This is a genomic window from Stenotrophomonas sp. SMYL86 (genome assembly GCF_036320025.1).
Taxonomy (GTDB): domain Bacteria; phylum Pseudomonadota; class Gammaproteobacteria; order Xanthomonadales; family Xanthomonadaceae; genus Stenotrophomonas; species Stenotrophomonas maltophilia_A.
The window spans coordinates 1-54212 of the sequence record NZ_JAWIRU010000028.1 but is presented as its reverse complement, the minus strand read 5'-3'; the positions used below and the strand labels follow the sequence as shown (position 1 = coordinate 54212).

The 54212-nt window shown below is 67.7% G+C and carries 58 protein-coding genes and 1 pseudogene (1 of these 59 running past the window's edge); 26 read left to right on the top strand and 33 right to left on the bottom strand.

The features are described from left to right. The 6 genes in view from V3B64_RS20915 to V3B64_RS20890 are tightly spaced (at most 51 nt apart) and all read left to right on the top strand, a layout consistent with a single transcriptional unit that may run on beyond the window. On the top strand, positions 1 to 155 hold the 3' end of the coding sequence (locus tag V3B64_RS20915; protein ID WP_329914879.1) for a TPM domain-containing protein. 733 nt of this gene lie to the left of the window's left edge; 155 of the gene's 888 nt are visible here — the last part of the coding sequence; the start codon falls outside the window, past its left edge; it ends in the stop codon at positions 153 to 155. After that, entirely contained in the window at positions 155 to 649 is a 495-nt protein-coding gene (locus tag V3B64_RS20910; protein WP_111202427.1) for a TPM domain-containing protein, read from the top strand. Before V3B64_RS20915 ends, V3B64_RS20910 begins: the two co-directional genes overlap by 1 nt. Before the next feature lie 51 nt (positions 650 to 700). Beyond that, the gene (gene lgt, locus V3B64_RS20905) at positions 701 to 1588 is read left to right on the top strand and encodes a prolipoprotein diacylglyceryl transferase (protein ID WP_329914878.1); all 888 of its coding nucleotides are present in this window, start codon (positions 701 to 703) and stop codon (positions 1586 to 1588) included. After that, the gene (locus V3B64_RS20900; RefSeq protein WP_329914877.1) at positions 1585 to 2379 is read left to right on the top strand and encodes a thymidylate synthase; all 795 of its coding nucleotides are present in this window, start codon (positions 1585 to 1587) and stop codon (positions 2377 to 2379) included. The genes lgt and V3B64_RS20900 overlap by 4 nt, the downstream gene beginning before the upstream one ends. An 8-nt stretch (positions 2380 to 2387) precedes the next feature. Further along, on the top strand, positions 2388 to 2939 hold the full coding sequence (locus V3B64_RS20895; RefSeq protein ID WP_032129921.1) for a hypothetical protein: 552 nt from the start codon (positions 2388 to 2390) through the stop codon (positions 2937 to 2939). A 13-nt stretch (positions 2940 to 2952) separates the two neighbouring features. Beyond that, positions 2953 to 3444 (top strand): dihydrofolate reductase, encoded by a 492-nt coding sequence (locus tag V3B64_RS20890; RefSeq protein ID WP_285303309.1) that lies wholly within the window; start codon positions 2953 to 2955, stop codon positions 3442 to 3444. 89 nt (positions 3445 to 3533) lie between these two features. On the opposite strand, the gene V3B64_RS20885 is transcribed toward V3B64_RS20890, so the two are convergent. From V3B64_RS20885 to V3B64_RS20840, 10 genes and pseudogenes are all read right to left on the bottom strand, one after another. After that, positions 3534 to 4181, bottom strand: a complete 648-nt coding sequence (locus V3B64_RS20885; RefSeq protein WP_049398137.1) for a DUF1287 domain-containing protein — start codon at positions 4179 to 4181, stop codon at positions 3534 to 3536. Further along, a complete protein-coding gene (locus V3B64_RS20880; protein WP_121504905.1) occupies positions 4178 to 5203 on the bottom strand; it encodes a symmetrical bis(5'-nucleosyl)-tetraphosphatase in 1026 nt (341 codons plus the stop codon). The genes V3B64_RS20885 and V3B64_RS20880 overlap by 4 nt, the downstream gene beginning before the upstream one ends. A gap of 15 nt (positions 5204 to 5218) precedes the next feature. Next, positions 5219 to 5602, bottom strand: a complete 384-nt coding sequence (gene apaG, locus V3B64_RS20875; protein WP_005412297.1) for a Co2+/Mg2+ efflux protein ApaG — start codon at positions 5600 to 5602, stop codon at positions 5219 to 5221. 13 nt (positions 5603 to 5615) lie between these two features. Next, entirely contained in the window at positions 5616 to 6419 is an 804-nt protein-coding gene (rsmA, locus tag V3B64_RS20870; protein WP_049398140.1) for a 16S rRNA (adenine(1518)-N(6)/adenine(1519)-N(6))-dimethyltransferase RsmA, read from the bottom strand. Next, positions 6416 to 7396, bottom strand: a complete 981-nt coding sequence (gene pdxA, locus V3B64_RS20865; RefSeq protein WP_329914876.1) for a 4-hydroxythreonine-4-phosphate dehydrogenase PdxA — start codon at positions 7394 to 7396, stop codon at positions 6416 to 6418. The genes rsmA and pdxA overlap by 4 nt, the downstream gene beginning before the upstream one ends. An 18-nt stretch (positions 7397 to 7414) precedes the next feature. After that, a pseudogene (locus V3B64_RS20860) lies at positions 7415 to 8746 on the bottom strand (peptidylprolyl isomerase); the annotation flags it as partial. After that, positions 8743 to 11223 (bottom strand): LPS-assembly protein LptD, encoded by a 2481-nt coding sequence (lptD, locus tag V3B64_RS20855; RefSeq protein ID WP_329914875.1) that lies wholly within the window; start codon positions 11221 to 11223, stop codon positions 8743 to 8745. The gene lptD and the pseudogene V3B64_RS20860, both read right to left, overlap by 4 nt. A gap of 89 nt (positions 11224 to 11312) precedes the next feature. Continuing rightward, on the bottom strand, positions 11313 to 12251 hold the full coding sequence (locus V3B64_RS20850) for a histone deacetylase family protein (RefSeq protein ID WP_032129908.1): 939 nt from the start codon (positions 12249 to 12251) through the stop codon (positions 11313 to 11315). 9 nt (positions 12252 to 12260) lie between these two features. Next, complete coding sequence (locus V3B64_RS20845) at positions 12261 to 12815, bottom strand: cob(I)yrinic acid a,c-diamide adenosyltransferase (RefSeq protein WP_049398143.1); 555 nt, start codon at positions 12813 to 12815, stop codon at positions 12261 to 12263. Between the two features lie 8 nt (positions 12816 to 12823). Beyond that, on the bottom strand, positions 12824 to 13408 hold the full coding sequence (locus tag V3B64_RS20840) for a hypothetical protein (RefSeq protein WP_019338105.1): 585 nt from the start codon (positions 13406 to 13408) through the stop codon (positions 12824 to 12826). 106 nt (positions 13409 to 13514) lie between these two features. Here V3B64_RS20840 and ubiH point away from each other — a divergent pair, with 106 nt between their 5' ends. Together ubiH and V3B64_RS20830 are read left to right on the top strand one after the other, a co-directional pair. Next, positions 13515 to 14723, top strand: coding sequence for a 2-octaprenyl-6-methoxyphenyl hydroxylase (ubiH, locus tag V3B64_RS20835; RefSeq protein WP_032129910.1), 1209 nt, complete (start codon positions 13515 to 13517; stop codon positions 14721 to 14723). After that, on the top strand, positions 14720 to 15901 hold the full coding sequence (locus tag V3B64_RS20830; protein ID WP_121504906.1) for a UbiH/UbiF family hydroxylase: 1182 nt from the start codon (positions 14720 to 14722) through the stop codon (positions 15899 to 15901). Before ubiH ends, V3B64_RS20830 begins: the two co-directional genes overlap by 4 nt. A gap of 202 nt (positions 15902 to 16103) precedes the next feature. Here V3B64_RS20830 and V3B64_RS20825 read toward each other — a convergent pair whose 3' ends face one another. From V3B64_RS20825 to V3B64_RS20800, 6 genes are all read right to left on the bottom strand, one after another. Further along, positions 16104 to 16502: an EF-hand domain-containing protein gene (locus tag V3B64_RS20825; RefSeq protein ID WP_329914873.1), complete on the bottom strand. Its 399-nt coding sequence runs from the start codon at positions 16500 to 16502 to the stop codon at positions 16104 to 16106. Positions 16503 to 16566: 64 nt separating this feature from the next. Continuing rightward, positions 16567 to 17634: a 23S rRNA (cytidine(2498)-2'-O)-methyltransferase RlmM gene (gene rlmM, locus V3B64_RS20820; protein ID WP_110711094.1), complete on the bottom strand. Its 1068-nt coding sequence runs from the start codon at positions 17632 to 17634 to the stop codon at positions 16567 to 16569. Then, complete coding sequence (locus V3B64_RS20815; RefSeq protein WP_329914872.1) at positions 17618 to 18178, bottom strand: nucleoside deaminase; 561 nt, start codon at positions 18176 to 18178, stop codon at positions 17618 to 17620. The genes rlmM and V3B64_RS20815 overlap by 17 nt, the downstream gene beginning before the upstream one ends. A gap of 97 nt (positions 18179 to 18275) precedes the next feature. Then, positions 18276 to 18998 carry a DUF6348 family protein gene (locus V3B64_RS20810; protein ID WP_110711095.1) on the bottom strand — a complete coding sequence of 241 codons (723 nt, stop codon included), beginning with the start codon at positions 18996 to 18998 and terminating at the stop codon, positions 18276 to 18278. Positions 18999 to 19048: 50 nt separating this feature from the next. Then, positions 19049 to 19702, bottom strand: a complete 654-nt coding sequence (locus V3B64_RS20805; protein ID WP_329914870.1) for a hypothetical protein — start codon at positions 19700 to 19702, stop codon at positions 19049 to 19051. 43 nt (positions 19703 to 19745) lie between these two features. Then, positions 19746 to 21494 (bottom strand): glutamine--tRNA ligase/YqeY domain fusion protein, encoded by a 1749-nt coding sequence (locus tag V3B64_RS20800; RefSeq protein ID WP_049398150.1) that lies wholly within the window; start codon positions 21492 to 21494, stop codon positions 19746 to 19748. 259 nt (positions 21495 to 21753) lie between these two features. On the opposite strand from V3B64_RS20800, the gene V3B64_RS20795 reads away from it, so the two are divergent. Both V3B64_RS20795 and msrA read left to right on the top strand, forming a co-directional pair. Further along, positions 21754 to 22017, top strand: a complete 264-nt coding sequence (locus tag V3B64_RS20795; protein WP_010481810.1) for a DUF2007 domain-containing protein — start codon at positions 21754 to 21756, stop codon at positions 22015 to 22017. A 30-nt stretch (positions 22018 to 22047) separates the two neighbouring features. Next, on the top strand, positions 22048 to 22713 hold the full coding sequence (msrA, locus tag V3B64_RS20790; protein ID WP_049422898.1) for a peptide-methionine (S)-S-oxide reductase MsrA: 666 nt from the start codon (positions 22048 to 22050) through the stop codon (positions 22711 to 22713). A 589-nt stretch (positions 22714 to 23302) separates the two neighbouring features. Here msrA and V3B64_RS20785 read toward each other — a convergent pair. The 5 genes from V3B64_RS20785 to ahpC all read right to left on the bottom strand — a co-directional run bounded on the left by V3B64_RS20785 (position 23303) and on the right by ahpC (position 28267). After that, a complete protein-coding gene (locus tag V3B64_RS20785; RefSeq protein ID WP_329914868.1) occupies positions 23303 to 24259 on the bottom strand; it encodes a transaldolase in 957 nt (318 codons plus the stop codon). Between the two features lie 50 nt (positions 24260 to 24309). Further along, positions 24310 to 24714, bottom strand: coding sequence for a nucleoside diphosphate kinase regulator (gene rnk, locus V3B64_RS20780; protein WP_005408156.1), 405 nt, complete (start codon positions 24712 to 24714; stop codon positions 24310 to 24312). Between the two features lie 123 nt (positions 24715 to 24837). After that, positions 24838 to 25800 (bottom strand): LysR substrate-binding domain-containing protein, encoded by a 963-nt coding sequence (locus tag V3B64_RS20775; RefSeq protein ID WP_032129919.1) that lies wholly within the window; start codon positions 25798 to 25800, stop codon positions 24838 to 24840. An 85-nt stretch (positions 25801 to 25885) separates the two neighbouring features. Further along, positions 25886 to 27478, bottom strand: a complete 1593-nt coding sequence (ahpF, locus tag V3B64_RS20770; protein WP_100437922.1) for an alkyl hydroperoxide reductase subunit F — start codon at positions 27476 to 27478, stop codon at positions 25886 to 25888. Between the two features lie 225 nt (positions 27479 to 27703). Next, entirely contained in the window at positions 27704 to 28267 is a 564-nt protein-coding gene (ahpC, locus tag V3B64_RS20765) for an alkyl hydroperoxide reductase subunit C (RefSeq protein ID WP_004144811.1), read from the bottom strand. 323 nt (positions 28268 to 28590) lie between these two features. On the opposite strand from ahpC, the gene prmC reads away from it, so the two are divergent. After that, on the top strand, positions 28591 to 29448 hold the full coding sequence (gene prmC / locus V3B64_RS20760) for a peptide chain release factor N(5)-glutamine methyltransferase (RefSeq protein ID WP_329914867.1): 858 nt from the start codon (positions 28591 to 28593) through the stop codon (positions 29446 to 29448). Positions 29449 to 29496: 48 nt separating this feature from the next. Continuing rightward, the gene (gene pip / locus V3B64_RS20755; protein ID WP_180838380.1) at positions 29497 to 30438 is read left to right on the top strand and encodes a prolyl aminopeptidase; all 942 of its coding nucleotides are present in this window, start codon (positions 29497 to 29499) and stop codon (positions 30436 to 30438) included. 197 nt (positions 30439 to 30635) lie between these two features. On the opposite strand, the gene V3B64_RS20750 is transcribed toward pip, so the two are convergent. Then, entirely contained in the window at positions 30636 to 31520 is an 885-nt protein-coding gene (locus V3B64_RS20750) for a LysR family transcriptional regulator (protein ID WP_329914880.1), read from the bottom strand. 105 nt (positions 31521 to 31625) lie between these two features. Between V3B64_RS20750 and V3B64_RS20745 the strand changes: the two genes are divergently transcribed. Together V3B64_RS20745 and V3B64_RS20740 are read left to right on the top strand one after the other, a co-directional pair. Beyond that, entirely contained in the window at positions 31626 to 33044 is a 1419-nt protein-coding gene (locus V3B64_RS20745) for an MFS transporter (RefSeq protein ID WP_329914865.1), read from the top strand. Beyond that, positions 33041 to 33712 (top strand): hypothetical protein, encoded by a 672-nt coding sequence (locus V3B64_RS20740; protein WP_329914864.1) that lies wholly within the window; start codon positions 33041 to 33043, stop codon positions 33710 to 33712. Before V3B64_RS20745 ends, V3B64_RS20740 begins: the two co-directional genes overlap by 4 nt. 132 nt (positions 33713 to 33844) lie before the next feature. On the opposite strand, the gene V3B64_RS20735 is transcribed toward V3B64_RS20740, so the two are convergent. From V3B64_RS20735 to V3B64_RS20720, 4 genes are read right to left on the bottom strand one after another with little or no spacing between them, the layout of a single operon-like run. After that, a complete protein-coding gene (locus V3B64_RS20735) occupies positions 33845 to 34642 on the bottom strand; it encodes an N-formylglutamate amidohydrolase (protein WP_329914863.1) in 798 nt (265 codons plus the stop codon). Continuing rightward, positions 34635 to 35189: an NUDIX hydrolase gene (locus V3B64_RS20730; protein WP_024957736.1), complete on the bottom strand. Its 555-nt coding sequence runs from the start codon at positions 35187 to 35189 to the stop codon at positions 34635 to 34637. Before V3B64_RS20730 ends, V3B64_RS20735 begins: the two co-directional genes overlap by 8 nt. Beyond that, positions 35186 to 36136 carry a 5'-3' exonuclease H3TH domain-containing protein gene (locus V3B64_RS20725; protein ID WP_107432197.1) on the bottom strand — a complete coding sequence of 317 codons (951 nt, stop codon included), beginning with the start codon at positions 36134 to 36136 and terminating at the stop codon, positions 35186 to 35188. The genes V3B64_RS20730 and V3B64_RS20725 overlap by 4 nt, the downstream gene beginning before the upstream one ends. After that, positions 36133 to 36714, bottom strand: coding sequence for a nitroreductase (locus V3B64_RS20720; RefSeq protein WP_032130098.1), 582 nt, complete (start codon positions 36712 to 36714; stop codon positions 36133 to 36135). The genes V3B64_RS20725 and V3B64_RS20720 overlap by 4 nt, the downstream gene beginning before the upstream one ends. A 331-nt stretch (positions 36715 to 37045) precedes the next feature. On the opposite strand from V3B64_RS20720, the gene V3B64_RS20715 reads away from it, so the two are divergent. Together V3B64_RS20715 and V3B64_RS20710 are read left to right on the top strand one after the other, a co-directional pair. Beyond that, complete coding sequence (locus V3B64_RS20715; RefSeq protein WP_049422876.1) at positions 37046 to 39367, top strand: DUF1631 domain-containing protein; 2322 nt, start codon at positions 37046 to 37048, stop codon at positions 39365 to 39367. 52 nt (positions 39368 to 39419) lie between these two features. Continuing rightward, positions 39420 to 40499, top strand: coding sequence for an NAD(P) transhydrogenase subunit alpha (locus tag V3B64_RS20710; RefSeq protein WP_032130088.1), 1080 nt, complete (start codon positions 39420 to 39422; stop codon positions 40497 to 40499). Positions 40500 to 40599: 100 nt separating this feature from the next. Here V3B64_RS20710 and V3B64_RS20705 read toward each other — a convergent pair whose 3' ends face one another. Genes V3B64_RS20705 through V3B64_RS20695 form a run of 3 tightly spaced genes read right to left on the bottom strand, consistent with a single transcriptional unit; the run spans position 40600 to position 41972 of the window. Continuing rightward, positions 40600 to 41061, bottom strand: a complete 462-nt coding sequence (locus V3B64_RS20705) for a DUF3106 domain-containing protein (protein WP_049463518.1) — start codon at positions 41059 to 41061, stop codon at positions 40600 to 40602. 3 nt (positions 41062 to 41064) lie between these two features. Beyond that, complete coding sequence (locus V3B64_RS20700) at positions 41065 to 41391, bottom strand: hypothetical protein (RefSeq protein WP_032130086.1); 327 nt, start codon at positions 41389 to 41391, stop codon at positions 41065 to 41067. After that, positions 41388 to 41972, bottom strand: a complete 585-nt coding sequence (locus V3B64_RS20695; RefSeq protein ID WP_182267301.1) for an RNA polymerase sigma factor — start codon at positions 41970 to 41972, stop codon at positions 41388 to 41390. The genes V3B64_RS20700 and V3B64_RS20695 overlap by 4 nt, the downstream gene beginning before the upstream one ends. Positions 41973 to 42070: 98 nt before the next feature. Here V3B64_RS20695 and V3B64_RS20690 point away from each other — a divergent pair, with 98 nt between their 5' ends. Further along, the gene (locus V3B64_RS20690; protein WP_329914861.1) at positions 42071 to 42391 is read left to right on the top strand and encodes an NAD(P) transhydrogenase subunit alpha; all 321 of its coding nucleotides are present in this window, start codon (positions 42071 to 42073) and stop codon (positions 42389 to 42391) included. Beyond that, the gene (locus V3B64_RS20685) at positions 42388 to 43848 is read left to right on the top strand and encodes an NAD(P)(+) transhydrogenase (Re/Si-specific) subunit beta (RefSeq protein ID WP_032130084.1); all 1461 of its coding nucleotides are present in this window, start codon (positions 42388 to 42390) and stop codon (positions 43846 to 43848) included. The genes V3B64_RS20690 and V3B64_RS20685 overlap by 4 nt, the downstream gene beginning before the upstream one ends. Before the next feature lie 79 nt (positions 43849 to 43927). Here V3B64_RS20685 and V3B64_RS20680 read toward each other — a convergent pair whose 3' ends face one another. Then, positions 43928 to 44347 (bottom strand): hypothetical protein, encoded by a 420-nt coding sequence (locus V3B64_RS20680; protein ID WP_100437932.1) that lies wholly within the window; start codon positions 44345 to 44347, stop codon positions 43928 to 43930. A 122-nt stretch (positions 44348 to 44469) separates the two neighbouring features. Here V3B64_RS20680 and sufT point away from each other — a divergent pair, with 122 nt between their 5' ends. The 6 genes from sufT to V3B64_RS20650 all read left to right on the top strand — a co-directional run bounded on the left by sufT (position 44470) and on the right by V3B64_RS20650 (position 50480). Further along, positions 44470 to 45021 carry a putative Fe-S cluster assembly protein SufT gene (sufT, locus tag V3B64_RS20675; protein WP_005415385.1) on the top strand — a complete coding sequence of 184 codons (552 nt, stop codon included), beginning with the start codon at positions 44470 to 44472 and terminating at the stop codon, positions 45019 to 45021. Positions 45022 to 45080: 59 nt separating this feature from the next. Next, entirely contained in the window at positions 45081 to 46175 is a 1095-nt protein-coding gene (locus V3B64_RS20670) for a branched-chain amino acid aminotransferase (RefSeq protein WP_010481775.1), read from the top strand. A 174-nt stretch (positions 46176 to 46349) separates the two neighbouring features. Continuing rightward, a complete protein-coding gene (locus tag V3B64_RS20665; protein WP_329914859.1) occupies positions 46350 to 47006 on the top strand; it encodes a hypothetical protein in 657 nt (218 codons plus the stop codon). After that, on the top strand, positions 47003 to 47338 hold the full coding sequence (locus V3B64_RS20660) for a transcriptional regulator (RefSeq protein ID WP_012510131.1): 336 nt from the start codon (positions 47003 to 47005) through the stop codon (positions 47336 to 47338). The genes V3B64_RS20665 and V3B64_RS20660 overlap by 4 nt, the downstream gene beginning before the upstream one ends. 1 nt (position 47339) lies before the next feature. Continuing rightward, entirely contained in the window at positions 47340 to 48362 is a 1023-nt protein-coding gene (locus V3B64_RS20655) for a M23 family metallopeptidase (protein ID WP_329914858.1), read from the top strand. A 378-nt stretch (positions 48363 to 48740) separates the two neighbouring features. Then, a complete protein-coding gene (locus V3B64_RS20650; RefSeq protein ID WP_004144921.1) occupies positions 48741 to 50480 on the top strand; it encodes a S8 family peptidase in 1740 nt (579 codons plus the stop codon). A gap of 120 nt (positions 50481 to 50600) precedes the next feature. Here the strand turns inward: V3B64_RS20650 and V3B64_RS20645 are convergent, their stop codons facing one another. From V3B64_RS20645 to wrbA, 3 genes are all read right to left on the bottom strand, one after another. Beyond that, a complete protein-coding gene (locus V3B64_RS20645) occupies positions 50601 to 51086 on the bottom strand; it encodes an asparaginase domain-containing protein (protein ID WP_049463528.1) in 486 nt (161 codons plus the stop codon). Positions 51087 to 51165: 79 nt separating this feature from the next. Beyond that, entirely contained in the window at positions 51166 to 51501 is a 336-nt protein-coding gene (locus V3B64_RS20640) for a DUF2069 domain-containing protein (protein WP_329914856.1), read from the bottom strand. Continuing rightward, positions 51498 to 52091, bottom strand: a complete 594-nt coding sequence (gene wrbA, locus V3B64_RS20635; protein WP_012510135.1) for an NAD(P)H:quinone oxidoreductase — start codon at positions 52089 to 52091, stop codon at positions 51498 to 51500. The genes V3B64_RS20640 and wrbA overlap by 4 nt, the downstream gene beginning before the upstream one ends. Before the next feature lie 77 nt (positions 52092 to 52168). Here wrbA and V3B64_RS20630 point away from each other — a divergent pair, with 77 nt between their 5' ends. Both V3B64_RS20630 and V3B64_RS20625 read left to right on the top strand, forming a co-directional pair. Then, positions 52169 to 53443 carry a YihY family inner membrane protein gene (locus V3B64_RS20630; protein ID WP_032130426.1) on the top strand — a complete coding sequence of 425 codons (1275 nt, stop codon included), beginning with the start codon at positions 52169 to 52171 and terminating at the stop codon, positions 53441 to 53443. Next, complete coding sequence (locus tag V3B64_RS20625; protein ID WP_329914855.1) at positions 53440 to 54009, top strand: redoxin domain-containing protein; 570 nt, start codon at positions 53440 to 53442, stop codon at positions 54007 to 54009. The genes V3B64_RS20630 and V3B64_RS20625 overlap by 4 nt, the downstream gene beginning before the upstream one ends. The last annotated feature ends 203 nt before the right edge of the window (positions 54010 to 54212 follow it).

The window sequence follows — 54212 nt, the reverse complement described above, 5'->3', positions numbered from 1 at the left end:
GTCATCCGGGCCGCTTTGCCGGCGGCGGCGGCTGGGGCGGTGGCAGCTGGGGTGGCGGAGGCGGCTTCGGCGGGGGCGGTGGATTTGGTGGTGGCGGCGGCTGGGGTGGCGGTGGTGGCCGCTCCGGTGGTGGCGGTGCTTCGGGGGGCTGGTGATGATCCAACGTCTATGTCGGCACGTGTTTTCGCCGTCGGTACGGCGCGCGTTCCCGCCCGCCACATTGCAGGCGATCACCGAGGCCATCGCGGCCGGTGAGCAGCGCCACGGTGGGCAGGTGATGTTCGCGGTGGAAGCGGACCTGCCGCTGGCCGCGCTGTGGCACAAGGTCACCCCGCGCCAGGCTGCCGAGCATGCCTTTGCCCGCCTGCGCACCTGGGATACCACCCACAACAACGGTGTACTGATCTACCTGCTGCTGGCCGATCACGCGATCGAGATCGTTGCCGACCGGGGCCTGCACGGCCGGGTCAGCCCGGCACAGTGGCAGCGGGTCTGCACCCACCTGCGCGAGGGCCTGCGTGGTTCCCATCCGGTGGAAGCGCTGCAGGATGCCATCGACGAGGTCTCCAGCCTGATCGAAGGGCACTTTCCGGCCTCGACGCGGTCGAACGATGACGCGTTGCCGAACTCGCCCCAGCTCCTTGGTTGAGCCGGGGCGGCACTGGCCCGAGAATAGGCGTTCAACCGCAAGGCACCTTCCATGATCTATTTCCACGACATCGACCCCATCGCCCTCTCGCTGGGGCCGATCAAGGTGCACTGGTACGGCATCATGTACCTGCTCGGCTTCACCGCAGCCTGGCTGCTGGGCCGCAAGCGCATCGCCGATGGGCGCCTGCCGGGGGTCGATGCCAATGGTTTCTCCGACCTGCTGTTCTACGCCATGCTGGGCGTGGTGCTGGGCGGACGCATCGGCTACATGCTGTTCTACGCGCTGGGTGATTTCCTGCACAACCCGCTGCTGCTGTTCAAGGTGTGGGACGGCGGCATGAGCTTCCACGGTGGCCTGCTGGGCGTGATCGCCGCCTGCTGGTGGTGGTCGCGCAAGCACCGCCTGCATTTCTTCGACACCATGGACTTCATGGCGCCGCTGGTGCCGCTGGGCCTGGGCTTCGGCCGCATCGGCAACTTCATTGGTGCCGAGCTGTGGGGCAAGTACACCGACGGCAGCTGGGGCGTGGTGTTCCCGTCCGGCCTGCCGGCACCGCTGAACCAGCTCGACCACGCCACCCTGCAGGCGCAGTTCGCCACCGGCGCGCTGAACCAGTTCGCCCGCCATCCCTCGCAGCTGTATGAAGCGTTGCTGGAAGGCCTGGTGATGTTCGTGGTGCTGTGGACGGTGTCGGCCAAGCCGCGCCACCGCTACCTGGTGGGTGGCCTGTTCGCGCTGCTGTACGGCCTGTTCCGCTTCGCGGTGGAGTTTGTGCGCATGCCCGACAACGGCGTCTACGTGGCCTTCGACTGGCTGACCCGTGGCCAGATCCTCAGCCTGCCGCTGATCGCCTTCGGCCTGGTGCTGCTGGTGATGTCGCGCCGCGCGCCGGTACTGCAGCCGCAGCCGCTGGTAGCTGCCGGGGGCAAGGCATGAAGGCTTACCTGGACCTGCTCTCGCACGTGCTCGAACACGGCGCCGAGAAGAGCGATCGCACCGGCACCGGCACCCGCAGCGTGTTTGGCTGGCAGATGCGTTTCAACCTGGCCGAAGGCTTCCCGCTGGTCACCACCAAGAAACTGCACCTGCGCTCGATCATCCACGAGCTGCTGTGGTTCCTGAAGGGCGACACCAACATCGGCTACCTGAAGGACAACCAGGTGCGGATCTGGGACGAGTGGGCCGACGAGAACGGCGACCTCGGCCCGGTCTACGGCAAGCAGTGGCGTAGCTGGGCTACCGCCGATGGCGGTGAGATCGACCAGATGCAATGGCTGGTGGACGAGATCAGGCGCAACCCCGACTCGCGCCGGCTTGTGGTCAGCGCCTGGAACGTGGGCGAGCTCTCGCAGATGGCGCTGATGCCGTGCCACAACCTGTTCCAGTTCTACGTGGTGGACGGCAAGCTCAGCTGCCAGCTCTACCAGCGCAGCGGCGACATCTTCCTCGGCGTGCCGTTCAACATTGCCAGCTACGCGCTGCTGACCCACATGGTGGCGCAGGCCACCGGCCTGGGCGTGGGCGACTTCGTGCACACGCTTGGCGATACGCACCTGTATTCGAACCACTTCGAGCAGGCCCGCGAGCAGCTGTCGCGTGAACCGCGCGCGCTGCCGACGCTGTGGTTGAACCCGGAGGTGACCGACCTGTTCGGCTTCCAGTTCGACGACATCCGCATCGACGGCTACGATCCGCATCCGGCGATCAAGGCGCCGGTGGCGGTATGAGCGCGCGCATGCTGTCCCGGTGCCTGTTGGCGCTGTGCGCTGCGCTGCCTCTGGGCATGGCCCAGGCCGCAGCGGCGGATACACTGTCGTTGGCCAGGCAGGTCAATGAGCAGATCGTGCACAAGCACATGCGCGAGGAAGTGCAGGCGTTCGCCGGGGCATTCAACGGCAGCACGATGCTGCCCCAGGATGTTCCGGAAGGCTGCCGGGCGCAGATGCGTGAGGCGGTAACCGGCATGTACACGGCGATGACCGAGCACCTGAAGGCGGGCGTCGAGAACCCGGCGTATCAGCGTGAGCTTGAACAGGGTCTGGCCACCGTCTATTCCAACGACCAGCTGAAAGCGTTCCTGGCGCGCGGCGCCAGCGACGATATCGCTGCGCTGTCGGCAGAGATCCTGTCGGGACCGGGCCTGAAGGAGATCGAAGAGGCGCAGAAGCAGAAGATCCTCGCTGGCCTGGATGAGCAGACCACGTCCAGCCCTGCGCTGGCTGCGGCGTTGCAGGCCGCCAGTGCCGCAAACGCTGCCTGCGAACGCCTGCAGATCGACGCCAGCTGAGGAGGTGGTAGCAATGAAGCTGTCGATGATCGTGGCGCTGGACCGCAACCGTGGCATCGGCCAGGGCAATGCCATGCCCTGGCACCTGCCGGATGATTTCAAGCATTTCAAGGCGCTCACCCTGGGCAAGCCGATCCTGATGGGGCGCAAGACCGCCGAGTCGATCGGCCGCGTGCTGCCGGGGCGGACCAACCTGGTGCTGACCCGCAGCGGCCAGGTGCCGTTCGAGGGCATGCGTGCGGTGGCGTCGCTGGACGAAGCGAAGTTGATTGCCGAAGGCGAGGGCGCCAGCGAGCTGTGCATCATCGGCGGCGGCGAGATCTTCCACCAGCTGCTGGAGCAGGCCAGTGACCTGTACCTGACCTGGGTGGATGCCGAAGTCCCCGCCGATACCCATTTCCCCGAAGTGGACGTGCAGGACTGGCGGGAAGTGAGCAGCGAGCCGCACCCGGCCGACGAACGCCACGCCTACGCGTTCCGCTTCGTGCACTACGTGCGCCGCTGATCGCTGCGCATCTGTAGAGCCGAGCCATGCTCGGCTGCTGTTGCCGGACACATCCCGTAGCCGAGCATGGCTCGGCTCTACAGGATTGCCTACGGCATCCGGTAATGCCCGATGATCGTGTGCTGGAACAGCAGGTTCTCTTCCCGCGTGCCGCGCGCGATGTTGTGCAGCACCAGCGGCGTGCCATCGGCCAAGCGCCGGTCGGAGACGATACCCACATGCAGCAGGCCGTTGCCGTTGAGCTTCCAGGCGACGATGTCGCCGGCTGCGTAGTCGGCGGCGGCGGTGCTGATCGGCTGCTGCCAGCGCTGCCGCTCGAACCAGCGCATCAGGTTCGGTACGCGACGATGATCGATGTTGCGGTCCGGCCGTGACAGGCCCCAGATCGCCGGATAGGCACTGAAGTTGCCGCGCATGTCTTCATGCACGCGTGCCTGCAGGTCCAGGCCCTGGCTGCGCAGGGCGCGCACCACCACATCGGTGCACACGCCGCGATCCAGTGGCACGTCGCCGCCGGGATAGGCCAGCACCTGATAGGCAGGGTCGTAGCGGGTGGTGACGCCGATCTGCGCGCGCGCCGCAGCCACCAGTGGCGGCGAAGGCGCCTGTGGTGGCGTCGGTGTGCGTTCAGCGCTGTCCGCAGCCGTGGGAGCAGTCGGCGAGCCGGGCTGGCAGCCGCTGGCCAGGGCCAGCGTCAGCAGCAGCACCGTCCATGGTGCCCAGCCGTGCCGCGTCATGCCTGCGGCGGGGTGCTGTTGTTGTTGGGACCGCCGGAGCCACCACCACCACCGCCACCACGGCGACGACGACGGCGCGGGCCGCGGTTGCCCGGGTTGGCGGCCGGAGCATTGCCGCCGCCCTGTTCCTTGCCCTGCGCCGGTGCAGCCGGGCGCTCGTGCGCCGGGCGCGCTGGCGGGCGGGCGTTGGGCACGGGTGCCGGTACATCGCGGCCTGGCACCTGCACCACGCGCAGTTCATCGGTATCGAGCTGGATCGCGGTCAGCTTGCCGCCCCAGACAGCGCCGGTGTCGATGGCGTGCACGCCCTGGGTGATGGTCAGGCCCAGCGCCGACCAGTGGCCGCAGACGACCTTGAGGTCACGCTCGACCCGGCCCGGCACTTCGAACCAGGGATACAGCCCCTGTTCCTGCGTGCCCGGCGTGCCCTTGTCCTCGATGCCGATACGCCCGCGCGGGGTGCAGTAGCGCATGCGGGTGAGCACGTTGATGATCGCGCGCGAGCGGTCGTAGCCGGACAGGTTCGGTGCCCAGCTCGGCTTGTCGCCGTACATGTTGCGGAACAGCTTGCGGTAGCCGGCGCCGTGCAGCTGCACCTCGACTTCGGCCGCATGCTTCTCGGCCATCTGCGTGGTCCACTTCGGCGCCAGGCCGGCGTGCACCATCATCCAGCCCAGCTCGCGGTCCACGTGCACCAGCTTCTGCAGGCGCAGCCAGTCGAGCAGTTCGTCGCGGTCCTCGGCCTGCACGATGCGCAGCAGGTCCGGGTTGACCTTGCGCTGTTCCTCTTCGGTGCGCGCACCGACGGCCAGCAGCGAAAGGTCATGGTTGCCCAGCACCACTACGCTGTGCTCGCGCAGCGAATGCACCAGCCGCAGCGTTTCCAGTGACTGGCCACCGCGGTTGACCAGGTCGCCGCAGAACCACAGGGTGTCCTGCGCCGGGTCGAAACGGATCTTCTCCAGCAGTCGCTGGGTGACGTCATAGCAGCCCTGCAGGTCGCCGATCGCCCACACACTCATCGTTCGGCCTCCGTGTCAGTGCAGGGTACGCGGGATGGCCAGCACGAAAGGTGCGACCGGCGCGGCAAATTCGGTGCCGTCGTCGGCGACCATGTCGTAGTGGCCCTGCATGGTCCCGTGATCGGTCCCCAGCATGACACCGGACGTGTAATGGAAGTCTTCACCGGGACGCAGGCGCGGCTGCTCGCCGATCACCCCGTCACCATCGACGTGCTCGACGCGGCCGTTGGCATCGGTGATGCGCCAGTGGCGTGCGACCAGGCGCGCGGCAACACGCCCCTGGTTGTGGATGCGGATCGTGTAGGCGAACGCATAGCGCCCGTCTTCCGGCGCGGATTGATCGTCGAGGAAGCGCGGTGCGACTTCGACGGAGATGGCATAAACGTCAGCGTCTTCCATACCGGCAGTGTAATCAGGAGGCATTGGCCAAAGCGATGAATTCGGCCACGTCCAGCTGTTCGGCGCGGGCATCGGGACGCACGCCGGCGGCAACGAACTGTTCGGCGGACACCACGTTGTTCAGGGCGTTGCGCAGGGTCTTGCGGCGCTGCCCGAAGGCGGCCTTGACCACCTCGGCGAAACGCTTGTGGTCGTGGATGTTGATCGTGGCTGGGTCACGCGGCACCAGCCGCACCACGGCCGAATCGACCTTCGGCGGCGGCCGGAACGCGCCCGGCGGCACCACGAACAGCGAGGTCACCTGGCAGTAGGCCTGCAGCATCACGCTGAGCCGGCCGTACACCTTGCTGCCGGGGCCGGCGGCCATGCGGTCGACCACTTCCTTCTGCAGCATGAAGTGCATGTCGCGGATCACCGCCGCATGTTCCAGTGCATGGAAAAGGATCGGCGAGGAGATGTTGTAGGGCAGGTTGCCGACCAGGCGGATCGGCTGGCCGGCAGCCAGCTCGGTGAAGTCCACGCGCAGCACGTCGCGGTGGACGATGGTCAGCTCGCCCAGCGGCTCGGCGGCGGCGGTCAGTGGCGCGATCAGGTCGCGGTCGAACTCGATCACCGTCAGTTTCGGATGCACGCGCAGCAGCGGCAGGGTGATCGCGCCCTGGCCGGGGCCGATCTCGACCAGGCGGTCACCGTCTTTCGGGTTGACCGCCATCACGATCTTGTCGATGTAGTGGCGGTCGGCCAGGAAATGCTGGCCAAGCTGCTTCTTGGCCGGGGCGGTGAACACCGGGCCGGAGGGGGAATGCGGGGAATTCATGCGCTCAGTGTACGTTGCCGCGCAAGCTGCGCACACAACGTCGTTGCCGCCTGCAGGCTGGAAGGATCGGCAATGCCGCGGCCGGCAAGGTCCAGCGCGGTGCCATGGTCCACCGCCACGCGCGGGTAGGGCAGGCCCAGGGTCAGGTTCACCGCCTGCTCGAAGCCCGAATACTTCAGCACCGGCAGGCCCTGGTCGTGGTACATCGCCAGCACGGTGTCGAAGCCTGCCAGCTTGGCCGGCAGGAAGGCGGTATCGGCCGGCAGCGGCCCGATCAGGTCCATGCCCTCCGCGCGCAGGCGCTGCAGCAGCGGGATGACCAGGTCCAGTTCCTCGCGGCCCAGATGACCGTCTTCACCGGCATGCGGGTTCAGGCCGAGCACGGCGATGCGTGGCGCGGGCAGGCCGAATTCGCGGCGCAGCGCAGCGTGCACGGTGCGCAGGGTGTGTTCCAGGCCGGGCGCGGTGATCGCGTCGGCCACCTCGCGCAGTGGCAGGTGGGTGGTGGCCAGGGCCACGCGCACGATGTGGTTGGCCAGCATCATCACCACCTTCACCCCGGCCTGGTCGGCCAGCAGTTCGGTGGTGCCGCTGTAGGCGATGCCGCCTTCGTTGATGACCGCCTTGTGCACCGGGCCGGTGACTACGCCGTGCAGTTCGCCGGACAGACAGGCCTGGCCGGCACCGAGCAGGGCGCCGATGACGGCGCCGGCATTGGCCGGATTGGCCTGGCCGAAGTGGCTGGGCACGGTATTGGCTACCACGCGCACACGCAGATCGCCGGGGACGCGTGCTTCGGCGTCCTCGGGCAACAGCTGCAGGGGCAGGTTCAGCGCGGCCGCGGCCGCGAGCAGGGTATCCGGGTCGGCGAAGGCCAGCAGCCGGCAATCTTCACGCGGCTGCTGGACGAGGCGGACACACAGCTCCGGGCCGATCCCGGCGGGCTCGCCCGGTACCAGAGCGAGCTCGGGGCGCATCGGTCAGGACTGCGGCGGCGTGGCGGTGTTTTCCGCGCGGTCGCCGCTGCGGAAGCTGACGTAGGCTTCGCCACGCAGTTCCTGCAGGAAGCGGTTGTACTCGTCTTCCAGCTTGCGGCGGCCGATGGTCTCGCGGACCTGGGCACGCTGGTTGTCAGTGGTCACGTCGGTCTGGCGGGTGCCCACGCGCTGCACGATGTGCCAGCCGGCATCGGTGCGGAACGGCTGGCTGACGCCGCCGTCCTGGATGCCGGACACCTGCTGGCCGAACGCCGGACCGAACGCGTCGGCCGGGAACCAGCCCAGATCGCCGCCCTGGCCCTTGCTGTTGTTGTCCTCGGAGGACTCCTTGGCCACGGTCTCGAAGTCCGCGCCACCGGCGATGCGGGCACGCAGGGTATCGATCTTGGCCTTGGCGGCAGCGTCGGTCTGGTGATCGTCCACGCGCACCAGGATGTGGCGGCCGTGGTACTCGGTGACCGTGTGCTCGCCACCGCTGGCGGCGCTGGCATCACGCACTTCCACCAGCTTCAGCAGCTGGAAGCCGCTGGGGCCGCGGATCGGGCCGACCACTTCGCCGGGCTTCATCTTTTCCATCATCTGCGCGAAGGCCTGCGGGATTTCGTCCAGGCTGCGCCAGCCCAGGTCGCCGCCTTCCAGCGCGTTGGGGCTGTCCGAATAACGCACGGCGGCGGCGTTGAAGTCCAGCTCACCCTTGTCCAGCAGGGCCTTCACGCCTTCGGCCTTCTTCTGGCCGGTGGCGATCTGGTCGGCGTTGGAGCCGTCGGGCAGGGCGATCAGGATGTGCGCCAGGTGGTACTGGTTGCCAACCGTGGCCTGCTGCTTCAGGGCGGCGTCGACTTCGCCCTCGCTGACGCTGATGCGGCTCTGCGCGAAGCTCTGGCGCAGGCGCTGCACGGTGATTTCATCGCGCACTGAAGCGCGGAAATCGTTGAAGTCGATGCCGTCGTGGGCCAGGCGCTGGCGCAGTGCATCCAGGTTCGAGCCGTTCTGCTGGGCGATGGCATTCATCGCCTGGTTCAGCTCCTGGTCGCTGACGCGGATGCCGCTGCCTTGGGCGCGGGCCACCTGCAGCTTGACCAGCACCAAGCGCTCGAGCACCTGGCGGCTGAGTACGTCTTCAGGCGGCAGCTGGTTTTCACGGCCGGCGTACTGCGCCTTGATGTTGGCGATCGCACGCTGGAGCTCGCTCTGCAGGATCACGTCCTCGTCGACGACGGCGGCGATGCGGTCCAACGGCTGCGCCTCCTGCGCGAGCACCTGCACGGGGGCGGACACGCTGGACACCGCCAGCAGGGAGGCGAGAAGAACGGGGAAGCGCTTGGTCATGGGATCTGATTCGGATCGTAGTCATCCCGGGTCGCCCCGGTGTTGCTGGGCGGCACGAGATAGAGGTCGTCGCGGTTGTAGCCGAGGATAGCACGGCGCAGCGTACGGTCCGTGTCCTGGCCGATGGAGCTGAGGCCCTTGAGGACGAACTCCAGCTGGATGGAATTGTTCATGTCGCCTTCGCGGTTGCGCACGTAGCGGCGGGCCACTGCACGCACGGCCAGGCAGCAGCTGTCCCACTGCACGCCGGCGATGATCTCCAGCGGTTCCTTGTCCTGCAGCGAGTAGTAATACCGGCCCACCAGGCTCCAGCGCGCATTCAGCGGGTACAGGAACGACAGGTCGGCCTGCTCCAGCGGGGTCCGGTCATGCTTGTTGGCGGTTGCCGGGGCGCCGGCATTGATGCGATAGCGGTAGCTGAGGTTGATCACGCCATCGTTGGGCATCAGATAACGGGCGCGGACGCTGGCCAGATCTTCGCGCTTGTACTTCGGGTCCCACTGGTAGGTGGCGCCCAGGGTCCAGCGGTCGTTGATCATGTAGTTGCCGTCGGCGATCCACGCCGACTTGCCCTTCTCCACCGGCGCGCCGCCCGGCGTGGTGCTCACCCGCGATTCGTCGAAGTACTGGATCTGGCCGATCGCGGCCGAGAAGCGTTCCTTGCCGGTGGTCTGGTCGATGAAGCGGGTGCCCAGTGCCAGGGTCAGCTGGTTGGCATCGTTCTGGCGGTCGGCGCCGGTATAGCGCGAGTCGCGGAACAGCTGGCCCCAGCTGAAGGTGAAGTCACGGGTGTCGAAGATCGGCAGCTCGTCCTGGTTGCGGTAGGGCGTGCGCAGGTAGAACAGGCGCGGCTCCAGGGTGTGCAGGAACGACTTGCCGCGGATGGTGGTCTCGCGGTCGAAGAACAGGCCGGCATCGAGGCTGCCGATCGGCAGGCTGCGGCTGGGCGAGGTATTGCCGCGCAGCTGCTCGGGCGTGGCGGTGTTCGGATCGATGCCCTGGGAGGTGAGCACGGTACGGCGGACACTGTCGGCCAGGCCGCGATCCAGGTCATAGGCAGTGTAGCGGTAGGCCAGGGTCGGGGTTACGTACCAGGCTGCGCCACTGATCGGGAACGACACGTAGGGCTTCACGTCCAGGCGCGAACCACCGAACATGCGCTGCACCTGCCCGTTGCGGGTGTACTGCAGGTCGGTGCCGGCACTGGCGTCGTACTTGAAGTTGACGTCGTCGTGGGTGAAGCGCACCGCTTCGGTGTAGATGCCGGTTTCCAGCCACGGCAGCACCGGCTTGTTCCAGTTGAAGAACAGGCGTGGCTCGCGGTTGTAGGGCAGGGCGCGCTCGTCGAGGGTGTAGTCGGTCAGCTGCCAGCGGTCGGCCATGATGCCGGCCGTCCAGTTCTGGCCGGTGCCGTACAGGCCGATGGTGCTCTGCAGGTTGGAGGCGGTCACCCCCACCAGGCGGTTGGCGAAGTCCTCGACATAGCGTTCGTCGCTCACCCAGGCCAGGTTGGCGCGGGCCTGCCAGTGGCTGTTCACGTTGTGGTAGCCGTCGAACATCACCCGGCCGCGGTCGCGGTCGCGCAGCTTGTCGTTGGGCATGTAGCTGGTCAGCACCTCGCCACGGCCGCCGTTGTAGAGGTAGCGGAACTCGTTGTCGAGCAGCAGGCCGCGCCGGCTCATGTAGCGCGGGGTCAGGGTATCGTCGTAGTTCGGCGCCAGGTTGAAATAGATCGGCTGCGCATAATCGAAGCCATTGCGCCCGGACATGCCCAGCTGCGGGAACAGCAGGCCGGTCTTGCGGCGGTCATCGATCGGGAACTTGAAGTAGGGCGCCCACAGCACCGGCACCTTGCCGATCCGCAGCACGGCGTTGCGGGCCGTGCCGAAGCCTTCGTCGTTGTCCACTTCGATCTGCGGCGCCGACAGCTTCCACACCGGCTGCGACGGGTCGCAGGTGGTGTAGGTGGAGCGGTGCATCTGGCCGACCGCGCCCTGCAGGTCGACCGACTCGGCATCACCGTTGCCCCGGCGCGACACCAGCTGGTACTTGATGTCGGAGATCTTGTGGGTGTCGCTTTCCTGGTTGCCTTCGGCGCGCTTGGCGACCATCCGGATCGACCCGTCCTGGTAGCGGACATTGCCGTCGGCGATGTAGTTGCCGGTCTCGGTGTCGAAGCTGAGCTTGTCGGTACCGACGAACTGGTCACCCCGGCGCAGCGCCACGTTGCCCTCGTACTGCGGCACCGTGGTGGTGCCCAGCAGCTGGTCGCCTTCGATGTCGGTCGGCTGGTTCTCGCGGGCGGCTGCGGCAGCAGCCTTGTCCTGGGCCGGGACCGGGGTGGGGGCGTCGGTGAACGCGGGAATGACGTCGGTGGCCGGGCACAGGCCCCAGTTGAGCGGCTTGTCATCGGCCATCGCCGGCAGGCTGATGGCGATGCTCAGAGGCAGGGGAAGCAGGCGGAGGGCTCGGCGCACGCGGTTCGGATTCGGGCGAAAACGGACGGTAGCTTGCCCCATCCCTTGCATAGGGGCAATGAAGGGCGCCGGAGCCTGCCGGTTCGGGTTCATCCGGCGGAGGCACCCGCAGAGGGTGTGATCAGGGCCTGGACATGGGCCACGCTGCACTCGGCCAGGGCCTGCAGGTCGTAGCCGCCCTCCAGCATCGAGACCACCCGGCCGGCGGCGTGACGGCGTGCCAGCGCATGCAGTTCACGGGTGATCCAGGCGAAATCGTCGGTCTCCAGCATCAGATCGGCCTGCGGGTCGCGCAGGTGGGCGTCGAAGCCGGCGGAGATCAGCAGCAGCTGCGGACGGAAGTCGTCGATGGCTGGCAGCATCTCGTCGGCCCAGACGTTGCGGAAGCGGAAGCCGCCGCTGCCCGGTGGCAACAGGATGTTCATCAGGTTGCCGGCACCGCGGTCGCGGCGCAGGCCGGAATTGGGGAACAGCCCGGCCTGGTGGGTGCTGTAGTAGGAGACCCGGGCATCGTGCTGGAAGATGTCCTGGGTGCCATTGCCGTGGTGGACGTCGAAATCGACCACCGCGATCCGCTCCAGGCCATGGCGGTCGCGGGCATAGGCGGCAGCGATGGCGATGTTGTTCAACAGGCAGAAGCCCATCGCCGTGCTGCTGGTGGCGTGGTGGCCCGGCGGGCGTACCGCGCAGAAGGCCAGCGGGTCCTCGCCCAGCATCACCGCGTCGACCGCGGCCACGCCGGCACCGGCGGCGTGCACGGCGGCGCTGGCCGAACCTGGCGAGGTCCAGGTGTCCATGTCCAGCTGGCGCAGCGGCGCGGTCTGCGGCTGCAGCACGAAGTCGAGCAGGGCGCTGTCGTGGACCCGGGTCAGTTCGCCGAACTTGGCCGGCGGCGCCTCGCGCCAGTCCAGCTGATCAGGGAAGGCGGCGTGCAGTGCGTCGAGTACGTACTGCAGGCGCTGCGGGCACTCCGGATGGCCGGGGCCGGGGTCATGCAGCAGGCAGGACGGGTGGGTATAGACCAGCATCGTGCCGACTCAGCGCTGGCGCTGCTGTGGCTGCCACAGCGCTTCGCCGTGGCCATCAGCACGGGCCAGCACCCGGGCCAGCACGAACAGCAGGTCCGACAGCCGGTTGAGATACTGCAGCGCCTCGCTGCGCACGGCCTCGTGGCGGGCCAGGGTGACCGTCTCGCGCTCGGCGCGGCGGACGATGGTGCGGGCCAGATGGCAGCGCGCGGCGGCTTCGCCGCCGGCCGGCAGGATGAATTCCTTCAGCATCGGCAGGTCGGCGTTGTAATGGTCCAGCTGCTGTTCCAGGGCCGAGACGTCGGCGGCGTGGATCGCGGCATGGCCGGGAATGCACAGCTCGGCGCCCAGATCGAACAACTGGTGCTGCAGATGCACCACCAGCGCGCGCACATCCTCGGGCAGTGGCGCGGCCAGCAGCAGGCCGAGCGCGGCATTGGCCTCGTCGACGGTGCCGAAGGACGCCACGCGGGCGTCATCCTTGGCTACGCGCTGGCCGTCGCCAAGGCCGGTACTGCCGTCGTCGCCGGTGCGGGTGTAGATGCGCGAGAGGCGATGACCCATGGCGCGGCTCAGTGGCGGATGTCGCGGCGGGCCTGCTGGAGCTTCAGCACCTGCTCCACGGCCAGCTGCAGGGCGGCGGCCAGCGCCACATAGATCGCCGTGGTGCGCAGGTAGGGCCCGAACCACTGCGCGTAGTTCTGTGCCCAGCCGGCCAGGGTCGGCTCGGCCACGTTGCGGCTGCTCCAGTAGAAACCGCCCTGTGCCAGCAGGTGGCAGACCGCCACCGAAGCGACCAGCAGCAGTGCGCCCTTGGCCAGTACCGGCCAGCGCGCGCTCTGGTAGTTGCGGCCCAGCAGCATGCCGCCGGCCCACAAAGAGAAGTAGGCCGGCAGCAGCAGCCAGTAGCCCGGCGACACGCAGTAGTGCTGCCAGAAATCCAGACCGCTGCTGCGGATCACGATCCAGTCCACCAGCACTGCGAACACCATCAGCAGCGGGAACGCCCAGCGCGTCCAGCGGGCCAGGTAGAAGCCACCGATGAAGAACACGGCCCAGGAGGCATCCGGAATGGCCGCGAAGTGATTGACCCGGGTCGCCGCCAGCAGCAGTACGAGTACGGACAGGACGAAGGCGCGGTTGGCGGTATCGGACATGGTGGGGGCCCGGAGCGGATTCAGGTTTCATTCTAGCCCGCCGCGCAGGTTGGCGCAGGTGCCGCCCGTTCGGCGTACAGTCGGGGCGAGCGCGTATCATGAACACATGAGTGAACGACATGACGTGCTGATTGTCGGTGGTGGCCTGGTCGGTGCCAGCCTGGCCATCGCCCTGGACCGCCTGGGCCGCGACGTGGGCCTGCTTGAGGCCAGCCCGGCCGGCGAGCTGCCTGCGGTGTTCGACCAGCGCAATCTCAGTTTCGCCGCTGCCACCGTCAATGCGCTGACCGCGCTGGGGGTGATGCAGAAGCTGGCGATGGCACCGGGCCCGATCCGGCGCATCCATGTCAGTCGTGCCGGCGATTTCGGCCGTGTGCAGCTCGAAGCGGCCGATTACGACCGGCCGTGGTTCGGCCAGGTGGTGGTCGCGCGCGATTTCGGCCAGGCGCTGGAAGCGCGCCTGCAGGAACTGCCGCGCCTGCGCCGCTACCGGCCGATGCGGTTCCTGGGGCTGGGTGAGGTGGTCGATGGTTACCGCCAGGTACGGGTGGCTGACGAGGCTGGCGAACGCGTGCTGCTGGCACGGTTGGTGGTGGGGGCCGATGGCACCACCAGCGGCGTGCGTGGCGCGCTGGGCATCGAAGTCGACCGCCATGATTTCCAGCAGACCCTGTTCGTGGCCCGCGTGCGCAGCCAGCGCGCGCCGGATGGCACCGCCTGGGAACGCTTCACCGATACCGGCCCAACCGCCCTGCTGCCGCGTGGCGATCGTCACTTCGGCACCGTGCACGGCGTAGCGCGCGACCAGGCCGATGCGGTGATGGCGTTGGACGATGCGGCCTGGCTGCAACGCCTGCAGAGCGCGATCGGCTGGCGTGCCGGCCGCCTGCTTGAATCCGGCCCGCGCAGTGCCTACCCGCTCATCCAGGTGCTGGCGCGCGCGCTGGCCGGTGAGCGCACGGTGCTGCTCGGCAATGCCGCGCAGACCATCCACCCGCTGGGCGCACAGGGCTTCAACCTGGGCCTTCGCGATGCGCTGACCCTGGCCGAACTGCTGGAGGATGCGCATGAGGATGCCGGCAGCGATGCGCTGCTGAAGGCCTACGTCGCGCGGCGCGAGGAAGATCGCCGGCAGACGGTGGCGTTCTCCGGTGGGCTGGCACGATTGACCAGCAACCCGGCACCGCTGATGCGGCCGCTGCGCAGCCTCGGCCTGGTGGCCGCGCAGCGCGCGTCGGTGCAGTCGATGCTGGTCGGTGGTGCGATGGGCTTCCGTGGTGACGTGCCGCGCCTGTGCCGCGGAGAAGCCGCATGAGCCGGCGCACGCGTCTTGATGTGGCCATCGTTGGTGGTGGCGTGGTCGGTGCCGCGTGTGCGCTGGCGCTGGCCGATGCCGGCCTGTCGGTTGCGCTGGTGGAAGGCCGCGAACCGGCACCGTGGCAGGCCGCACAGCCGGACCTGCGGGTGTTCGCCTTCGCCGCCGACAACGTGCAGCTGTTGAACCGCCTGGGTGTGTGGCCAGCCATCGCGCAGGCCCGCGCCTGGCCTTACCGGCGCATGCAGGTGTGGGATGCGGCCGGTGGCGAGGATCTGTTGTTCGACGCCGATCGCTTCGGCCGTCGTGAGCTGGGCTACATCGTCGAGAACGGCCTGCTGCAGGATCGCCTGTGGGCGGCGCTGCCGGCGGCGGGCGTGCAGCTGCACTGCCCGGCACGGGTGGAGGCGCTGGAACAGGATGATGACGGCGTGCGCCTGCGGCTGGATGACGGGCGCCGCCTGGAAGCGGCGCTGGCGGTGGCCGCCGACGGTGCCGAGTCAACCCTGCGCCAGCTGGCCGGGATCGAGGTTGAAAAGCATGACTACCACCAGCGTGGCGTGGTGGCCTATGTGGACAGCGATCTTCCCAACCAGGCCACCGCATGGCAGCGCTTCCTGCCGACCGGGCCGCTGGCGCTGCTGCCGGTGGCCGAGCGTCGCAGTTCGATCGTCTGGACCCTGCCCGAGGATGAAGCGGCTCGCGTGCTGGCCCTGGACGAGGACGCCTTCAACCGCGAACTGACCCGTGCCTTCGCTGCGCGCCTGGGCGAACTGCGATTGGCGTCACCGCGTGCGGCCTTCCCGCTGCGTCGCCAGCTGGCCCGTCACTACGTGGCTGGCCGCGTGCTGGCGCTGGGTGATGCTGCGCATGTGGTGCATCCGCTGGCCGGGCAGGGCGTGAACCTGGGCCTGCGCGATGTCGCCGCCCTGCAGCAGTGGCTGGCGCCGTCGGCCGAACGCCGCGGCCAGCCGCGGCTGTCGCCGCAGCGCCTGCAGCGCTGGGCACGCGAACGGCGCAGCGACAACCACATCGCCGCCTACAGTTTCGATGCGATCAACCGCCTGTTCTCCAACGACGAAATGCACCTGACCCTGGCCCGCGGCCGTGCGCTGGGCTGTGTCGGCAAATGGCCGCCGCTGGTGCAGGCGTTCTGGAAGCGCGCCGCCGGGGTCTGACCGGAATACAGGTCGCTCTGGCAGGTGCCAACGCCGCTCTGGTAGGTGCCAACCTTGGTTGGCACAAGGCTGGAAATACCCTCGCCTCATCTGGGCCCAGGATGCCTGATGGATGTGCCAACCAAGGTTGGCACCTACCAGAAGCGGGCTCCGTTACCGCCGTTGATCCACGCCATGCGTGGATGAAGATCGCGCCGGTGGATCAATCAACCAGCCAACCAGCCAGGTCGGCACGGTCCAACTTGCCGCGGTGCCTGCGATCCAGTGAATTGAATTCATCGGCCAGCGCCGGGTTGGCCTGTGCTTCCTGGCGGCTGATGAAGCCATCGCCGTTCACGTCGAGGTCGCTGAAGCGGATGCGGTACTGGCCGATCACGCTGCTCGGTTCCAGCGAGCGAACGGTGACCTGTGCTTCGCCGGCCGGCTGCGGAATCTCGACGCTGCCGGTGACCAGACCGGCGCTCAGCGGTTGCTGGCGGATGGCGCCGCCGGTCGGGCCCAGCGGCTGGCTCTGCGCCGGCGTGGACGGGCCGTGTTGGGCCATGGCCGGTACCGAGGCCAGCAGGGCGGCCAACAGCAGGGCGGAACGCGGAATGTTCATGACAGGCTCCTTGCCAGAGGGTACCGGGAGCGTACTCCCGGCAACCTGTGCCGCCGATGACGGATCAGCGCAGCGGCGAGGCCAGCACGGTGATCTCTTCACGATCGTGATAGAGCTGCTTGGCACGCACCACCAGCGGCTTGCCGGCCTGGTCCTGGAACAGGTCCAGGCACAGCCGGGTCTCGTCCCAGCGCTTCTTCATCGGCAGCTTCAGATTGAAGATCGCGTGCCTGCACCAGCCTTCGCGGAACCAGGTGGCCATGCGTTCGGCCACGCGGCGCGGCTGCTCGACCATGTCGCAGACCATCCAGTCCAGCGGCTGTTCCGGGTGCCAGTGGAAGCCATCGGCGCGCAGGTGCTCGACCAGGCCGGTGTCCAGCACATGCTGGCGCAACGGGCCGTTGTCGATGCTCAGTACGTGCATGTGCTGGCGGGTCAGCACCCAGGTCCAGCCGCCCGGTGCGGCACCCAGGTCGGCCGCGCGCATGCCGGGCCTGGCCAGCGCTTCGCGTTCTTCCGGCGTCAGCAGGGTCAGCAACGCTTCGTCCAGCTTCAGCGCCGAACGCGAAGGCGCTTCGGGCAGCAGCTTCAATCGCGGAATGCCCAGTGCCCAGGGTGCGCTGTCGGCCGGGTCGGCCACGCAGACGAAGGCATGGGTGCCGTCGACGAACACCACATGCAGGCGCGGCAGGCGGTCGTTCGGCTTGTCGGTGAGCTTGCCGGCCTTGCGCAGCGCCGGGCGCAGCGCGTTGCCGAAGGCACGGGCCAGCCCGGACAGCGGCTTGCCGGCGTCCGAATCGGGGTGCTCCACCCACAGGTCACCGAAGCGCGGCGCATCGGCCAGCACCTCCAGCATCGGGGTGATGCGGTCGGCCGGGTCCAGCTGCGGCAGCTCGGCCAGCACCACCAGCTTCTGCCGCGCGAAGATCAGTTCGCGCCAGCGCAGGCGCGGTGCCAGTGCCGCAGCTTCGTCGCACATGAACAGCACGTAGCCATCATTGCGCTGGGTGCGCGCATAACCGGCGAAACCGGCTTCACCGGCGCGGAACTGCAGTTCGCCAGCCAGCTCGGGCTCGAAGCCCTGCCGGCACAGGCACAGCAGGCCGATGCCGGTCTCAGTAACGGGCGCCATCGCTTTCCCCATAGGCACGCAGCACGCTGCGCGCGGCGTCGCGGTTCAGGCCCTGCACCACTTCGATGCCGCGCTTGTTGAGTTCACCCACCCAGTCGGCCGGCAGCGGGCCTTCGTCGAACGGGGTCAGCTCTTCGACGTCGGCCGAGTTGGCACCGATCAGCAGGCGGTCGATGCCGGCCCACACGGTGGCGCCGTAGCACTGGCAGCACGGCTGCGAGCTGGTGGCCAGGGTGACCAGCGACAGTACCGCGTTCAGGCGCGGGGTCTGCAGGCGCTGCTGGGCCAGCATGTAGGCCATGTTCTCGGCGTGCGCCAGCGAGGTCGCGTGCGGCATCACCCGGTTCACGCCGGCGGCGATCACCTTGTCATCCGGGCCGAACACCACCGCACCGAACGGGCCGCCACTGGCGTGCTCGACGTTCAGCCGCGACAGCTCGATCGCCAGCGCGACCTTGGCCTCATCGCCCGGATATCGACGATCCAGGTCGATCTGGTCGTGGATCCAGGCGGGAAGGGTCAGGTGGACTTGCGCGTACAGCATCGCGGGGGTGCCTCGTAGGGAATGGAAGAAGGTGCGGTTGCTTGGGAAACCGGCGCGCAGTGTAGCCGCACCGGCCTGTATCGGGTGTGGCGGTGGGTCAGCCCGGCGAGCCGGTGCGGATCACTACGTACTGCTTGCGGAATTCCAGCCCGGCCTGCGGCCAGCTGGCCGCGTAGGCGCGCAGCAGGGGCAGGGCGGCGGCGAAGTCGTGGCCGTTGACCCGGCAATCGGCCTCGCACAGGCCGTCGGCATCGCGCGAGGCGAACAGGCGGATGGCGAGGAACTGGCGGGCTTTCAGCAGCTCATCGAAGGCCTCCATGCTGCGCGTGAACAGGCAGCAGGGGCAGGAACCGTGGTCGTCCTCGCTGCAGGTGGAGGCATCCACCTCCTGTGCGCGGTAGTGCGCCAGCGGCCCCAGCACCACGGTGCGCTGCAGTTCTTCGCCTTCGTCGGCGCCCGGATAGGTCAGGCCCAACATCGGCAGGCCCTGCGCGTCTGCGGCGCCGACGGCGGTCTGCAGCGTCGCCAGGTCCACCCGCACCCAGGCCTGGAAGCCGGACAGCAGCGACGCCTGTTCGTCGGCACCGTTGGCGTGCTGGTACTCGAACAGGCCATCGGCGAACAACACCGGATGCTGGGCCTCGATGACGGTGGAGGTCTGCCAGCCGCCGTTGTCGCGCGCGTGCGCGGCCATCGCGTGCGGGGTCAGGCGCAGGCCGCTGTCCAGCAGCAGCGCGCCGCCGTCGGCGCGGCAGGCGATGCCGGCGTCCTGCAGGACCTGCTGCAGCAGCGGGAGGAGAGCGGCGGAGGTCGTGGTCATGTCAGGCCTGTGGATGGATGGGGTGGAACATCCAGGCAGGGCCTGGGGATCTAGTGGTCGAGCGCGTCGAGTTCGGCGCGATATCGCTGCGCGTCGGGCTGCTGTTGCGGATCGTTGCCGTGGTCGCGCAGCCAGGTTTCCAGCTCGCGGCGATAGTCCGCGCGGAAATCGGCATTGCCCGGGCTGAAGTGCAGCTTGCGCGCCGCCACTTCCACCCGCTCGCGCGCGCTGGCCCGGGCCTGGGCGATGCCGTGCGGCGATTCATTGGTGAGGATGACGAAGTTGCGCGGGAAACCCGGCGTGTACTTGACCACGAACGGCTGGTCGGGCGCCGGGATGCGGATCGCGTTCTCCAGCGGCCACAGCGAGGCGGTGTTGGTGTGGAACACCACCTCCACGTCGCGGCCCTCGGCGGTGCGCAGCACCCCTTCGTAGCGCCAGATGTACTGCTCGTTCATCGTCGAACTGGTGCGCTCGGACTTCACGATCACCGCTTCACCAGGCTCGCCCACCACGTTCAGGAAGGCGGCGTTGAGGAAGTGGCCGAGGAAGATGTTGAGCATCGCCAGCGGGAACACCACGATGGCGTAGCCCGGAAAACGCCGCCACCACGAGACCAGCCCGGCCAGCACCATCGCCGAAAAGAACGTCAGCAGCGGATGCTGCGAGATGAACCAGAACAGGACGGAGAGGGCGGTGATCATCGTCGGGGTCATGCGGGCGCCGTGCTGGCGCCCGCGCAGGTCCTCAGGCCGACCAGGTGTCGCGCAGGGTCACGCTGCGGTTGAACACCGGCTTGGCTTCGGTGTGGTCGCGGCGGTCGGCCACGAAGTAGCCGGTGCGTTCGAACTGGAACGACTGCTCCGGGGCAGCGCTGGCCGCGGCCGGCTCGACATAGCCGGTGACGGTGCGGCGCGATTCCGGATTGAGGTAATCACGGTAGGTCTTGCCTTCCGATTCGTCGTCGGGGTTCGGCACCGAGAACAGGCGGTCGTACAGGCGGATCTCGGCCGGCACGCCATGCACGGCGCTGACCCAGTGGATGGTGCCCTTGACCTTGCGGTTGGCGCCTTCCATGCCCGGACGCGATTCCGGATCCAGCCAGCCACGCAGCTCGGTGATGGTGCCGTCGGCATCCTTGATCACTTCATCGCAGCGGATGATGCCGGCACCACGCAGGCGCACTTCGCCACCCGGCACCAGGCGCTTCCAGCCCTTCGGCGGCACTTCGGCGAAGTCCTCGCGGTCGATCCACACTTCGCGTGCGAACGGCACTTCGCGGCTGCCGAAGCTCTCGTCCTTCGGGTGGTTGCTGAAGGTCAGCTGTTCTTCGTGGCCTTCCGGGAGGTTGGTCAGCACCAGCTTGACCGGGTCGACCACGGCCATGCGGCGCGGCGCGGCGCTGTCCAGGTCTTCGCGCAGCGCGCCTTCCAGCACGCTGAAGTCGATCAGCGAATTCTGCTTGCTGATGCCCACGCGCTCGGCGAACAGGCGCATCGCGGCCGGGGTGTAGCCACGGCGACGCAGGCCCTGCAGGGTCGGCATGCGCGGGTCTTCCCAGCCGTCCACCAGCTGCTCGGTAACCAGCGCCATCAGCTTGCGCTTGCTCATCACCGTGTAATTGATGTTCAGGCGCGAGAACTCGATCTGGCGCGGCTTGGCGGCTTCGCGCGGCAGGCCGGCGTCGACCAGCGGCTGGGTCAGCGTGTCGTCATGGGCGAAATCGACGTTGTCCACGCACCAGTCGTACAGCGGGCGGTGGTCTTCGAATTCCAGCGTGCACAGCGAGTGGGTGATGCCCTCGATCGAGTCGCCCAGCGCGTGCGCGAAGTCGTACATCGGGTAGATCGGCCACGCGTTGCCGGTGTTCTGGTGCTCGACGTGCTTGATGCGGTACAGCGCCGGATCGCGCAGGTTGATGTTGCCGCTGGCCATGTCGATCTTCGCGCGCAGGGTGCGCGCGCCATCCGGGAATTCACCGGCGCGCATGCGGCGGAACAGGTCGAGGTTTTCCTCGACGCTGCGGTCGCGCCACGGCGACGGGCGGCCCGGCTCGGTCAGGGTGCCGCGGTAGGCGCGCACTTCCTCGGCCGACAGGTCGCAGACATAGGCCTTGCCCTGTTCGATCAGCTTTTCGGCCGCCAGGTAATAGGTCTGGAAGTAGTCAGAAGCATGGCGCAGTTCGTTCCAGCTGAAGCCCAGCCAGCGCACGTCGTCCTGGATCGCGGCCACGTATTCCGGGTCTTCCTTGGCCGGGTTGGTGTCATCGAAGCGCAGGTTGCAGACGCCGCTGAACTCGCCGGCGATGCCGAAGTTCAGGCAGATCGACTTGGCATGGCCGATGTGCAGGTAGCCGTTCGGTTCCGGCGGGAAACGGGTCTTGATCGCCTGGTGCTTTCCGCTGGCCAGGTCCTCGCGCACGATCTGGCGGATGAAATCGCGCTTTTCGTGGCTGTCGGCGGGGGTCTCGGGGCTGGCGGGGGTGTGCTCGGACATGAGTCGGCGAAAAGAAAGGCAGAAAGATCGCCAGTCTAGCGCGTACCGGGCAGGGCTGCCCGGTGGGGCGTGGGGATGCCGGCCAGCGGCCGGCACTACCAGGCCCTCTTCCCGGTAGCGCCGGCCGCTGGCCGACGGAATGTGGATCGCCGTGCAATTGGGTAGTGCCGGCCGCTGGCCGGCAGAACGGTCATGCGCCGTCACCACCACCATTCAGCCCCCGAGCGTATGCTGGAACCCTGTCCCACGGAGCTGCCGCATGCACATCGTGTACAAGGCCGACAACCTGTTCGACGCCCACCTGGTCAAGCACGCGCTGGAGGATGCCGGCATCCCGGCCTTCGTGTTCGGCGAGTCGTTGCTGGGTGGCATGGGCGAGCTGCCGCTGTTCGGCGTGCTGCGGGTAGGCATCCCTGATGCGGCACGGCCGCAGGCCGAGGACATCGTGGCGGCGCTGGACTTGGGCCACGCGCCGGACGCCCCCATTTCAGATGCAGACGACATAGCCGGCCTTCCGGCCTAGGAGCGCATCATGTTGGGAATTGGCCAGGGCATCCTCGGCATCGGCGCCTTCAAGCAGCGTCTGCCGCGCCCGGAAGAAGCACTGCCGGGGCGTGACCAACCGCTGCCGCTGCACAGCAACCAGCACTTCGTGAACAGCCATCCGCTGAAGGACCGTTTCGCCGGCCTGCAGCAGATCCGCTTCGCGCTGGGCTGCTTCTGGGGCGCCGAGCGCAAGTTCTGGACCGAACCGGGCGTGTACAGCACATCGGTGGGCTATGCCGGCGGCATCACCCCGAACCCGACCTATGAAGAGGTGTGCTCGGGCCTGACCGGCCACACCGAAGTGGTGCAGGTGGTGTTCGACCCGGCGGTGGTGAGCCTGGAGCGGCTGCTGCAGCTGTTCTGGGAAAGCCACGACCCGACCCAGGGCATGCGCCAGGGCAACGACACCGGCACCCAGTACCGTTCGGCGATCCACGCCACCGACGAGGCGCAGTACGCCACCGCGCTGGCCAGCCGCGAGGCCTACCAGGCGCAGCTGGATGCGGCCGGCTACGGCCCGATCACCACCGAGATCGAGTACCCGGCACCGGCGTACTACTACGCCGAGGACTATCACCAGCAGTACCTGGCGAAGAACCCGAACGGTTACTGCGGCATCGGCGGCACCGGCGTGAGCTGTCCGATCGGATTGGATGTGGAGGCGCCGCGCTGACGCGCGGTGGTCCGCCTGCGGCGGGCAACGTCAAAATCAACGTCAACAGCCAAAGCGGCTCTGGGTTGTTGTGAGTTTGGCGGGACGGGTATAGATGGCGGGACACGCCGTAAACCCGTCCATGGGGGCTCGGCCACGGCATCCATGCCGTGGACGGTCCCGCCATCTGCACCCGTCCCGCCTTCGACAGTTTCCCGGTGACGGTGGGCAAGAGCATTGGGTTACTGACGAACTGAAAGAAAACAAAAAGGACGCGGCCTTCGCCGCGTCCTTTTTGTTTGGTCCTGCAGTGCTCCGTAGAGTCGAGCTTGCTCGACTGCGAGCAAGCGAAGCGCGCGACCCGCTTTTGCTCTTCTTTCTTTCATCCGTGGCGGGCGGCCGCCGGAAACTGTCAGAGGGCGGGGGGGGGGGGGGGGGGGGGGGGGGGGGGGGGGGGGGGGGGGGGGGGGGGGCCCCCCCCCCCCCCCGCCGCCGCCCCGCCCGGCCCCCCCCCCCCCCCCCCCCCCCCCCCCCCCGACCCAGCGCGGCTTTCGCTCTTGCTTCAACGCGACCAAGCCCCCGCCACGAGGGGCTCAGCCGTTCGCCGGAATCACAGTTCCGAACGAATGCGCTCGCGCAGCACCTGCAGATCCTTGGCAAACGCATCGATACCGGTCGCCAGCTTCTCGGTCGCCATCGGATCGGCCGCCAGATCCGCCGCGAACTTCGCCGCGTCGATCGGGGTCACGGGCACGCCATCCGCCGCACCGGCCACCAGCTTGCGCGGCAGCTCGCCGTGGTCGGCGTCCAGCTTCTCCAGCAGGTCCGGCGAAATCGTCAGGCGGTCGCAGCCGGCCAGCGCTTCGATCTGCGCGGTCGAACGGAACGAGGCGCCCATCACCACCGTCGGCGAACCGCGGCGCTTGAATTCGGCATACACGCCGCGCACGAACTTCACGCCCGGGTCTTCATCGATGTTGGCCGGGGTCTGGCCGTTGGCCACGTACCAGTCCAGGATGCGGCCGACGAACGGCGAGATCAGGAACGCGCCGGCTTCGCTGCAGGCCAGCGCCTGGGTCGGGTTGAAGATCAGGGTCAGGTTGCAGTCGATTCCCTCGGCCTGCAGGATGCGCGCGGCTTCCACGCCTTCCCAGGTCGCGGCGATCTTGATCAGGATCTTCTCGCGCGGCACGCCGGCATCGGCGTACATCTGGATGAACTGGCGGGCCTTGGCTACGGTGGCAGCGGTGTCGTGGGCCTGGTCGGCATCCACTTCGGTGGACACGCGGCCCGGCACCAGCGTGCTCAGCAGCGCGCCGACGCCGATGGTCAGGCGGTCGGCCACGGCGTGCACCACGGCTTCGCGGTCGCCACTCTGCTGGCGGCCCCAGGCCAGTTCGCGTTCGATCAGCTCGGCGTAGACCGGCAGGTCCAGCGCCTTCTTCACCAGGGTCGGGTTGGTGGTGCAGTCCACCGGCTGCAGGCGCTTGATCGCCTCGTAGTCACCGGTATCGGCAACGACCACGGACAGTTCGCGCAGCTGGGACAGTTTGGACGGGGTACTCATTACGGCTCCTGGTGCAGGGGGATCGAATCGCGCGCGGTGCGCAGCGGTAATCAGGGGCGGTCGTTGTGGACCGCGGTCACGCGCAGGCGCAGCTTGCGGCCGCCGGGCGCGTTCCAGTCGATGCTCTGGCCGATCGAAAGGCCGAGCAGGGCACTGCCGACCGGGGCCAGCACGGAAACCTTGCCTTCATCGACGTTGGCTTCGCGGGGGAAGACCAGGGTCAGGACGTGCTTCTCGCCCGACACTTCATCTTCGCACTCCACGCGCGAATGCATCATGACGATGCCTTCGGGAATCTGGTCCGGTGCCAGTACGGTGGCACGGTTGAGTTCTTCAGCAAGCGCGAGCGCGGCAGGCGTCTGGCTCAGCGCAGGGGATTCGAGCATGGCGTCCAGGCGGTCCATGTCGAAGGTGGAAACGGTGATCGACGGCGGCAGGCCGCTGGCGGTACTCATGGTGAAGCTCCTTGGTTGAAAGCCATGCAAAAGGCGGCACCTGCTGGCGCCGCCTGTCTGTATTGTGGGGACAAATGCGACCGGAATCGACTCCTGCCGATTCCAGGCCGGTGCTGCGGGGGTTCAGCCGTTCAGCGCGGGGCCGGGCAGGGCGGTCGTGTCGCCGGCGGCGTTGACCGCTTCCAGGGTGAACAGCGCCTGCGGCAGGCGCTTGAACTGATCGGCCAGCTCCATCAGGAAGTCGTTCATGGCCGAGCTGCGGCGCCAGATCATGGCGATGCGGCGGCTGGGGCGGCCTTCGCCGGTGAAGTCGAGCAGGCGGATGTTGTTCGAGCGCGGCACCGGCGGCTGCACCGACAGGCTTGGCAGCAGGGTGATGCCGACGTCGGCGGCGACCATCTGCCGCAGCGTTTCCAGGCTGGTGGCGCGGAACTCGGACTTCTCGTTGGCACCGAACAGGCGGCAGACTTCAAGCGCCTGGTCGCGCAGGCAATGGCCATCTTCCAGCAGCAGCAGCTTCTGCGTGGCCAGTTCCTGCACGTCCAGGTGTTCGCGACGGGCCAACGGGTGGCGCCCGGACACGGCCAGCAGGAACGGTTCCTCGAACAGGAACTCGGCATGCAGCTGGTCGTCGATCACCGGCAGGGCCAGCAGTGCAGCGTCGAGCTTGCCTTCGCGCAGGCGGTCCAGCAGCACATCGCTCTTTTCCTCGACCAGCAGCAGTTCCAGCTCCGGGAAGCGATCGCGGATGCGCGGAATCACATGCGGCAGCAGGTACGGGCCCAGGGTAGGGAAGATCCCCAGGCGCACCGTACCGGCTTCCGGATCGCGACTGCGACGTGCCGCTTCCTTCAGCTGTTCCACTTCGGACACGATCACCCGTGCCCGTGCTGCTGCTTCCTGGCCGGCCGGGGTCAGCATCACCTTGCGCGGTGCACGTTCCACCAGCGGCAGGCCCAGCTCTTCTTCCAGCTTGCGGATCTGCGTGGACAGCGTCGGCTGGCTGACGAAGCAGGAGGCGGCAGCCCGGCCGAAATGCTTGTGGTCGGCCAGGGCTACCAGGTACTTCAGATCACGTAGGTTCATCCTTACACCCCAGGGGTAACGGACCGGCTGACGGCATGGTTACCCGACAGGCAGACAATGTTCCCGGTGATCTGGGAACGGTGGATCAGGCAGCTTCAGCAACGGCACCGCTGCTGCTGCTCACCGACGAGCGGATCAGGTGGTCGAACGCGCTCAGTGCGGCGGTCGAACCGGCGCCCATGGCAATGATGATCTGCTTGTAGGGTACCGTCGTGCAATCGCCAGCAGCGAACACGCCCGGCAGGTTGGTCTGGCCGCGGTCATCGATGACGACCTCGCCACGCGGTGACAGCGCCACGGTGTCCTTCAGCCACTCGGTGTTGGGCAGCAGGCCGATCTGCACGAAGATGCCTTCCAGCTCGACGCGGTGGGCGTCGCCGCCGACACGGTCCTTGTAGACCAGGCCGGTGACACGGCTGCCGTCGCCCAGCACTTCGGTGGTCTGTGCGCTGGTCAGCACGGTGACGTTGGCCAGGCTGCGCAGTTTCTTCTGCAGCACTTCGTCGGCGCGCAGGCTGGAATCGAACTCCAGCAGGGTTACATGCGACACGATGCCGGCCAGATCGATGGCCGCTTCCACGCCGGAGTTGCCGCCGCCGATCACCGCCACGCGCTTGCCCTTGAACAGCGGACCATCGCAGTGCGGGCAGTAGGCCACGCCCTTGTTGCGGTACTGGTCTTCGCCCGGCACGTTCATCTGGCGCCAGCGTGCGCCGGTGGACAGGATCACCGAACGCGACTTCAGCACCGCGCCGTTCTCCAGCTGCACCTGCACCAGGCCGTCTTCACCGGCCGGCACCAGCGCACTGGCGCGCTGCAGGTTCATGATGTCCACCTCGTACTCGCGCACGTGCTGTTCCAGCGCCGTGGCCAGCTTCGGGCCCTCGGTCTCCTTCACCGAGATGAAGTTCTCGATCGCCATGGTGTCCAGCACCTGGCCACCGAAACGTTCGGCGGCGATGCCGGTGCGGATGCCCTTGCGTGCAGCATAGATCGCTGCTGCCGCGCCGGCCGGGCCACCGCCCACCACCAGCACGTCGAAGGCATCCTTGGCGGCGATCTTCTCGGCATCGCGCTTGCTGGCGTTGGTATCCAGCTTGGCGACGATCTGCTCGAGGGTCATGCGACCCTGGTCGAAGACTTCACCGTTGAGGTACACGGTCGGCACCGACATGATCTCGCGCTTCTCGACTTCGTCCTGGAACAGGGCACCGTCGATGGCCACGTGCTGGATGCGTGGGTTGAGTACCGCGGCCAGGTTCAGCGCCTGCACCACGTCCGGGCAGTTCTGGCAGGACAGCGAGAAGTAGGTTTCGAACTTGTATTCACCTTCTAGGTTCTGCACCTGCTCGATCAGCTCGGCGGTGGCCTTGGACGGGTGGCCGCCGACCTGCAGCAGCGCTAGCACCAGCGAGGTGAACTCGTGGCCCATCGGCAGGCCGGCGAAGGTCAGGTGGATATCCTGGCCCGGGGTGCCCAGGTCGAAGGACGGCACACGGCCCTGGCCATCGCGCAGCACCTGCAGCGAGATCTTGTCCGACAGGCTGTCCAGGGTCTGCAGCAGTTCCAGCATTTCCTGCGACTTGGCGCCGTCGTCGGCGTGCGCGGTGATCTGGATCGGGCGGGTCACGCGCTCCAGATAGGTCTTCAGCTGCGACTGCAGGTTGGCGTCCAACATCGGGTCATCTCCTGGCTTCAGGCAAACAGGGGGCGTGGCACCGCTGTAGAAGGTAGCGGACCAGCAGGGGGTAGGGGTGAACCCAAGACAGCGACCGTGGAAGGGGCTGGCTGGCCAAGGCGGGCGAGCGTTGGCTGTCTTGGGTTCACCCCCACGCCGGCGGGGGGACCGGCACGGGGATGAAAGACGCGCCGTGGCGTGGGGCCACGGCAGGCCGGTACTGCTTTAGATCTTGCCGACCAGGTCCAGCGACGGGGTCAGGGTCTTCTCGCCTTCCTTCCACTTGGCCGGGCACACCTGGTTCGGGTTGGCGGCGGTGAACTGGGCAGCCTTCAGCTTGCGCAGGGTTTCGGAGACGTCACGGGCGATCTCGTTGGAGTGGATCTCCAGGGTCTTGATCACGCCTTCCGGGTTGATGATGAAGGTGCCGCGCAGGGCCAGGCCTTCTTCCGGAATGTGCACGCCGAAGGCGTTGGTCAGCTGGTGGGTCGGGTCGCCGACCAGCGGGAACTGGGCCTTGCCGACGGCCGGCGAGGTTTCGTGCCACACCTTGTGCGAGAAGTGGGTGTCGGTGGTGACGATGTAGACCTCGGCGCCGGCCTTCTTGAACTCGGCGTAATGGTCAGCGGCGTCTTCGATCTCGGTCGGGCAGTTGAAGGTGAAGGCGGCCGGCATGAAGATCAGGACCGACCACTGGCCCTTCAGGGTGCTGTCGGAAACCTTGATGAACTCGCCATTCAGGTAAGCATTGGCTTCGAACGGCTGGATCTGGGTGTTGATCAGGGACATCGTTTTTCCTCTGGGTGAAGGGGAGTGGGTGAATCGACAGGACCTAGAGTACCGACTCGCTATCGATAAGAACAATCCATTGATTGCATCTATTTGATAGATGCAGTCTATCAGAATGCACTGAGCAGGCACTGAACCCGGACGCTTTCATCCTGCAACTGCCTGTGTGACAAGGGAAAGCTCCCGGAGGCGCAGAATGCGGCCGATAGCCCCTCCTTATGCCCTCTGGCGAAACCTGAACGGATTCCAGCTTTTGTAGAGCCGAGCCCATGCTCGGCTGCGGGTGGAGCAGCCGAGCATGGGCTCGGCTCTACAATTGCGGCATGTCTTTCCAACCCGAACCCTCCCTGCGCCAGATCGTGGCTGAGGCCAGTGCCCGCCTCGGCGGCGTCGAGGCCCGCCATGAGGCCGAACTACTGCTGCTGCACGTGCTGGACCGCCCGCGCAGCTGGCTGTTCGCGCATGCCACCGATCCGCTGGCCGCCGCCGACCAGGCCACCTTCGAAGCGTTGCTGGCCCGCCGCGTGGCCGGCGAGCCGGTGGCCTACCTGACCGGCCGCCGCGGTTTCTGGACGCTGGACCTGGAGGTCGACCCGGCCACGCTGATCCCGCGTCCGGAAACTGAGCTGCTGGTGGAGCTGGCGCTGGAGCGCCTGCCGTCAGACCAGGCGTTGCAGCTGGCCGACCTGGGTACCGGTAGCGGTGCGATTGCACTTGCACTGGCCAGCGAACGGCCCCAAGCGCAGGTGCTGGCTACCGATGCCAGCCCGGGCGCGCTGGCCGTGGCCGTGCGCAATGCTGCGCGCCATGAACTGCGCAACGTCCGCTTCGCCGAGGGCGGGCACGACTGGTATGCGCCACTGCAGGGTGCACGCTTCGACCTGATTGCCAGCAACCCGCCATACATCGCCAGCGACGACCCGCATCTGGAGCAGGGCGACCTGCGTTTTGAACCGGCTTCCGCGCTGGCCTCCGGCGTGGACGGGCTGGATGACATCCGCCGCATCGTCGACGGTGGCCAGGCCCATCTGCTGCCCGGTGGCTGGCTGCTGATCGAGCACGGTTGGGACCAGGGCGCGGCGATCCGCGCGCTGTTCGACGCGGCGGGTTTTACGGAGGTGCAGACCGTACAGGATCTGGAGCAGCGCGACCGGATCACCCTGGGCCGGCGTCCGGCCTAGAATGGAGGTTCTCCTGCCCCGGCAGGGCATCACCCTGGAGCTGCAAGCATGCGTACGCTGTACCCCGCCATCACCCCCTACGACGTCGGCACCCTGAAGGTCGACGACCGCCACACGCTGTACTTCGAACAGTGCGGCAACCCGGACGGCAAGCCGGTGGTGATGCTGCACGGTGGCCCGGGCGGCGGCTGCAGCGACAAGATGCGCCAGTTCCACGACCCGTCCAAGTACCGCATCATCCTGTTCGACCAGCGCGGTGCCGGCCGTTCCACCCCGCACGCGGACCTGGTGGACAACACCACCTGGGACCTCGTCGCCGATATCGAGAAGCTGCGCGAGCACCTCAAGGTTGATCGCTGGCAGGTGTTCGGCGGCAGCTGGGGTTCGACCCTGGCGCTGGCCTATGCCGAAACCCACCCGCAGCGCGTGACCGAACTGGTCCTGCGCGGCATCTTCATGCTGCGTCGCTGGGAACTGGAATGGTTCTACCAGGAAGGCGCCAACCGCCTGTTCCCGGATGCGTGGGAGCACTACCTCAAGCCGATTCCGTCGGTGGAGCGTCATGACCTGATCTCGGCCTTCCACCGCCGCCTGACCAGCCAAGACGAAACCACCCGCCTTGAAGCGGCCAAAGCCTGGGCGGTGTGGGAAGGCGCGACCAGCTTCCTGCACGTCGACGACGACTTCATCAACAGCCACGAAGACCCGCACTTCGCGCTGGCCTTTGCCCGCATCGAGAACCATTACTTCGTCAACGGCGGCTTCTTCGAGGTGGAAGACCAGCTGCTGCGCGACGCGCACCGCATCGCTGACATTCCCGGCGTGATCGTGCACGGCCGCTATGACGTGGTCTGCCCGCTGGCCAACGCCTGGGACCTGACCAAGGTGTGGCCGAAGGCGAAGCTGGAAATCACGCCGGCCTCGGGTCACTCGGCGTTCGAAGCCGAGAACGTGGACGCACTGGTGCGCGCCACCGACAGTTTTGCTTGAGGCAAAACTATCCACGCATTCCACCTTATCCCCGCGCCTGTCGGCGCGCCCCCTTGAACAACAAGGGGGCTCTGCTCCAGACCGGGTTCGGTGCACTGATCAGTAGAGCCAGGCCACGCCTGGCTGCGGTAGTGCCGGCCGCTGGCCGGCAAACCTGAGACGGTTGGATTCCTGGAGGCGCCGGCCAGCGGCGGGCGCTACCACTCCCCGGCCAGCAGCGCGTCGGCCAGCACCTGCAGCTTCGGCGAGTGCTGGCGCGACGGCGGGTAGATCAACGACAGCGCGCGGCTGCGGCCTTCAAACGGCTGCAGCACGCGCTGCAGGCGGCCATCGGCCAACGCATCGGCCACGGCGAAATCCATCACCTGCACGATGCCGATACCGGCGATGGCCGCTTCCACCAGCGGATCGCCGCTGTCGAACACCATCCGCGTTGGCGGCGTGAACTCGCGCAGTTGCCCGTCCTGCAGGAACTGCCAGTCCACCAGCCGGCCACTGCGCAGGTTGCGCACCGCCAGGCAGGCATGGTCCTGCAGCGCGGCCACATCGTCCGGTGCGCCACAGCGGGCCAGATAGGCGGGGCTGGCCACCGTCACCCAGCGCAGCGGCCGCAATGGCCGCGCGACGATGCGCTGGTCGGCGATGACGCCGGTGCGCAGCGCGGCATCGAAGCCTTCCTCGACCAGATCGACCAGACGGTCGCTGAGCACCGCTTCCACCTGCAGCTGCGGATGCTGCTGCAGCAACGGCGCCAGCATCGGCACCAGCACCTTGCGCCCGAACATCGACGGCGCACTGATCTTCAATGTGCCCGAGGGCGTGCACGGGCGGTCGGCCAGTTGCCGTTCGGCATCGTCCAGGCCGGTCAGCAGTGGTGCCACCTGTTCCACGAACTGGCGGCCATCCGGGGTCAGCGCCACGTTGCGGGTGTTCCGCTGCAGCAGCTTCACCCCCAGCGTGGCTTCCAGCCTTCCGATCGCGCGCGACAGGCCGGACTGGCTCAGGCCCAGCTGGCCGGCGGCCACGGTGAAACTGCGGGCTTCGGCCACCTGCACCAGCATGCGCACCGCATTGAGGTCCATCGAGGCTCCATTCATGCCGAAAATCATGACAGATATGGTCGTGGAGGGGTTTATTGATTGGCTCGCATCAATGAGACTGCGCTCCCCCACCGCGCCAGACCGCCGATGCCTCCCCTCAAATACCCGCGCTGGGCGCTGACCCTGTTGGCCACCGCCCAGCTGATCATCGCCCTGGATGCCACCATCATCTTCGTTGCCCTGCATGACATGGGTTGCGCGCTGCAGATCAACGCGCAGCAGCTGCAATGGGTGGTCAGTGCCTACACCGTGGCCTTCGGCGGCAGCCTGCTGCTCGGCGGGCGCGCCGCCGACCTGATCGGCCGCCGCCGCTTCTACCGGCTGGGCATGCTGCTGTTCGCGCTGGCCTCGCTGCTCGGCGCGCTGGCGCCGAACGCCACGCTGTTGATCATCGCGCGCGCCGCACAAGGCGTCGGGGCGGCGCTGCTGTTCCCGGCCACGCTGGCGCTGATCAACACGCTGTACGCCGAAGGCCCGGTACGCAATCGTGCGCTGGCGATCTGGAGCATGGCCAGCGCGGTGGGCCTGGCGCTGGGCACGCTGCTCGGCGGCGTGCTGACCCAGGCGTTCGGCTGGCCGGCGGTGCTGGCGGTGATCGTGCCGCTGGCCACGGCGTGCGCGGTCGCGGCCGGTACATGGCTGCCGGCCGATGGTCCACGCGTGCAGGGCCGTTCCTTCGATCTGGCCGGTTGCCTCACCGTCACCGCCGGCGGCAGCCTGCTGGTCACCACCCTGGTGCAAGGGCCGGAGTGGGGCTGGACGGCGCCGGCTACGCTCATCTGCCTGCTGCTTTCAGCCGTACTGTTGACGGTGTTCGTACAGATCGAAAAGCGCAGCCGTGACCCGCTGATGCAGTTTTCGCTGTTGCGCCTGCCCGGCCTCCGCGCCGCGCTGGGTCTGACCTTCGCTTTCATGAGCAGCTATGGCGTGCAGTACTACTTCCTGGCGCTCTACTTCCAGGATGGCTATGGCTGGAGCCCGCTGCAGGCCGGTATGGCCTTCCTGCTGCCGACATTGGTGTGCACCTTCGGCATCCGGATTGCCGAACGCATGCTGCGGCGCCGTTCGCCACGGCAGGTGCTGGCCTGGGGCTTCGCCGCAGGTGCCGTCGGCATCGCCGCGGTTGCGTTGGCGATGCCGCATGGCGCCAGCTACTGGCCGCTGTTGCCGGGCATTGTGGTGCTCAGCGTCGGCCAGGGCATGAGCTGGACGGCGATGTGGATCGTGGCCGGGCAGGGCGTGCCGGGTCCGCAGCAAGGCGTCGCGTCCGGCATGGCGGCCACCGCCCAGCAGATCGGCGGCGCCTTGGGATTGGCGGTACTGGTGATGGTCGCCAACGCCGCGCGCGGCACGCAGGCGGCAACCAGCCCTGATGCGTTGCAGGGCATGGTCAATGCACAGTACGGCGCCGCGCTGTTCGCCGCGCTCGGCGTGGTGATCGCGCTGGGCCTGCGCCCGGCGCCGGTAGACTCGGCAGCGACTGCCTGCCTGAGCACCGACGCATGATCGAACTGCTGGACCTGCAACAGACCCTGCATGCCTTCGCTGCCTGCAACGATGACGACGAGGTGTGGAACGCCTTCGGCAGGGTGATGGCCAGCAACGAGGACCTGCTGGCTGCGCGGTTGTGGTTGCCGTCATCCAGTGATGAAGCGCTGGATGACGACGGCGAGCGGTCGGCCGCTTCGGCAGCGATGGGGCTGTTCCCGTATCTGGAGCCGGCCACGTTTGCCGACGTGCTGGATGTGCAGAAGCGGCAACGCCCGCTGTCGTCGCTGCAGGACTACGCGCAGGCACTGGCGTACTACGCCGAGTACGACGCGTTCCAGCAGGTCGAGGGTATCGACGAGGCTCTGGGCGAAGCGGGTGCTGAGGAACAAGTGGAGGCGCGCGAGGCAGGGGTGGGCGCAGGCATCTTCGCTTCCTTCGATCTGACGCTGAAGGCGTGCTCGGAGGGGCAGATCAAAGCCGCAGCGCAGCGCGTGGCGCGCCTGCTGGAGATTCCGGTGGGCGAGGCGCTGGCGCGCTGCCGTGCGTTGCCGCTGGTGCTGGGTGAGGCGCTGGATCGTCGCCGCGCGCAGGCGATCAAGGATGATCTCGAAGCGATCGGTGCGACCGTGCAGGTGCACGGGTTCAAGCCGTTCCCGTGGATGGATGCGCCCGTATTGCGGTAGTGGCGGGGGGGGGGGGGCGCCCCCCGGGGGGGGGGGGGGTGGCGGGGGGGGCCGCGGCGGCCCGCCCCCCCTCGGGTGTTTCGCAGCTGGCCCGGGCCCCCCCCGCGCCCGGCACTACCAAGCCTGGGTAAATCACCCGGCGGCCAGCAACTGCGGTTGCAGCGCGCTGAAGATCCGCGCCAGCCGCTCCGCCCATGCCTGCTGCCCGGCGGCATCGGCGATCAGGTCCTGGCGGATCTCCAGTTCCACGTGCACCAGCCCACGGCCTTCGCCATGCACCGGCACCGCGTAGTCGCTGGTACTGCTGACCGAATACGGTTCGTTGTCACCCACCACCAGGTCGCCTTCATCGCGCAGTGCCTGCAGCAGTGCATGCGCAAAGCGCGTGTCCTGGTGGTAAAGCACGCCGGCATGCCACGGCCGCTGCGTGCCGTTCATCACTGGGGTGAAGCTGTGCATCATCACCAGCAGGGTGGGGCGACCGGCATCGCGGCGTGCGTCCAGTTCGGCGTCGATGCGTGCGTGGTACGGCGCATGGATCGCATCGATGCGCTGTTGCCGCTGCGCCGCCGACAGACCGGCATTGCCCGGGACCACGGTGTGGTCGCTCACCTCCGGAATCAGCGTCGGCGAGGCCAGTGGGCGGTTGCAGTCGATCAGCAGCCGCGAATAGGTCTGTTCGATCGCCCAGGCATCCAGCCGTTCGGCCAGTGCGCGGGTGGTGCCGGCAATGCCGATGTCCCAGCCGATGTGGCGATCCAGTTCGGCCTGTGGCAAGCCCAGGCCGGCGAGGGTACCCGGCACCTGTTGGCCGGCATGGTCGGCCAGCAGCAGGTACGGCGAAGCGCCCTGAGGCCGGTGAATCGCGTAGATTGCCGGATCATCGGCGCCGAGCAGCGCCGACAGCGCATGCAGGTCGGCGTCAGCCACGCGGGCGCCCGTCCAGGTGGTGCTCGATCATCCACAGGCCGGCCCACAGCTTGGCATCCAGCTCGTAGCCTTCGCCCATCTTCTGCACCAGCCACGCTGCCGCCTGCGCGCGCGGAATCTCGTGCACGGTGATGTCTTCGCTGTCATCGCCGCCACCTTCGCCGATCCGGCGCAGGCCGGTGGCACGGACGAAGGCGATCTTCTCGCTGCTGGCGCCGGAGGACGTCGGGCCGATCATCAGCACTTCGGCGTGATCGGCGGTCCAGCCGGTTTCTTCTTCCAGTTCGCGCACGGCCGAGACTTCAATCGATTCGCCGGCGTGGATGTCGCCGACCAGGCCGGCGGGCATCTCGATGGTGGGTGCCTGCAGCGGCACGCGGAACTGCTCGACGAACAGCACCTTGTCCTCAGGGGTGACGGCGATGATGATCGCGGCCAGGCCACCGGCGTGGGTACGTTCGCTGTATTCCCAGGTGCCGCGCACCAGCATGCGCTGGTACTTGCCTTCATAGACGACACGCGGGGCTTCGGTGTTGCGCTGGCTCATGCGGGCTCGCTGGAATTGGAAAAGGATGGAGTGGGAACGGGGTCGGCCACACCGGCGGCATCGAACAGCCGGCGGCGGGTCATCGGGCCGAAGCGCAGGGTCTGGCACAGGCCACCGAGCAGCTCCGGGTCGGCCGCCTGGCGCAGCAGACCGGGTTGGCTGCCTTCCAGCGGCGCGTCCAGCGCGATGGTGGTCAGCTGGCGCCAGAGCTGGGCGTGCTCGCGCTGTTCGCGCAGGCGCACCGCCATCTGTGCCGCGCCGCGCAGGCGCAGGAACGGCACTTCGTCCAGGCGTTCGTACAGCGCATCCATGCTGCCGAAGTGGGCCAGCAGCACGGCGGCGGACTTGCTGCCGACACCACTGACACCGGGAATGTTGTCCACCGCATCGCCGCACAGTGCCAGGTAATCGGCGATCTGGTGCGCGTGCACGCCGTGCCGCGCCTTCACTCCGGCTACGTCCCAACGCTGGTTGCGTGCGTAGTCCCACTGCTCGTCGTGATCCAGCAGCAGCTGCGACAGGTCCTTGTCGGCGGAGATGATCACCCCGCGGTGGCTGCCACGGTGCACGTGCAGGGCGCTGCCGATCAGGTCATCGGCTTCGTATTCGTGGTGGGCAAGCACCGCAAGGCCCAACGCCGCGCACAGCGCCTTGCAGTGTACGAACTGGCGCTTGAGCGCTTCCGGCGCCGGGTCCCGATTGGCCTTGTAGGCCGGATACAGCCGGTGGCGGAAGCCGCTGTCGAGTGCTTCGTCGAAGGCGATGGCGATGTGCCGCGGGCGCTCGCGTTCGAGCAGATCGAGCAGGAAGCGGGCGAAGCCGTGCACGGCGTTGGTCGGCCAGCCCTGCGCGTCCTGGAACTGGTCCGGCAGCGAGTGCCAGGCGCGGAACACGTAGATGCTGGCGTCGACCAGATACAGCGATGGCGGTGGTGCCGGCAGGCTCATGCCGGTGGCGTCCAGTCGCGCAGCAGGGCCGCCGGATCGGGGCGCTCGCGCTCAGGTACATCGGCCCTGGGTGTACCGATGTGGATGAAGCCGGCGATGCGTTCGCCTTCGACCAGGCCCAGGTGGGCCTGTACCGCCGGATCGAAGGCCATCCAGGCGGTCAGCCACTGCGCGCCGAAGCCCAGCGCCTGCGCGGCCTGCAGCAGGGCGAAGCAGACGCAGCCGGCGGTCATCAGCTGTTCCTGCTCGGGCACCTTCGGGTCTGGCCGCGGGCTGGCCACCACCACGATCACCAGCGGCGCATGGCTGAAACGCTGGCGGTCCTTCTCGAATACTGCCTCGCCCGCATGCGGGTCGCGCTGGCGGCTGCGCTCGGCCAGGAAGTCGCCCAGAGTGTGACGTGCATCGCCGGCGATCTTCAGGAAGCGGAACGGTACGCGCTTGCCGTGGTCGGGCACGCGCACGGCCGAGGCCAGCATGCGCTGCAGGGTGGCTGGATCCGGTCCGGGCTCGCCCAGTTGCCGCGAGGGCACCGAGCGGCGGGCATCCAGGGCAAGCAGGGCAGCGGGGTCGGGCATGGAGTCTGAACCGGTCATCACGGGTGTTTGATTATAGTCGGGGTGGTCAATGACGCCGTCTGTGTCGCGTCCCGCCCCTGAATATCAAACTGTGATGAACATCATGCCACTGGCGGGAAAGGGACGACCGCTTCCTCTCGCCTCGTGGGCCTCGCACGGCTTACGATATCTATCTTGCCGGGCCGCCGGTCATGAGGTTTGAAGTGAGGACTGTTTCACTGTCCGTGACGGGCTGGCCGGCCTACCATCGACGTACCGGCACATGGGGTGTGCCGGCCGTCGCGATGTCCATGCTGTCTGTCGTACCAGAGAAGGTGGGGAGCCTTCCCGAATGATGAGCGCGCCCACACCGATGGGATCGCCGGGCCGTGACCCGGTCCAGCTTCAGCGTGCCCGGGACATGGTCCTGCCGGCGCTGTGCCAGGCGTTCGGGGCCGCACTGGCGCGTTTCGACGATGCACTGTTCGACCGCGCCGGCAATGCTGGCTCGTCGCAGCTGCTGTTCCTGGATGCGATGCGCGAGCTGCGCCGTCGCCGTGAGGACATCGCCGCCGCCTTCGCCGGCCACCTGCAGCGGGCCTGGGATGCACTGGCCAGTGGCGAGCCGTTGTCGGCCGAAGCCACCCTGTCCGGGCCGGCCGAGGATGGCCTGAGCCTGCTGGCTGAACATGTACTGGAATCGCGGCTGGCGGTGCGCAATTTCGCCACCGTGCTGCTGCGTGACTTCAAGCCGGTGCTGGCGCGGCTGGACCGCCGCCTCGGCCGCCTGATCGGCGGCGCCGAGCTGGATGCCGATCACAACCCGGTCAGCCCCGAACATCTGGGCGTGGCCATCCATGAGGCCTTTGCCGGCTGCGAACTGGCGCCGGAAGTGCACCTGGTGCTGATAAAGCTGTGCGAGCGCGACCTGCGCGCGCCGGTGGGCCGCATCTACGAGAAGCTGGACGAGCAGCTGGCCGCCGCTGGCGTGATGTCGCAGATGGGGGCGCCGCGGCGTCCATTGTCGGCCGCGCCCGACCCGCGCATGGCGCCCGGGTCGGACGATCTGGTCGAGCCGCGCCACGCGGCGGGCTTCGAATCCGAATTCAGCGATGATGAACAGGCCGCGCCGGCCTGGGCACAGCGCTTCGCTGCGCGCTGGTCCGAGCGCCGTGGCCACATGCAGCAGCACCTCGGGAGCGAGGATGCCGGCAACGGCGAGGCGTATGCCGGCCAGCAGGGAATGCTGCTGGAGGCCCTGCATGAGCTGCTGCAGCAGACCCGTCATGTCCGCGAGGACGCCACCTCGGCCGCGCAGGTCGCGGTTGGCCAGCACCGCCCGTTGAGCCAGCGCGAGATGATGTCGGTGCTGTCGCTGCTGCAGGCCACGCCCAGTGCCACCCTGCGTGCGGCCATCGGCGAGGATGGCGAATCACTGGCGCAGCGGCTGAAGAGTGAAGTGCTGTCCAGCGCCACCCGTCTCGGCGTCGATCCTGGCCAGACCCGGCTGGACCCGCAGGACGAAGATGCGATCGATCTGGTCGGCATGCTGTTCGACGTGATGCTGGACGAACGCGAGCTGGAGGGCCGTTCGCGCGAGCTGATCGGCCGCCTGGTGGTGCCCTTCGTCAAGGTGGCGATGCTCGACCGCCGCATGTTCGTGCAGAAGACCCACCCGGCCCGCAAGCTGCTCAACTCGCTGGCCGAAGCCTGCGAGGGGAATACCGGCGAAAGCCAGGCCGAGCGCATGCTGATGGCCAAGGTCGAGGAAATCATCGAGCGCCTGGTGGCTGAGTTCAACGAGAACCTGGCGATCTTCCTGACCCTGGAAGAAGAATTCCGCGAGTTCCTCGTGCAGCACCGCCGCCGTGTGGAAATCGCCGAGCGCCGCGCCGCCGAAACGCAGCGCGGCCAGGAGAAGCTGGAAATGGCCCGCAGCCGGGCGGGTGCCGAACTGGATCGCCGCATCGGCGATGCCACCCTGCCGCCGGCCATCGCTGAGTTCCTGCGCCAGCCATGGCAGCACCACCTGACCCTGGCGCTGCTGCGCGAGGGCGAGGAGGGCGCGTCGGTGGCCGAGGCACTGAGCCTGGCTGACGGCCTGCTGGAGGAAGTGGCCGAGGCCCGCCGCCAGATCGTCGGCAAGCCGTGGCTGCAGGCCTGGCAGCCGGTGCTGGCCAAGGTATTTGCCAGTGTCGGCGTGCACGGCGATGCCGCCACGGGTGCCATCGACGCCCTGCACGACACCCTGCAGGGCATTGCGGAATCGCGACCGGAACTGCAGCGCGCGCTGCCGGAGCTGCCGCAGGTTGCCTTGCCGGCGCCGCCGGTGGCTGAGTCGCCAGCGGTGGAGCTCGGCGGGCAGATCGACGCCGACGATTTCGACAACGCCGATGCCGACCGCTTCCGACGCATGGAAATCGGCAACTGGCTGGACTTCGTCGACAAGGACGGCAAGGTGCAGGCCGGCAAGCTGTCCTGGGTCAGCCCGATTTCCTCGCGCCTGCTGTTCGTCAACCGCCGCGGCGTGCGCTTCTGCGTGGCCTCGCCGGAAGAACTGGCGGTGATGGTGCGGCTGGGCCGCCTGCGCGCCCACGTCGACGATGGCGCCTTCGACAGCGCGATGCAGGGTGTGATCGATCGGCTGGACCCGGGCAGCGCAACACTGCACTGAGCCGTGGCCGCCTGCTAGGATCGGGAAAACTCACCGATCAGCGGGGACCTGCATGGCCGTGGCGTTGCTGGGGATCAAGGAGACCGCGCCGGGCGAACGGCGCGTGGCGTTGACGCCGGAAACCGCGCGCAAGCTCGGTGCCTTGGGCATCACTGTCTGGTATGAGGCCGGCGCCGGTCTGGCGGCGGGATTTACCGATGCTGCCTATGACGACGCCGGTGCACGTGTGTTCGATGTAGGTCGCTGGGCCGAGATCGATATCCTGCTGTGCGTGCAGGCACCGCCGGTGGCGGTGCTGGAGCAGCTCAAGCCCACTGCCAGCGTGGTCGGCCTGCTGACCCCGGCCAGTGATCCGGCGCTTGCGGCATTGGCCGCTGGCGACCGCCTGCACCTGTTCCCACTGCAGCAGCTGCCGCGCACCACCCGCGCGCAGGCGATGGATGTACTCAGCTCGCAGGCCGGCATGGCCGGTTACAAGGCGGCACTGATCGCGGCCGAGCGTGCGCCGCGTTTCTTCCCGATGCTGACCACCGCCGCCGGTACCGTGCGCCCGGCCAAGGTGCTGGTGATCGGTGCCGGTGTGGCCGGTCTGCAGGCCATCGCTACCGCACGTCGTCTCGGTGCACAGGTGGAAGGTTTCGACGTGCGCCCGGAAACCCGCGAGCAGATCCAGTCGCTGGGCGCGCGCTTCCTTGATCTTGGTGTGAGTGCAGCCGGTGAAGGCGGCTATGCGCGTGCGTTGACCGATGAGGAACGCGCCGAGCAGCAGCGCCGGCTGGCCGACCACCTGCGCAGCGTGGATGTGGTGATCTGCACGGCAGCGGTACCGGGGCGACCGGCGCCGACGATCGTGACTGCCGCGATGGTGGAAGGCATGGCCACCGGCAGCGTCATTGTCGATCTGGCGGCAGAGAGCGGCGGCAACTGCGCACTGACCCAGCCGGGGCAGTGCATCGAACATCAGGGCGTGACCATCGATGGCCCGCTGGGCCTGGCCAGCCGCGGCGCGACCCAGGCCAGCGAGATGTACGCGCGCAACCTGCTCAACTTCGTCGCCTTGTTCGTGCGCGAAGGGGAGCTCAGTTTCGACTGGGACGACGAGTTGCTGGCGAAGACACGCTGGCAGGCGTGAGCCGGTAGCGCCGGTTGCCTTCCCGGTAGATCCACGCCATGCGTGGAGGAACGGCCCAGCGTGCGGACCAGGGTCCGCACCCACCCTGCGGATGCCGGCGTTACCGCGGCTTCGCCGGCGGCGGGTTGTCGCGCACCCAGTCCTTGCGTTGTTCCGGCGTCATCTGCGACCAGCGCTCGCGCAGGGCGTCGCGCTGTTCCGGCGGCATGTTCCGCATCTGACCGAACAGGGCCCGGGCCTGCTCACGCTGTTCCGGGTTCATGTGCTCGAAGCGGCGCAGGCCACGGCGGGCCTTGTCGCGCTCCTCCGGGCTCATCGATTGCCAGCGCTGGCCATGCGAAAGCATGCGCTGGCGCTGGCCGGCATCGGCGCTGTTCCAGCGGTCGCGCAGCGGCGCCAGCAGGGATTCGCGCTGCGCTTCGCTCAGGTGTTCCCACGCCGGCAGCGGTGCGGCCGGCGCAGGGCGTGCGGCAGGGGCGGGCGCGGCGCTCTGCGCCAGTGCCGGGAAGGCCGGCAGCAGCAACAGGGTCATCAGCAGGGGCAGGGTGTGCAGTCGGGACATGATTCACTCCATCGCCAGGTCGGTATCGCCCAGCCACAGGTACAGATCGGGATTTTCGTCGTAGAGCGCGCTGTTGTCTTCCGCCGAGGCAAGCACAGGTGCCGGCGCAGGGCCCGTCAGGGTGCCGTGGCCGGTGAACTGCAGGCCGATACCCAGTGCCACCACCAGTGAACAGGCACTGGCCAGCCACCAGCGCCAGCGCCCGCGATGGGCGGCCGTGGCGCCGTGGCGAGCCTGGCGCAGCCGGGCCAGCGTTGCCGGCGACAGCGCGTGCAGCGACTGCGCGTGCAGGCTGCGCAGGGTGTCATCGGAAGGCAGGGAGCGGTTCACGGGTGGGTCTCCAGATAATCCTGCAGCGCCTGGCGGGCGCGTGCCAGATGGGTTTTTACCGCGCCTTCGCTGCAGCCCATGGCGCGGGCGGTGGTGGCCCCGTCCAGGTCCTGCAGCACGCGCAGGGTGAAGGCCTCGCGCTGGCGGGCGGGCAGGCGGCGCAACGCGTCCACCAGCTGTTGGTACTGCTGGCGCTGTTCGTGCGCCTGTGCCGGGTCCGGGCCGGGGTCGGCCCAGTCGATCTCGCCGCCGTCGGCGTCCTGGTTGTCGCGCCAGAACGGCAGTCGGAAGCGGCGCCGGCGCTGCACGTCGATCACGCGTCGGCGCAGGATGCTCCAGAACAGCGGGGCCCATTCGGCAGCCGGCTTGTCGGCGTAGTCCAGCATGCGCAGCAGCGCGTCCTGCACCGTGTCCATGGCGTCTTCGCGCTGGCGCAGGCCGGCCTCGGCGAAGCGGAACGCGCGCGGGCCAACACTGGCCAGGAACGCCTCCAGCGACGCCGGCAGGGCATCGGTCTCGGCGCTCGGGGGGACGGGGCTGCTCACCAGCACAGGGTACGGTTCCTCGCTCGGGGTCACCATCGACAACGCGTGAGCGCGGCTTCGGTTGACGCCGGGCGCGCACCGGGTTCAGCCCATGGTTATGATGGGACGACGAAGACAGAGCAGGAGCGTTGCCGGTGAGTGACGGGTTCGTAGCGCTGTACATCTTCATGCTGGCAGCCATCGCCGGCCACGTGATCATTTCGCGGGTGCCGGTGATCCTGCATACCCCGCTGATGTCGGGCTCCAACTTCATCCACGGCATCGTGCTGATCGGTGCAATGGTGGTGCTGGGGCACGCGCAGACACCACTGGAGAAAGCTCTGGGCTTCCTCGCCGTGGCGCTTGGTGCTGGCAACGCCGCCGGTGGCTACGTGGTCACCGCGCGCATGCTGGAAATGTTCAAGCCGAGCGCGCCCAAGGGCGGCAAGGACGAGCCGAAGGAGCCGCAGGCTTGAACATCAGCACCGTCGAACTGCTCGATTGGCTGGTCAAGGCCAGCTACCTCGTCGCCGCCACGCTGTTCCTGCTGGGCCTGCAGCGCATGGCCTCGCCGCTGACCGCGCGCAGCGGCATCCGCTGGGCCGGGCTGGGCATGCTGCTGGCCACGGTGGCGACGTTCTTCCTGCCCGAACTGCATAACGTGCCGCTGATCCTGGTGGCGCTGCTGCTTGGCGCGGGCCTGGCCTGGTGGTCGGCCGGCAAGGTTGCCATCACCGACATGCCGCAGATGGTGGCGCTGTACAACGGCATGGGCGGCGGCTCGGCCGCGGCCATCGGTGCAGTGGAACTGCTGCGCTACGCCTTCCTCGCCAACCGTGATACCAGCCACTGGAGCGCACAGGCGCTGGCCGACCTCGCTGCCCGCCAACCCTCGGGCATGGTGCTGCTGCTGGCGGTGGTCGGCGCGGCCATCGGTGCGGTGTCGCTGTCCGGCTCGGTGATTGCCTGGGCCAAGCTCGATGGCCGCCTGGACAAGCGGGTGACCTGGCCGGGCCAGCAGGTGATGAACCTGCTGGTGGCACTTGCGGTGGTGGTGCTGGCGATCATCGCGGCCAGCACGCTCAACACCTGGGCGATCGTCGCGTTCTTCGTGCTGGCACTGGCACTGGGCGTGCTGATGACGCTGCCGATCGGTGGCGCCGACATGCCGGTGGTGATCTCGCTGTACAACGCGTTCACCGGCCTGGCGGTGTCGTTCGAAGGCTATGTGCTGGGCAACGAGGCGCTGATCATCGCCGGCATGATGGTCGGCGCGGCGGGCATCCTGCTGACCCGGCTGATGGCCAAGGCGATGAACCGGCCGATCCGCAACGTGTTGTTCTCCAACTTCGGCGGCGGCGCCGGCGGCGAAGCGCAGGCGATCACTGGCGCGCAGAAGCCGATTGAAGCGTCGGACGTCGCGGCGATGATGGCCTACGCCGAACGCGTGGTGATCGTGCCCGGTTATGGCATGGCGGTGGCGCAGGCCCAGCACAAGATCTGGGAGCTGGCGCAGCGGTTGGGCCAGCGCGGGGTGAAGGTGAAGTTCGCGATCCACCCGGTGGCTGGGCGCATGCCTGGGCACATGAACGTGCTGCTGGCCGAAGCGGGTGTGCCCTACGACCTGATCGCCGACATGGACGACATCAACCCGGAATTCGCCAACACCGATGTGGTGCTGGTGATCGGTGCCAACGACGTGGTCAATCCGGTGGCACGTACCGACCCGGCCAGCCCGATCTACGGCATGCCGGTGCTGGATGTGGTCAACGCGCGCAACGTGGTGGTGATCAAGCGCGGCAAGGGCACCGGTTTTGCCGGCATCGAGAATGCGCTGTTCTACGCCGACAACACCCGCATGCTGTACGGCGATGGTGCGGAAGCGGCGGCCTCGCTGGTGAGCGAACTGAAGGCGCTCGACGGCGGGCATTGAGCGGCGGCTGCATCGGGTAGGTGCGGACCTTGGTCCGCACGCTTCTACCGGCCAGCGGCCGGCACTACCTGCCGGTGGGTCAGCGCGCCAGCCAGGCGCCCACGGCCACGCCCAGGGCCAGCCAAAGCCATTCCATCGCGCCATTGGCGAGGGTGATCAGGGTCCAGGCCAGGTGCGGGCCCATCCGCAGGGTGGCGTCCCACAGGTCCAGCCCGATCGAGCCGCCCATCCACGCGCTGGCGATGGCCCAGTTGGCTACGGCCGCCACCAGCACGGTGCCCAGCACGACCAGGGCGATGCGCAGCCGGCCCGGGCCCAGCGTGCCCATGCGCAGCATGAACACCAGTTCCAGGGCGGTCAGTACCGCCATCCAGCCGACCTGCCGGCCGGTCATCAACGCCAGCATCATCCAGGCGAGGGGAGCAACAAGCAGACCCAGCAACAGCATGATGGGCCAGAGCCAGGTCACGGTCCTGGCACGCGCGGCATTGGAGGACATCGAAGCTCCCTGAAGATCACCCACAGGATACTGTGGTTTGCCGCAGTGCACCGGCGGCGGCAGGGCGGCTGGGCTAGAATGCCGTCTTGCGTGGCCTTGGCCACGGCCCCATATCGGTCCCCATGTATTCCCGTAGCAGCGAACCTGTCCACTTCGAACGCGATTGCGAGGCCGTGATGGTCCCGCAGGGCGACACCGTGACCCTGCCCGCCGGCAGCTATGGGTACATCACCCAGGCGCTGGGCGGCAGTTATTCGGTGTTCGTCGAGGGCAACCTGTTCCGCATCGCCGGCAAGGACGGCGACGCCATCGGCAAGGAGGCACCGGCACCGCTCGAGCTGCCGGCTGACGCCACCGATGAACAGGTGGAACAGCTGGTGTGGCAGCAGCTGCGCACCTGCTTTGATCCGGAAATTCCGGTGAACATCGTCGAACTGGGCCTGGTCTACGAGGTCGAGATCAAGCACCTGGACGAAGGCAAGCGCGAGATCGACGTGAAGATGACCCTGACCGCACCGGGCTGCGGCATGGGCGAGATCCTGGTCGACGACGTGCGCAGCAAGCTCGAAATGATTCCGACGGTGGCCGAGGCCGACGTCGACCTGGTGTTCGACCCGCCGTGGAACCAGCACATGATGTCCGAGGCGGCCCGGCTCGAGACCGGCATGCTTTGACCCACGGCCCGCAGTGACGCGGGCCGGGCATTACCCGCAACCAGAACAGGAAATCTCCGGTGTCCCAGTCCATTCCCAGCTTCGCCGTCACCCGTTCGGACCACCCGCGCAGCGCTGAAGAGCGCGCCCAGATCCTGGAGAAGCCGGGTTTCGGCCTGCACTTCACCGACCACATGGTGGAAGTGCGCTGGGACAAGGACACCGGCTGGCACAACGCCAACGTGCGCGCCTACGGTCCGCTGCAGCTGGACCCGGCCGCGGCCGTGCTGCACTACGGCCAGGAAATCTTCGAGGGCATCAAGGCCTACCGCCATGCCGACGGTTCGATCTGGACCTTCCGCCCGGATGCCAACGGCCGTCGCCTGCAGCGTTCGGCGCAGCGCCTGGCGCTGCCGGAACTGCCGGTGGAGATCTTCGTCGAATCGCTGAAGCAGCTGATCGCCGTCGACAGCGCCTGGGTGCCGTCGGCCGATGAGTCGAGCCTGTACTTCCGTCCGTTCATGATCGGCGACGAAGCTTTCCTCGGCGTGCGCGGCGCACACAAGGCCGGCTACTACGTGATCGCCAGCCCGGCCGGCCCGTACTTCGCCAAGGGCGTCGCCCCGGTGTCGATCTGGCTGTCGACCGAGTACGCACGTGCGGCCAAGGGTGGCACCGGTGCCGCAAAGTGCGGTGGCAACTACGCGGCTTCGCTGCTGCCGCAGCAGAAGGCACAGGCACAGGGCTGCTCGCAGGTGCTGTTCCTCGACCCGGTCGAAGGCAAGTACCTGGAAGAACTGGGTGGCATGAACGTGTTCCTGGTCTACAAGGACGGCACGCTGGTTACCCCGCAGCTGTCCGGCAGCATCCTCGAAGGCATCACCCGCGAGAGCATCCTGCAGCTGGCCCGCGACCGCGGCATGAAGGTCGAAGAGCGCAAGGTCAGCATCGACGAGTGGAAGGACGGCGTTGCCTCCGGCGAGATCGCCGAAGTGTTCGCCTGCGGCACCGCGGCGGTGGTCACCCCGATCGGCCAGCTGAAGGGCGAGGGCTTCTCGGTGGGCGACATCAACGCACCGGCCGGCGAAGTGACCATGTCGCTGCGCAAGGAACTGACCGACATCCAGTACGGCCGCCTGCCGGACCGCCACAACTGGCTGGTCAAGCTGGGCTGATCGCCCGCGTTGAACCGGTAGCGCCGGGCCATGCCCGGCGGCGCTTCTTGAAAGCCCGTCCCAGTGACGGGCTTTCTGCGTTGTGGGCCCGCCCGGCGACCGCAGCAGACGGGCGCTTGACGCAAATAGGTTTGCGCTGCAAACTAAATTCAAGCGACCCCGATGGAGCGTGTCATGCAGCAGCCGTCCGTCATTGATCCTTCCTCGCGCCTGCAGGCGCTGACCCGTGAATATTCGCGGTACTCGCGAAGTGCCGGGGGCCTGTCGGCGATGGCAGGCGGCATTGCCTGCCTGGCCTCGTTCCTTGCCGGCGCGCTGCTGCCGACCACCCTGGCGCTGCGCATCGTGCTGATTGCCGTGCCGGTGCTGTGGATCGTCGGCAAGCAATGGCTGGCACGCCGTTACTACCAGCGGCTGGGCCAGGTCGAGGAGCAGGTCACGCCGGTCGAGCGCAATTTCCAGCGCTTCTTCATTGCCTTCACCGCGCTGGTAAGCGTGCTGGTGATCGGCAGCGTGCTGACCCGGCTGGCGCCGATGGGTGAGCTGCCCTGGGACCTGCGCGCCATTGGTTACCTGGCCGTGGTGGCGCTGCTGCCCTGGGTGGTGTGGCGCTGGCTGCGTACGCCGCTGGAGTTCATCGTGGGCGTGTTCCTGTTGTGCCAGGCCGCGCTGGCTTTCACCGGGCAGGCGTATGGCTTCGCCCTGAGCACGGCCGTGTTTCCGCTGGCATCCGTCGCACTGATCGTGGTCGGCTGGCGTGACCACCAGCGCTTCCAGCGGCTGCAGGTAGAGATGCGCGCGTTCATGGCGGCGCGGACGAACGCCGAATGACCCAGCTGCCTGACTCCAGAGCGCTGCTCCAGCTCGACCGCTTGATCCACGAGCCGGCACGCCTGCTGATCCTGTCGATCCTGGCAGGTGCCGAATCCGCCGAGTTCGGTTTTGTCGAACATCTCAGCGGGTTGAGCAAGGGCAACCTGTCCAGCCATCTGAGCAAGCTGGAGGCTGCTGGACTGGTCGCCATCGACAAGTCGTTCCGCGGCAAGCGCCCGCTGACCACCCTGCAGTTGACGCCGATGGGCCGCACTGCCCTGGCCGAGTACCGCACGCAGCTGGCGGCGATCGTTGCCGGCATTCCCGATCCGGATCGAAAGGACGCCTGACATGACATTGCTCCCGCGCCTGTTTGCAGTTCTGGTTGTTTCCTTCTCTGCCCTCATCGGCGCGGCTGCGGCTGCAGATCCGCGCCAACAGGGAGCTGCGCTGACCACGCAGTTCTACGAAGGGCACATCGACGCACTGTGGGAACGGATGACGCCGCAGATGCAGGCGGGGCTGCAGTCCCCGCAGAACCTGGTGGCGCTGCGCGAGCAGGTGCTGGCGGGCTGGGGCGCAGAAACCGAGCTGGTCAGTGAGAAGGTCGAGAAGGTTGATGGATTCGACACCTATCTGCGGCAGGCGCGCTTCGCCAGGAGCCCGGACCTGATCCAGGTGCTGTGGGCCATCGATGCCGACGGGCGGATTGGCGGCTTCTACATCCGCCCGCTACAGACCACGCCGCCGCAGGCCGCAGCGAGCGGGTTCCTCGACTACCAGACCCGCACACGGCTGCAACTGCCGTTCGACGATGAGTACTTCGTGTTCTGGGGCGGGCGCAGTGTCGAACAGAACTACCATGCGGCCCATGCCGGCCAGCGCTTCGCGCTGGATCTGCTGGTGGTCCGCGATGGCCGGTCGCACCGTGGCGATGGCCTGCGCAACGATGATTACTACTGCTTCGGTCGCCCGATCCTCGCGCCCGCCGACGGCACGGTGGTGGAGGTGATCGAGGGTGTCGCCGACAACGTGCCGGGCCAGATGAATGCCGCCCAGCTCACCGGTAACCGCGTCATCCTCGACCACGGCAACGAGGAATACTCGGTGCTGGCGCACCTGCGCCAGGGCAGTGTGCGTGTGGCGCAGGGACAGGCTGTCCGCCGCGGCGCGCACCTCGGTGACTGTGGCAACAGCGGCAACTCCTCCGAGCCGCACCTGCACTACCAGCTGCAGGCAGGGCCCGTGTTCGGTGTCGGCGAAGCGCTGCCGGCACAGTTCTCCGGTTACGTGGCCGATGGCCAGCCGGTTGCACGTGGCGAGCCGGTCAAAGGTCAGCGGATCCGGCCGGCGCGCCTCCCTCAGGCAAAGTAGTCAGCGCGTCCGACGCGATGGGCAGGCACGCCGCGGGCACACTGCGCCTTCGTTGGTGTCAGCAGTGGACGCCGATGTCGGCAAAGTCATCGCAGGACACGTGATGACCCAGTCAGGTGCGTGCAGGGCAGGAGAAAGTTCCTTCATCTTCACAAACCCTCGACCCGAAAAGTCTCAGAACGAACATTTCATCTTGCTGAAAAGACGCTGAAAATCTTGTGGTGTCCGGTTTTGGTCATTAGCGTCATCTGCACGGCGGATCGTTAGGGGGATCCGCTGGCTCGCCGGACTTCGAACCTCGCCAACGCAAGCCAGCCCAGGGTTCGGGCCGGTGCTTCTGCCGATTCCGGCATTCACACCACAAGAAAGGGAAATACGATGTCCCAGGTAACGCAACCGCGTGTGCGTCGAGTGTGGGTGGTCCTTGGTGCGTCCGTTCTGTCATCGCTGCTGCTGGCCACGCCTGCGCTGGCCGGTGATGTCCAGCTCAGCGGCCTGCAGTCCGCACAGACCCACCAGCGTTTCATCGTGAAGTACCGCGACGGCAGCGCGCCGGTGGCCAACACCACCGCACTGGCCTCTTCGCTGAAGAGTGCCGCCGCCGGCCTGGCCAGCAGCCAGGGCCGCGCGCTGGGCCTGCAGCAGGTCCGCAAGCTGGCCGTCGGCCCGACCCTGGTCAAGACCGATCGTCCGCTCGACCAGGCCGAATCCGAGCAGCTGATGCGCAAGCTGGCCGCCGACCCGAACGTGGAATACGTTGAAGTCGACCAGATCATGCGTGCCACCCTGACCCCGAACGACACCCGCTTCAGCGAGCAATGGGGCTTCGGCACCTCCAATGCCGGCATCAACATCCGGCCGGCCTGGGACAAGGCCACCGGCACCGGTGTGGTCGTGGCGGTGATCGACACCGGCATCACCAACCACGCCGACCTCAATGCCAACATCCTGCCCGGCTACGACTTCATCAGTGATGCGGCGATGGCGCGCGACGGCAACGGCCGCGACAACAACCCGAACGATGAGGGCGACTGGTACGGCGACAACGAGTGCCAGGCGGGCTACCCGGGTTCGAACTCCAGCTGGCACGGTACCCACGTGGCCGGCACGGTAGCGGCGGTGACCAACAACAGCACCGGCGTGGCAGGTACTGCGTTCAACGCCAAGGTCGTGCCGGTGCGCGTGCTCGGCAAGTGCGGCGGTTACACCTCCGACATTGCCGACGCGATCGTGTGGGCGTCCGGCGGCAGCGTCAGCGGCGTGCCGGCCAATGCCAATCCGGCCGAGGTCATCAACCTCTCGCTGGGCGGCGGCGGCAGCTGCTCGACCACCTACCAGAACGCGATCAATGGCGCTGTCGGGCGTGGCACCACCGTGGTGGTCGCCGCCGGCAACAGCAACACCAACGTGTCCTCGTCGGTGCCGGCCAACTGCCCGAACGTGATCGCAGTGGCGGCCACCACCTCGGCCGGTGCGCGTGCCAGCTTCTCCAACTATGGCAACGGCATCGACATCTCGGCACCGGGCCAGGGCATCCTGTCCACCCTCAACAGCGGCACCACCACCCCGGGCAGTGCCAGCTACGCTTCGTACAACGGCACCTCGATGGCGGCACCGCACGTGGCCGGCGTGGTCGCGCTGATGCAGTCCGTAGCCCCGAGCCCGCTGAGCCCGGCGCAGGTGGAGAGCATCATCAAGAGCACTGCACGTCCGCTGCCGGGCGCCTGCTCGGGCGGCTGCGGCGCCGGCATCATCGACGCCGACGCGGCCGTGGCTGCGGCGATCAACGGTGGCGGCCCGAACCCGGGTGGCAACGTCCTGCAGAACAACGTTCCGGTCACCGGCCTCGGCGCTGCCAGCGGTGCTTCGCTGAGTTACACCGTGAACGTTCCGGCCGGCAGCACCCAGCTGCGCGTGGCGATCAGTGGCGGCAGCGGTGATGCCGACCTGTACGTGCGCCAGGGCAGTGCCCCGACCGATACCGCCTACACCTGCCGCCCGTACCTGAGCGGCAACAGCGAGACCTGCACCATCAACAGTCCGGCTGCCGGCACGTGGTATGTGCGGGTGAAGGCCTACAGCACCTTCTCGGGCCTGACTCTCAACGCCCAGTACTGAGCCCAAGCCCCTCTCCATGGGCACGCCCCGGCTCCGGCCGGGGCGTTTTTGCATGGGGACGCGCGGTGATGCGAGCCACCGCGTCGTGGTAGGTGCCGACCTTGGTCGGCACGCTGTTCCTCAGACCGATTCGAAGCGGTTCGCGGCCACGTTCTTGCGCACGTGCTGCGGGTCGAAAATCCGCCCGTTCATCGCGATGTACACGCCGCTCGGCAACGACTGCACCGCACCGATCGCGCAGCCGATGTTGAACTCCGCATCCGAGCCGCGGAAACGCGCCGGGCTCAGCGCGCCGGTCATCACGATGGTCTTGTCCGCGATCGTCGCCAGCACCTTGCCGGTCTGCACCATCGAATCGGTGCCGTGGGTCACCAGCACGTGCCGGGTCGGCTGCGCGGCGATGGTGGCGCGGATCAGTTCGCGGTCCTCATCGTTGATGTGCAGCGAATCCTTGCGCAGGATCGGAATCACGTTGAAGCGGAACGTCACGCCCAGCTCGCGCAGGATCATGCCGATCTGGGGGTCGCCGATCTGGTAGTCCGACTTGTCGTCGAAGTAGATCTTGTCGATCGTGCCACCGGTGGTGACGACCAGGAGCTCTTCCATCATGTGCATGCGCGAAACCAGGACAGGTACAGCGGCGCGGGGCCAGGAACACAGATGATACGGCCCGGCGGCCGCAGCGTCAGCGTCGCTTGCCGAAGCGGGCGCGCAGCCCCGGCAGGCTGGCGCTGAAGATCACCAGCAGGGCCAGCGCGATCTCGATCAGCGCCAGCCAGCGTGTTTCCGGGTGGCTCCAGGCACTCATCACCCCGTGGCTGAACCAGCCCAGGGCCAGCACCGAGGCCCAGAAACCGGCCTTGCGCCAGCCCAGTCGCAGGGCAACGGCCAACGTCAGCGGCGGCGCGGTGAACACCAGCTGGGTGGCCAGCCAGTGCTTGTCATTGATGAACCAGCCGGCGAACAGCGCGGCCAGCCCCATCAGGGCCAGCAGCAGGACCGTGCGCGGCGCCGCGCTCATCGGGCCAACCGCTGTGCGATGTCGGCCACCCGGCGGCCCAGCGCGCGCGCCAGCACGGCTTCATCGTCGGTCGGCTGCGGGTCGTCGGCTGCACCGGCCACATGGCTGGCGCCATACGGCGTGCCGCCACTGGTGGTGTGGCTCAGCGCCGGCTCGGTGAACGGGATGCCGACGATCACGCAGCCATGGTGCAGCAGCGGCACCTGCATCGACAGCAGGGTCGATTCCTGGCCGCCATGCATCGAGGCGGTGGAGGTGAACACGCCAGCCGGCTTGCCGGAGAGGGTGCCGTTGACCCATTCGGCGCCCAGCCCGTCCAGGAAGTGCTTGACCGGCGCCGCCATGTTGCCGAAGCGGGTGGGGCTGCCAAGCAGCAGGCCCTGGCATTCGACCAGGTCCTGCACGCTCACGTAGGGGGCACCATCGTCGGGGACCGGAGGTTGTGCGGTCTGGGTCACGGCGGCCACCGGCGGCACTGTGCGCAGGCGCGCGGTCATGCCCGGCACTTCGCCGATGCCCCGCGCGATCTGGCGCGCCAGCCGTGCCACTGAACCGCCCCGGCTGTAGTACAGCACCAGAATCTCGCCCATCGTGCCCGCTTCTCCTCGTCGTGTGGCCACCAGTATGGCTATCCTGCGAGCATTCCGCATCGGGTACCCTTTCGCCGATGGAACCTTTGGATACGCTCAACCTGTGGATGGAGCGCGCGCGGGATCGCGCACGGGCCATCAGTTTCGGCCGCTTCCTGTGGCATCGCTTCCTCGACGACCGCCTGTTCCAGGCAGCGGCGGCACTGGCGTACACCACTGTGTTCGCGCTGGTGCCGCTGGCCATCGTGGTGTTCGGCGTGCTCTCGGCCTTCCCTGTCTTCGACCGCTGGAGCGACCAGCTCAGCGATTACGTCTTCTCCAACTTCGTGCCCAACGCCGCGCGTGCGGCCGAAGGCTACCTGCGGCAGTTCTCGGCCAGTGCCGGGCAGCTCACGGCTGCCGGCTTCATCGCACTGGTGGTCTCGTTGCTGATCACCCTCAACAGCGTTGAAGAGACCTTCAACCAGATCTGGCGGGTCGGCTCGACCCGGCCCAAGCTGACCCGCTTCCTGGTCTACTGGACCGTGCTGACCCTGGGCGCAATGCTCGCTGCCGCTTCGCTGGCGGTGTCGGCGCGGGTGTTCGCGATGCCACTGTTCGGCACCCAGGAGGGCCGCTGGCTGGCCGAGTTCGCGCTGCGGCTGGCGCCGATCCTGATCGAGTTCGTCTGTATAACGCTGATGTTCCGGGTGGTGCCGCACCACACCGTGAAATGGCGGCACGCGGTGCCCGGCGCGATTCTCGCGGCGGTCATCCTGGAACTGGTGAAATGGGGCATCGGCGCCTACCTGGGCAGCTTCCAGTCCTACCAGAAGCTCTACGGCACGGTCGCCTTCGTGCCGATCCTGCTGCTGTGGATCTACCTGTGCTGGGTGGCGGTGCTGCTGGGCGCGTCGCTGTCCTCGTCGATGGCCGCCTTCCGCTACCAGCCGGTGGAACTGCGCCTGCCGCAGGGCTACGAGTTCTATGGCCTGCTGCGCCTGCTCGGCCGCTTCCACCATGCCCGAGCCAAGGGCAAGGGCCTGGCCGATGATGAAATCCTGCGGCTGGAGCCGATGCTGACCGATTCGCTGCTGCAGGACCTGGCCTGCAACCTGCAGGAGATCGGCCTGCTGCGCCGCGATGAACGTGGCGAATGGCTGCTCTCGCGCGACCTGGACCAGGTCAGCCTGGCCGATCTGTACGAATGTACCCAGCTGCGCATTCCGGTAGCCGAGCAGCATCTGCCATACCGCGACGACACACTGGGCCGTGCTGCGCTGGCGGCACTGGACGATCTGCGGCTGCCCCTGCGCGAACGCCTCAAGCGCAAGGTCAGCGATATCTACACCGATTCCGGAGACATGCCATGACCCGCAAGACCCCGTTGCTGCTCCCGCTGGCCCTGTTGCTGGCGCTGTCGGCCTGCAAACCGGCCCAGGAGCCGACCCCCGCCAGCAGCCAGCCGCCAGCACAGGCACCGACGCCGACCACACCGGCACCGGTCGAAGAGACCCCGGCCGAGCGCACCACTGCCGAGTTCCCGACGCTGAAGATGAAGGCGGTGGATGGCAGCGACTACGACCTGGCGGCGCACCGCGGCAAGTGGGTGATCGTGAATTTCTGGGCGACCTGGTGTGCCCCGTGCCGCAAGGAGATGCCGGAGCTGTCGGCGCTGCATGCGATGCGCAGCAACATCGAGGTGGTTGGCCTGGCCTATGAGGATATCGAGGTGCCGGAGATGCAGTCGTTCCTGACCAAGCACCCGGTGACCTATCCGATCGTGATCGTGGACCCGTTCGATCCGCCGGCGGACTTCGCCACGCCGCGAGGCCTGCCGTTGACGCATCTGCTGGATCCGCAGGGCAAGCTGGCCCACACCTTCCTCGGCCCGGTGACGGCCGCCGACATCGAAAAGCAGATCGCCAGCGCAAAGTAGGGGTTATCGGCAGGGCTGCGCCCTGCACCCGCCGAAACATTCAAGCAACGGCAACAGCAACAGCCAAAGCGCGATTTCCGTGTGGTGGCGGGGCGGTGTCGGAGTGCGGGGACGCCGCAAGTACGTCCATGTAGGCTTGGCAGCCGCATCCATGCGGCGGACACCCCGCACTCCGACACCGCCCCGCCTCTGACAGATTCCCC

Excerpts from the sequence above, each read along its gene's own strand:
- V3B64_RS20890 (WP_285303309.1), top strand. The coding sequence starts at position 2,953 with ATGAAGCTGTCGATGATCGTGGCGCTGGACCGCAACCGTGGCATCGGC.
- ahpC (WP_004144811.1), bottom strand. The coding sequence starts at position 28,267 with ATGTCCCTGATCAACACCCAGATCCAGCCGTTCGAAGCCAATGCTTAC.
- V3B64_RS20740 (WP_329914864.1), top strand. The coding sequence starts at position 33,041 with ATGATCGAACTGCTGGACCTGCAACAGACCCTGCATGCCTTCGCTGCC.
- rnk (WP_005408156.1), bottom strand. The coding sequence starts at position 24,714 with ATGAGTACCGCCAGCGGCCTGCCGCCGTCGATCACCGTTTCCACCTTC.
- V3B64_RS20750 (WP_329914880.1), bottom strand. The coding sequence starts at position 31,520 with ATGGACCTCAATGCGGTGCGCATGCTGGTGCAGGTGGCCGAAGCCCGC.
- V3B64_RS20825 (WP_329914873.1), bottom strand. The coding sequence starts at position 16,502 with ATGAACATTCCGCGTTCCGCCCTGCTGTTGGCCGCCCTGCTGGCCTCG.
- V3B64_RS20665 (WP_329914859.1), top strand. The coding sequence starts at position 46,350 with ATGCAGCAGCCGTCCGTCATTGATCCTTCCTCGCGCCTGCAGGCGCTG.
- V3B64_RS20805 (WP_329914870.1), bottom strand. The coding sequence starts at position 19,702 with ATGATCACCGCCCTCTCCGTCCTGTTCTGGTTCATCTCGCAGCATCCG.
- V3B64_RS20900 (WP_329914877.1), top strand. The coding sequence starts at position 1,585 with ATGAAGGCTTACCTGGACCTGCTCTCGCACGTGCTCGAACACGGCGCC.
- V3B64_RS20730 (WP_024957736.1), bottom strand. The coding sequence starts at position 35,189 with ATGAGCCAGCGCAACACCGAAGCCCCGCGTGTCGTCTATGAAGGCAAG.
- V3B64_RS20815 (WP_329914872.1), bottom strand. The coding sequence starts at position 18,178 with ATGCTGTACGCGCAAGTCCACCTGACCCTTCCCGCCTGGATCCACGAC.
- V3B64_RS20745 (WP_329914865.1), top strand. The coding sequence starts at position 31,626 with ATGCCTCCCCTCAAATACCCGCGCTGGGCGCTGACCCTGTTGGCCACC.
- V3B64_RS20840 (WP_019338105.1), bottom strand. The coding sequence starts at position 13,408 with ATGTCCGATACCGCCAACCGCGCCTTCGTCCTGTCCGTACTCGTACTG.
- V3B64_RS20680 (WP_100437932.1), bottom strand. The coding sequence starts at position 44,347 with ATGTCCTCCAATGCCGCGCGTGCCAGGACCGTGACCTGGCTCTGGCCC.
- V3B64_RS20710 (WP_032130088.1), top strand. The coding sequence starts at position 39,420 with ATGGCCGTGGCGTTGCTGGGGATCAAGGAGACCGCGCCGGGCGAACGG.
- V3B64_RS20785 (WP_329914868.1), bottom strand. The coding sequence starts at position 24,259 with ATGAGTACCCCGTCCAAACTGTCCCAGCTGCGCGAACTGTCCGTGGTC.
- V3B64_RS20695 (WP_182267301.1), bottom strand. The coding sequence starts at position 41,972 with ATGGTGACCCCGAGCGAGGAACCGTACCCTGTGCTGGTGAGCAGCCCC.
- V3B64_RS20880 (WP_121504905.1), bottom strand. The coding sequence starts at position 5,203 with ATGAGTGTGTGGGCGATCGGCGACCTGCAGGGCTGCTATGACGTCACC.
- V3B64_RS20715 (WP_049422876.1), top strand. The coding sequence starts at position 37,046 with ATGATGAGCGCGCCCACACCGATGGGATCGCCGGGCCGTGACCCGGTC.
- ubiH (WP_032129910.1), top strand. The coding sequence starts at position 13,515 with ATGAGTGAACGACATGACGTGCTGATTGTCGGTGGTGGCCTGGTCGGT.
- pdxA (WP_329914876.1), bottom strand. The coding sequence starts at position 7,396 with ATGCGCCCCGAGCTCGCTCTGGTACCGGGCGAGCCCGCCGGGATCGGC.
- sufT (WP_005415385.1), top strand. The coding sequence starts at position 44,470 with ATGTATTCCCGTAGCAGCGAACCTGTCCACTTCGAACGCGATTGCGAG.
- apaG (WP_005412297.1), bottom strand. The coding sequence starts at position 5,602 with ATGGAAGACGCTGACGTTTATGCCATCTCCGTCGAAGTCGCACCGCGC.
- V3B64_RS20800 (WP_049398150.1), bottom strand. The coding sequence starts at position 21,494 with ATGTCCGAGCACACCCCCGCCAGCCCCGAGACCCCCGCCGACAGCCAC.
- V3B64_RS20830 (WP_121504906.1), top strand. The coding sequence starts at position 14,720 with ATGAGCCGGCGCACGCGTCTTGATGTGGCCATCGTTGGTGGTGGCGTG.
- V3B64_RS20645 (WP_049463528.1), bottom strand. The coding sequence starts at position 51,086 with ATGGAAGAGCTCCTGGTCGTCACCACCGGTGGCACGATCGACAAGATC.
- V3B64_RS20640 (WP_329914856.1), bottom strand. The coding sequence starts at position 51,501 with ATGAGCGCGGCGCCGCGCACGGTCCTGCTGCTGGCCCTGATGGGGCTG.
- V3B64_RS20655 (WP_329914858.1), top strand. The coding sequence starts at position 47,340 with ATGACATTGCTCCCGCGCCTGTTTGCAGTTCTGGTTGTTTCCTTCTCT.
- V3B64_RS20660 (WP_012510131.1), top strand. The coding sequence starts at position 47,003 with ATGACCCAGCTGCCTGACTCCAGAGCGCTGCTCCAGCTCGACCGCTTG.
- V3B64_RS20625 (WP_329914855.1), top strand. The coding sequence starts at position 53,440 with ATGACCCGCAAGACCCCGTTGCTGCTCCCGCTGGCCCTGTTGCTGGCG.
- V3B64_RS20705 (WP_049463518.1), bottom strand. The coding sequence starts at position 41,061 with ATGTCCCGACTGCACACCCTGCCCCTGCTGATGACCCTGTTGCTGCTG.
- V3B64_RS20895 (WP_032129921.1), top strand. The coding sequence starts at position 2,388 with ATGCTGTCCCGGTGCCTGTTGGCGCTGTGCGCTGCGCTGCCTCTGGGC.
- ahpF (WP_100437922.1), bottom strand. The coding sequence starts at position 27,478 with ATGTTGGACGCCAACCTGCAGTCGCAGCTGAAGACCTATCTGGAGCGC.
- V3B64_RS20720 (WP_032130098.1), bottom strand. The coding sequence starts at position 36,714 with ATGCCCGACCCCGCTGCCCTGCTTGCCCTGGATGCCCGCCGCTCGGTG.
- V3B64_RS20775 (WP_032129919.1), bottom strand. The coding sequence starts at position 25,800 with ATGAACCTACGTGATCTGAAGTACCTGGTAGCCCTGGCCGACCACAAG.
- V3B64_RS20910 (WP_111202427.1), top strand. The coding sequence starts at position 155 with ATGATCCAACGTCTATGTCGGCACGTGTTTTCGCCGTCGGTACGGCGC.
- V3B64_RS20630 (WP_032130426.1), top strand. The coding sequence starts at position 52,169 with ATGGAACCTTTGGATACGCTCAACCTGTGGATGGAGCGCGCGCGGGAT.
- V3B64_RS20725 (WP_107432197.1), bottom strand. The coding sequence starts at position 36,136 with ATGAGCCTGCCGGCACCACCGCCATCGCTGTATCTGGTCGACGCCAGC.
- V3B64_RS20850 (WP_032129908.1), bottom strand. The coding sequence starts at position 12,251 with ATGCTGGTCTATACCCACCCGTCCTGCCTGCTGCATGACCCCGGCCCC.
- rsmA (WP_049398140.1), bottom strand. The coding sequence starts at position 6,419 with ATGAATTCCCCGCATTCCCCCTCCGGCCCGGTGTTCACCGCCCCGGCC.
- prmC (WP_329914867.1), top strand. The coding sequence starts at position 28,591 with ATGTCTTTCCAACCCGAACCCTCCCTGCGCCAGATCGTGGCTGAGGCC.
- pip (WP_180838380.1), top strand. The coding sequence starts at position 29,497 with ATGCGTACGCTGTACCCCGCCATCACCCCCTACGACGTCGGCACCCTG.
- V3B64_RS20885 (WP_049398137.1), bottom strand. The coding sequence starts at position 4,181 with ATGACGCGGCACGGCTGGGCACCATGGACGGTGCTGCTGCTGACGCTG.
- V3B64_RS20845 (WP_049398143.1), bottom strand. The coding sequence starts at position 12,815 with ATGGGTCATCGCCTCTCGCGCATCTACACCCGCACCGGCGACGACGGC.
- V3B64_RS20650 (WP_004144921.1), top strand. The coding sequence starts at position 48,741 with ATGTCCCAGGTAACGCAACCGCGTGTGCGTCGAGTGTGGGTGGTCCTT.
- V3B64_RS20795 (WP_010481810.1), top strand. The coding sequence starts at position 21,754 with ATGCACATCGTGTACAAGGCCGACAACCTGTTCGACGCCCACCTGGTC.
- rlmM (WP_110711094.1), bottom strand. The coding sequence starts at position 17,634 with ATGGCGCCCGTTACTGAGACCGGCATCGGCCTGCTGTGCCTGTGCCGG.
- wrbA (WP_012510135.1), bottom strand. The coding sequence starts at position 52,091 with ATGGGCGAGATTCTGGTGCTGTACTACAGCCGGGGCGGTTCAGTGGCA.
- lgt (WP_329914878.1), top strand. The coding sequence starts at position 701 with ATGATCTATTTCCACGACATCGACCCCATCGCCCTCTCGCTGGGGCCG.
- V3B64_RS20810 (WP_110711095.1), bottom strand. The coding sequence starts at position 18,998 with ATGACCACGACCTCCGCCGCTCTCCTCCCGCTGCTGCAGCAGGTCCTG.